The organism is Corynebacterium falsenii, from assembly GCF_020099275.1.
GTDB lineage: Bacteria > Actinomycetota > Actinomycetes > Mycobacteriales > Mycobacteriaceae > Corynebacterium > Corynebacterium falsenii.
Genome location: NZ_CP083646.1, coordinates 115,343 through 172,088, shown reverse-complemented (window position 1 = coordinate 172,088; position 56,746 = coordinate 115,343). Strand labels below are relative to the sequence as shown.

General features: G+C 63.7%; 55 protein-coding genes (2 of these 55 cut by a window edge). 40 read left to right on the top strand and 15 right to left on the bottom strand.

All coding sequences use genetic code 11. The features are described from left to right. The 3 genes in view from LA343_RS00865 to deoC are tightly spaced (at most 8 nt apart) and all read left to right on the top strand, a layout consistent with a single transcriptional unit that may run on beyond the window. On the top strand, positions 1-566 hold the 3' portion of the coding sequence (locus tag LA343_RS00865; RefSeq protein ID WP_025403676.1) for a DUF445 domain-containing protein. 766 nt of this gene lie to the left of the window's left edge; 566 of the gene's 1,332 nt are visible here — the last part of the coding sequence; its start codon lies off the left edge, out of view; the stop codon is at positions 564-566. 5 nt (positions 567-571) lie between these two features. After that, positions 572-886 carry a DUF2516 family protein gene (locus tag LA343_RS00860; protein WP_025403675.1) on the top strand — a complete coding sequence of 105 codons (315 nt, stop codon included), beginning with the start codon at positions 572-574 and terminating at the stop codon, positions 884-886. A gap of 8 nt (positions 887-894) precedes the next feature. Continuing rightward, on the top strand, positions 895-1,626 hold the full coding sequence (gene deoC, locus LA343_RS00855) for a deoxyribose-phosphate aldolase (protein ID WP_025403674.1): 732 nt from the start codon (positions 895-897) through the stop codon (positions 1,624-1,626). A gap of 58 nt (positions 1,627-1,684) precedes the next feature. Here the strand turns inward: deoC and LA343_RS00850 are convergent, their stop codons facing one another. The 3 genes from LA343_RS00850 to LA343_RS00840 form a co-directional block, all read right to left on the bottom strand. Continuing rightward, positions 1,685-2,788 carry an LmeA family phospholipid-binding protein gene (locus LA343_RS00850; protein ID WP_182840995.1) on the bottom strand — a complete coding sequence of 368 codons (1,104 nt, stop codon included), beginning with the start codon at positions 2,786-2,788 and terminating at the stop codon, positions 1,685-1,687. A gap of 64 nt (positions 2,789-2,852) precedes the next feature. Continuing rightward, a complete protein-coding gene (locus LA343_RS00845) occupies positions 2,853-3,680 on the bottom strand; it encodes a hypothetical protein (protein WP_025403672.1) in 828 nt (275 codons plus the stop codon). Between the two features lie 33 nt (positions 3,681-3,713). Continuing rightward, positions 3,714-4,211, bottom strand: coding sequence for a DUF2505 domain-containing protein (locus tag LA343_RS00840; RefSeq protein WP_025403671.1), 498 nt, complete (start codon positions 4,209-4,211; stop codon positions 3,714-3,716). A gap of 102 nt (positions 4,212-4,313) precedes the next feature. Here LA343_RS00840 and LA343_RS00835 point away from each other — a divergent pair, with 102 nt between their 5' ends. The 3 genes from LA343_RS00835 (at position 4,314) to LA343_RS00825 (ending at position 6,825) form a co-directional block, all read left to right on the top strand. Further along, a complete protein-coding gene (locus LA343_RS00835; RefSeq protein ID WP_052337685.1) occupies positions 4,314-5,549 on the top strand; it encodes a UDP-N-acetylmuramate dehydrogenase in 1,236 nt (411 codons plus the stop codon). A 98-nt stretch (positions 5,550-5,647) separates the two neighbouring features. Beyond that, on the top strand, positions 5,648-5,899 hold the full coding sequence (locus LA343_RS00830; protein WP_025403669.1) for a YdeI/OmpD-associated family protein: 252 nt from the start codon (positions 5,648-5,650) through the stop codon (positions 5,897-5,899). 287 nt (positions 5,900-6,186) lie between these two features. After that, positions 6,187-6,825 (top strand): hypothetical protein, encoded by a 639-nt coding sequence (locus LA343_RS00825; protein WP_144084527.1) that lies wholly within the window; start codon positions 6,187-6,189, stop codon positions 6,823-6,825. Between the two features lie 46 nt (positions 6,826-6,871). Here LA343_RS00825 and LA343_RS00820 read toward each other — a convergent pair whose 3' ends face one another. Continuing rightward, positions 6,872-8,473: a PucR family transcriptional regulator gene (locus LA343_RS00820; RefSeq protein WP_025403668.1), complete on the bottom strand. Its 1,602-nt coding sequence runs from the start codon at positions 8,471-8,473 to the stop codon at positions 6,872-6,874. 252 nt (positions 8,474-8,725) lie between these two features. On the opposite strand from LA343_RS00820, the gene gabT reads away from it, so the two are divergent. From gabT to LA343_RS00800, 4 genes are all read left to right on the top strand, one after another. Beyond that, positions 8,726-10,054, top strand: coding sequence for a 4-aminobutyrate--2-oxoglutarate transaminase (gene gabT, locus LA343_RS00815; RefSeq protein WP_025403667.1), 1,329 nt, complete (start codon positions 8,726-8,728; stop codon positions 10,052-10,054). 82 nt (positions 10,055-10,136) lie between these two features. Continuing rightward, positions 10,137-11,597: an NAD-dependent succinate-semialdehyde dehydrogenase gene (locus LA343_RS00810; RefSeq protein ID WP_224209180.1), complete on the top strand. Its 1,461-nt coding sequence runs from the start codon at positions 10,137-10,139 to the stop codon at positions 11,595-11,597. Between the two features lie 151 nt (positions 11,598-11,748). After that, positions 11,749-12,723 (top strand): carbon-nitrogen hydrolase family protein, encoded by a 975-nt coding sequence (locus tag LA343_RS00805; protein ID WP_052337594.1) that lies wholly within the window; start codon positions 11,749-11,751, stop codon positions 12,721-12,723. Positions 12,724-12,725: 2 nt separating this feature from the next. Continuing rightward, positions 12,726-14,147, top strand: coding sequence for an APC family permease (locus tag LA343_RS00800; protein WP_025403665.1), 1,422 nt, complete (start codon positions 12,726-12,728; stop codon positions 14,145-14,147). Between the two features lie 79 nt (positions 14,148-14,226). Here the strand turns inward: LA343_RS00800 and LA343_RS00795 are convergent, their stop codons facing one another. Next, positions 14,227-16,038, bottom strand: a complete 1,812-nt coding sequence (locus tag LA343_RS00795; RefSeq protein WP_025403664.1) for a long-chain-fatty-acid--CoA ligase — start codon at positions 16,036-16,038, stop codon at positions 14,227-14,229. Between the two features lie 245 nt (positions 16,039-16,283). Here LA343_RS00795 and mshA point away from each other — a divergent pair, with 245 nt between their 5' ends. Continuing rightward, positions 16,284-17,540 (top strand): D-inositol-3-phosphate glycosyltransferase, encoded by a 1,257-nt coding sequence (gene mshA / locus LA343_RS00790; RefSeq protein WP_025403663.1) that lies wholly within the window; start codon positions 16,284-16,286, stop codon positions 17,538-17,540. Here mshA and LA343_RS00785 read toward each other — a convergent pair. Further along, a complete protein-coding gene (locus tag LA343_RS00785) occupies positions 17,537-18,082 on the bottom strand; it encodes a DUF3253 domain-containing protein (RefSeq protein WP_224209179.1) in 546 nt (181 codons plus the stop codon). The genes mshA and LA343_RS00785 overlap by 4 nt on opposite strands. A 47-nt stretch (positions 18,083-18,129) precedes the next feature. On the opposite strand from LA343_RS00785, the gene LA343_RS00780 reads away from it, so the two are divergent. The 4 genes from LA343_RS00780 to LA343_RS00765 all read left to right on the top strand — a co-directional run bounded on the left by LA343_RS00780 (position 18,130) and on the right by LA343_RS00765 (position 21,732). Further along, the gene (locus LA343_RS00780; RefSeq protein ID WP_025403661.1) at positions 18,130-18,708 is read left to right on the top strand and encodes a type III secretion system chaperone family protein; all 579 of its coding nucleotides are present in this window, start codon (positions 18,130-18,132) and stop codon (positions 18,706-18,708) included. Between the two features lie 33 nt (positions 18,709-18,741). Further along, entirely contained in the window at positions 18,742-19,497 is a 756-nt protein-coding gene (locus LA343_RS00775) for a phosphoglyceromutase (protein ID WP_025403660.1), read from the top strand. A gap of 15 nt (positions 19,498-19,512) precedes the next feature. Continuing rightward, a complete protein-coding gene (locus LA343_RS00770) occupies positions 19,513-20,913 on the top strand; it encodes a sensor histidine kinase (RefSeq protein WP_081737366.1) in 1,401 nt (466 codons plus the stop codon). A 102-nt stretch (positions 20,914-21,015) separates the two neighbouring features. Further along, positions 21,016-21,732: a response regulator gene (locus tag LA343_RS00765; protein ID WP_374957171.1), complete on the top strand. Its 717-nt coding sequence runs from the start codon at positions 21,016-21,018 to the stop codon at positions 21,730-21,732. Positions 21,733-21,735: 3 nt separating this feature from the next. Here the strand turns inward: LA343_RS00765 and LA343_RS00760 are convergent, their stop codons facing one another. After that, positions 21,736-22,647: a DUF3109 family protein gene (locus LA343_RS00760; protein ID WP_396021882.1), complete on the bottom strand. Its 912-nt coding sequence runs from the start codon at positions 22,645-22,647 to the stop codon at positions 21,736-21,738. 95 nt (positions 22,648-22,742) lie between these two features. Between LA343_RS00760 and LA343_RS00755 the strand changes: the two genes are divergently transcribed. The 5 genes from LA343_RS00755 to LA343_RS00735 all read left to right on the top strand — a co-directional run bounded on the left by LA343_RS00755 (position 22,743) and on the right by LA343_RS00735 (position 27,009). After that, a complete protein-coding gene (locus tag LA343_RS00755; RefSeq protein WP_025403656.1) occupies positions 22,743-23,687 on the top strand; it encodes a Ppx/GppA family phosphatase in 945 nt (314 codons plus the stop codon). A 137-nt stretch (positions 23,688-23,824) separates the two neighbouring features. After that, entirely contained in the window at positions 23,825-25,144 is a 1,320-nt protein-coding gene (locus tag LA343_RS00750) for an Rv0497 family membrane protein (RefSeq protein WP_025403655.1), read from the top strand. Between the two features lie 188 nt (positions 25,145-25,332). Beyond that, complete coding sequence (proC, locus tag LA343_RS00745; RefSeq protein WP_025403654.1) at positions 25,333-26,163, top strand: pyrroline-5-carboxylate reductase; 831 nt, start codon at positions 25,333-25,335, stop codon at positions 26,161-26,163. A gap of 305 nt (positions 26,164-26,468) precedes the next feature. Further along, positions 26,469-26,669: a helix-turn-helix domain-containing protein gene (locus LA343_RS00740; protein WP_025403653.1), complete on the top strand. Its 201-nt coding sequence runs from the start codon at positions 26,469-26,471 to the stop codon at positions 26,667-26,669. Positions 26,670-26,907: 238 nt separating this feature from the next. Beyond that, positions 26,908-27,009, top strand: a complete 102-nt coding sequence (locus LA343_RS00735; protein WP_003855542.1) for a 30S ribosomal protein bS22 — start codon at positions 26,908-26,910, stop codon at positions 27,007-27,009. 136 nt (positions 27,010-27,145) lie between these two features. Here the strand turns inward: LA343_RS00735 and LA343_RS00730 are convergent, their stop codons facing one another. Further along, the gene (locus tag LA343_RS00730) at positions 27,146-28,513 is read right to left on the bottom strand and encodes an HAD family hydrolase (protein ID WP_025403652.1); all 1,368 of its coding nucleotides are present in this window, start codon (positions 28,511-28,513) and stop codon (positions 27,146-27,148) included. A gap of 19 nt (positions 28,514-28,532) precedes the next feature. Here LA343_RS00730 and LA343_RS00725 point away from each other — a divergent pair, with 19 nt between their 5' ends. The 5 genes from LA343_RS00725 to hemB all read left to right on the top strand — a co-directional run bounded on the left by LA343_RS00725 (position 28,533) and on the right by hemB (position 34,445). Further along, entirely contained in the window at positions 28,533-28,826 is a 294-nt protein-coding gene (locus tag LA343_RS00725; protein ID WP_052337592.1) for a glutaredoxin family protein, read from the top strand. A 125-nt stretch (positions 28,827-28,951) separates the two neighbouring features. After that, on the top strand, positions 28,952-30,442 hold the full coding sequence (locus LA343_RS00720; RefSeq protein WP_144084526.1) for a glutamyl-tRNA reductase: 1,491 nt from the start codon (positions 28,952-28,954) through the stop codon (positions 30,440-30,442). After that, positions 30,443-31,501: a hydroxymethylbilane synthase gene (hemC, locus tag LA343_RS00715; RefSeq protein ID WP_119665302.1), complete on the top strand. Its 1,059-nt coding sequence runs from the start codon at positions 30,443-30,445 to the stop codon at positions 31,499-31,501. It abuts the gene before it with no gap. Positions 31,502-31,590: 89 nt separating this feature from the next. Next, positions 31,591-33,417: a uroporphyrinogen-III synthase gene (locus LA343_RS00710; RefSeq protein WP_025403650.1), complete on the top strand. Its 1,827-nt coding sequence runs from the start codon at positions 31,591-31,593 to the stop codon at positions 33,415-33,417. 23 nt (positions 33,418-33,440) lie between these two features. After that, positions 33,441-34,445 carry a porphobilinogen synthase gene (gene hemB, locus LA343_RS00705; RefSeq protein ID WP_025403649.1) on the top strand — a complete coding sequence of 335 codons (1,005 nt, stop codon included), beginning with the start codon at positions 33,441-33,443 and terminating at the stop codon, positions 34,443-34,445. Here the strand turns inward: hemB and LA343_RS00700 are convergent. Next, positions 34,442-35,491 (bottom strand): chymotrypsin family serine protease, encoded by a 1,050-nt coding sequence (locus LA343_RS00700; RefSeq protein ID WP_025403648.1) that lies wholly within the window; start codon positions 35,489-35,491, stop codon positions 34,442-34,444. The genes hemB and LA343_RS00700 overlap by 4 nt on opposite strands. Positions 35,492-35,578: 87 nt before the next feature. On the opposite strand from LA343_RS00700, the gene LA343_RS00695 reads away from it, so the two are divergent. The 10 genes from LA343_RS00695 to rfbB all read left to right on the top strand — a co-directional run bounded on the left by LA343_RS00695 (position 35,579) and on the right by rfbB (position 47,400). Then, complete coding sequence (locus LA343_RS00695; protein WP_025403647.1) at positions 35,579-36,265, top strand: hypothetical protein; 687 nt, start codon at positions 35,579-35,581, stop codon at positions 36,263-36,265. A 2-nt stretch (positions 36,266-36,267) separates the two neighbouring features. After that, on the top strand, positions 36,268-36,834 hold the full coding sequence (locus LA343_RS00690) for a hypothetical protein (RefSeq protein ID WP_025403646.1): 567 nt from the start codon (positions 36,268-36,270) through the stop codon (positions 36,832-36,834). Then, complete coding sequence (locus tag LA343_RS00685; RefSeq protein ID WP_025403645.1) at positions 36,834-39,692, top strand: heavy metal translocating P-type ATPase; 2,859 nt, start codon at positions 36,834-36,836, stop codon at positions 39,690-39,692. The genes LA343_RS00690 and LA343_RS00685 overlap by 1 nt, the downstream gene beginning before the upstream one ends. A gap of 28 nt (positions 39,693-39,720) precedes the next feature. Next, positions 39,721-41,073: a glutamate-1-semialdehyde 2,1-aminomutase gene (gene hemL, locus LA343_RS00680; protein WP_025403644.1), complete on the top strand. Its 1,353-nt coding sequence runs from the start codon at positions 39,721-39,723 to the stop codon at positions 41,071-41,073. Positions 41,074-41,176: 103 nt separating this feature from the next. After that, positions 41,177-41,782, top strand: coding sequence for a histidine phosphatase family protein (locus LA343_RS00675; protein WP_025403643.1), 606 nt, complete (start codon positions 41,177-41,179; stop codon positions 41,780-41,782). 24 nt (positions 41,783-41,806) lie between these two features. After that, positions 41,807-42,388: a TlpA disulfide reductase family protein gene (locus LA343_RS00670; protein ID WP_039911670.1), complete on the top strand. Its 582-nt coding sequence runs from the start codon at positions 41,807-41,809 to the stop codon at positions 42,386-42,388. Continuing rightward, complete coding sequence (locus tag LA343_RS00665; protein ID WP_025403641.1) at positions 42,389-43,186, top strand: cytochrome c biogenesis CcdA family protein; 798 nt, start codon at positions 42,389-42,391, stop codon at positions 43,184-43,186. Between the two features lie 57 nt (positions 43,187-43,243). Then, the gene (locus tag LA343_RS00660; protein WP_025403640.1) at positions 43,244-44,926 is read left to right on the top strand and encodes a cytochrome c biogenesis protein ResB; all 1,683 of its coding nucleotides are present in this window, start codon (positions 43,244-43,246) and stop codon (positions 44,924-44,926) included. Between the two features lie 227 nt (positions 44,927-45,153). Next, positions 45,154-46,236 carry a c-type cytochrome biogenesis protein CcsB gene (gene ccsB / locus LA343_RS00655; RefSeq protein WP_025403639.1) on the top strand — a complete coding sequence of 361 codons (1,083 nt, stop codon included), beginning with the start codon at positions 45,154-45,156 and terminating at the stop codon, positions 46,234-46,236. A gap of 54 nt (positions 46,237-46,290) precedes the next feature. Beyond that, positions 46,291-47,400 (top strand): dTDP-glucose 4,6-dehydratase, encoded by a 1,110-nt coding sequence (rfbB, locus tag LA343_RS00650; protein WP_025403638.1) that lies wholly within the window; start codon positions 46,291-46,293, stop codon positions 47,398-47,400. Positions 47,401-47,403: 3 nt separating this feature from the next. Here the strand turns inward: rfbB and LA343_RS00645 are convergent, their stop codons facing one another. Continuing rightward, complete coding sequence (locus tag LA343_RS00645; RefSeq protein ID WP_081737365.1) at positions 47,404-48,756, bottom strand: MFS transporter; 1,353 nt, start codon at positions 48,754-48,756, stop codon at positions 47,404-47,406. Between the two features lie 164 nt (positions 48,757-48,920). Between LA343_RS00645 and rfbC the strand changes: the two genes are divergently transcribed. Genes rfbC through LA343_RS00630 form a run of 3 tightly spaced genes read left to right on the top strand, consistent with a single transcriptional unit; the run spans position 48,921 to position 51,624 of the window. Further along, complete coding sequence (gene rfbC, locus LA343_RS00640) at positions 48,921-49,640, top strand: dTDP-4-dehydrorhamnose 3,5-epimerase (protein WP_039910990.1); 720 nt, start codon at positions 48,921-48,923, stop codon at positions 49,638-49,640. Between the two features lie 5 nt (positions 49,641-49,645). After that, positions 49,646-50,521: a glucose-1-phosphate thymidylyltransferase RfbA gene (rfbA, locus tag LA343_RS00635; protein WP_025403635.1), complete on the top strand. Its 876-nt coding sequence runs from the start codon at positions 49,646-49,648 to the stop codon at positions 50,519-50,521. Positions 50,522-50,526: 5 nt separating this feature from the next. Then, complete coding sequence (locus LA343_RS00630; protein ID WP_025403634.1) at positions 50,527-51,624, top strand: phosphotransferase family protein; 1,098 nt, start codon at positions 50,527-50,529, stop codon at positions 51,622-51,624. On the opposite strand, the gene LA343_RS00625 is transcribed toward LA343_RS00630, so the two are convergent. Continuing rightward, complete coding sequence (locus tag LA343_RS00625) at positions 51,621-51,941, bottom strand: hypothetical protein (RefSeq protein WP_039910989.1); 321 nt, start codon at positions 51,939-51,941, stop codon at positions 51,621-51,623. The genes LA343_RS00630 and LA343_RS00625 overlap by 4 nt on opposite strands. 56 nt (positions 51,942-51,997) lie before the next feature. On the opposite strand from LA343_RS00625, the gene LA343_RS00620 reads away from it, so the two are divergent. Next, positions 51,998-52,396 carry a DUF4229 domain-containing protein gene (locus tag LA343_RS00620; RefSeq protein WP_081737443.1) on the top strand — a complete coding sequence of 133 codons (399 nt, stop codon included), beginning with the start codon at positions 51,998-52,000 and terminating at the stop codon, positions 52,394-52,396. Between the two features lie 319 nt (positions 52,397-52,715). On the opposite strand, the gene LA343_RS00615 is transcribed toward LA343_RS00620, so the two are convergent. From LA343_RS00615 to LA343_RS11695, 4 genes are all read right to left on the bottom strand, one after another. Next, positions 52,716-53,585 (bottom strand): 1,4-dihydroxy-2-naphthoate polyprenyltransferase, encoded by an 870-nt coding sequence (locus LA343_RS00615; protein ID WP_025403631.1) that lies wholly within the window; start codon positions 53,583-53,585, stop codon positions 52,716-52,718. A gap of 154 nt (positions 53,586-53,739) precedes the next feature. Next, a complete protein-coding gene (locus tag LA343_RS00610; RefSeq protein ID WP_025403630.1) occupies positions 53,740-55,002 on the bottom strand; it encodes an AMP-binding protein in 1,263 nt (420 codons plus the stop codon). Positions 55,003-55,056: 54 nt separating this feature from the next. After that, positions 55,057-55,590, bottom strand: coding sequence for a hypothetical protein (locus tag LA343_RS00605; RefSeq protein WP_025403629.1), 534 nt, complete (start codon positions 55,588-55,590; stop codon positions 55,057-55,059). A 235-nt stretch (positions 55,591-55,825) separates the two neighbouring features. Beyond that, positions 55,826-56,533 (bottom strand): DoxX family protein, encoded by a 708-nt coding sequence (locus LA343_RS11695; protein WP_025403628.1) that lies wholly within the window; start codon positions 56,531-56,533, stop codon positions 55,826-55,828. A 93-nt stretch (positions 56,534-56,626) separates the two neighbouring features. Between LA343_RS11695 and LA343_RS00595 the strand changes: the two genes are divergently transcribed. Beyond that, a protein-coding gene (locus tag LA343_RS00595; RefSeq protein WP_052337591.1) for a fluoride efflux transporter FluC crosses the window boundary here: on the top strand, positions 56,627-56,746 show its 5' portion. The gene runs 381 nt beyond the window's last position; only the first 120 of its 501 coding nucleotides appear in the window; it begins with the start codon at positions 56,627-56,629; its stop codon lies beyond the right edge, outside the window.

The window sequence follows — 56,746 nt, the reverse complement described above, 5'->3', positions numbered from 1 at the left end:
GAGACAAGGTCTACCGCGAACTGACCGCCTTCACCGCCGATGTTCGCCGCAACCCGGATCACGATGCCCGCCACCAGCTGCGCACGTTCGTCAAGCAGCTGTCGCAAGACCTCCAGCATGACCAGGCCATGATCGATCGCGTGGAGCGCTTCAAGGATGACATTATGGATTCCACTCCCGTCCGCGCCCTGCCGGGGCGCATGTGGGAGGCCATCCGTTCCACCTTGACCACCATGGCTCGCGATCCGGAGTCCGTGCTGCGCACCCGCATCGCCACGTGGGTGGAGGACTTTGGCCGCCGCGTGCAAAACGAACCGGAGTTGCAGCGCTCCTTGGACCAGCGCATCGTCAATTCCGCCAGCTACCTTGCGGATAACTACGCCGGGGAAGTCACCAGCATCATCGGCGAGACGGTGGAGCGGTGGGATGGCCAAGAGGCCAGCGATCGCATCGAATTGTTGGTCGGCAAGGACCTGCAGTTCATCCGCGTTAACGGTACTTTGGTGGGCGCCTTGGCGGGCCTAGCGATTTACACTCTGACAGAATTCATTTTCGCGATAGCATAGCCATTATGAATGCAGTCTTGTTGGTCGTTAGTGGAGCCTACTTCTACCTCAATCTCTTCCTCGGCTTTGTTGTGCTCGCGTTGGCGATCATCGGCTTGATCCAGCTTGCGAGCACGAGAAATGATGCGTTTACCGTGATCGACAGGAAGAAGGAGAACTGGCTCATGCTCCTCGGCGGCGCGAGTGCCCTGGGGCTGCTCAGCTTGTTTGTGAACATGGAGCTGCTGTGGGTCATCGCCGCAGTCATCGTGGGCATTTACTGGCAAGATATCCGCCCGGCGATCAAGGATGTGTTGGGTAACGCCAGCGGTTCGTGGTGACGCCACCGATGGAAGCTTCTGCTCTGTCCCGCGATCAGGTGGCAGCGGCGATCGACTCCACGTTGCTGGCGCCGGAAGCTACTCGCCAACAGGTCGCTGACCTCATCGGCGAAGCCGAGCAGCTGGGGTGTGGGGCGGTGTGCGTGTCGCCGTCGATGTTGCCGGTCGGTTCTCTCTTTTCCTCCGACGCCACCCTACGGCTCGCGACTGTCTGCGGGTTTCCCAGCGGGAAGCACGCGAGCTTGGTCAAAGCCACGGAGGCACGGTGGGCAGTGGAACAGGGAGCCCACGACATCAACGTGATGGTGGATCTCGCCGCTGCCGTGGCGGGGGATACCTCGGCGCTCATCTCTGAGCTCATGACCATCCGCGAGGCCGTGCCGAAGCCGGTGGTGCTCTCGGTGATCGTGGAGTCTGCTGTGCTGGGCGAGCAGCAGCTGCGCACCGCAGTGCGGACGTGTGCCCAGGTGGGGGCCGACTACGTAAAAACCTCCACGGGCTTTCACCCGGCGGGTGGGGCGACCGTGGAGGCGGTGCGGATCATGGCCGACGAGCTGCGGAGCATGGGAGTGCTCGCGCCGTTCGGCGTGGATGATCAGTCTCGTCAGGCGGCGGGCCTGGTGGGCATCAAAGCGTCCGGGGGAATCCGCGACTGGGATCCTGCAGTGGCCATGATCGCGGCGGGGGCCACGCGGCTGGGCGTTTCCCACGCCGGCGCGATCGTTCCCCGGGAAGCGTAGCGGCTGCGGTGTAGAGCGGTCTACAGCGCACTTTGACGCCTACGAAGAGTTCCTAGGCCTACGAAGAGCCCACGGCTCCGGACTGGTCGTAGGGATTCGGGGTGGGAGTGCTCTGCGCACGCTGGGCTGGCTGATTGCCAGCCTGCTCGTCGAAGGCCTTGCCGACCTCGTTCATGTCCACGTTGGTTCCATGCAGGGTGACCTCCAGGCCGGTTTGGGTCACCGAGACCTTCTCGAAGTTCAGCCCACCCACGGCGGCAACGGTGGTGCCTGCCAGCGAGCCCTTGAGCTGATCGACGAACTGCTGCGGCAGGTTTTGCCCGAGGATCTGCGCGCTATCCATGTCGAACATCAGATTGCCGTTGGATACGACCGGCTTCATCTGCAACGTAGCCAGGCCGCCGCCAATCTGGAACTCCATGGTCTGGCGCTCCAGGTTGGGCTGAATATCCGTCACGCGGAGCAGGCCGGAGAGGAACCCGAGATCGCCCGTGCTCTGCTCAGTGCTCTTCTGCGCCTGCGCCAGCATCAGGTCGTTGGGGACCGACGTATCGATGGTGACTTCGCCCATCGTCATATCGTCGCCGTTGTCGCTGGGCTTGAGATTGTGCGCGTCGATGTGGACGGCAGGGTAACCCTTGACGATGGGCTTGGACTTATCGGCATCCTGGTAGGAGATGTTCAAGGTGGAAGGCAGCTGCAGATCCATCGAGCCGATCGTGCCGGTCACCAGCGCGAGCAGCACCGGGGAGGAGCCGAAGCTCACCTTGGGATCGGATTCGATCTGGGTGCCGTTCTTCTGCGCCTCTTCCTTCACCGAATTCGTGATCTGGTTGGCGAAGTAGGTGCGGGCACCGAACTCGCCCAGCCCGAGCAGCACAACGATGACGGCGATGACCGCGAGCGCGATCTTCCAGCCCTTGCCTGAGCCCTTACCCGATTTCTTAGGGGAGCCCTGGCCCGCGCCCTGCGGCGTGCCCCAGCCACTGGGGCCGGGCTGACCGGTCTGACCGGGCTGGCTCGGGTAAGCCAGAGTGTGGTTCTGGTCATCGGCGCTGTGATTGCCATATCCGCCGGTGCTGCCGGTGCCGCCCTGGTTGCCCTGGGAGCCGCCGCCGGGCCAGCCTGAAGATGATGGAGGGGTGTTGTTGGAGTTCGTCACCTGCACCAGTTTTCCGCAAAACCGCCACCCGCGCCAAGTCTTGCACCGGAAAATCGCCAGCTAGCTAGTCCATCACCGCATCCCACGGCAGTGTCACCGAGCAGTCCTGGAGCTTCCTTCGCGGGCTGAGTTTCGGGCTGATGCTGGTGGCGTCGAAAAAGAAACCAAGAGCCTCCCGCCACCGCACGCGCGGGCCGAACACCGCCAGTGGCGCGGCGCGATCCCAGGCTGCATCGAGCTCACCCAGCACGTCATGGATGCGATGACCAGGAGTGTTGTGGTGAATCAGCTCCTTGGGCAAACGCTCGGCAACGTCCGAAGGGCGCGGGGTGTGGAACGGGTCCCACGCCAGTGTAAGGCTCAGCGGGCCCGTGCGATCCAGCAGCACCCAGGAAGCGCGGCGGCCGATCTCGTCGCAGGTGCCCTCGATGATTACGCCGCCGGGATGCAGCTCGGCCTGCATGGTCTCCCAGGCGGCGTGGACCTGGTCAACGTCGTACTGCCGCAGTACGTTGAACGCGCGCACCACGTCGGCGCGCAGCCCCGCGAGCTCGAAACCACCAAGGGCAAAGGTCACACCGTCGCGGGGCGGCAACACCCGGCTCGGCTCGATCTCTAGTCCAGTGACCTGCACGGACGGGGTGATCGTGCGCAACCAGCGTGCCCACTCCACGGTGGTGGTGTGCGATGCGCCGTAGCCCACGTCCACGGCCACCGGCGCCCGGCCCTCCCACACAGCCTGGCGTAATAGAGCCTGCACCTGTGGCTGCGCCACGAGCCAACGGTCGGACTTGCGCAGCCGGTTGAAGCCCGTGGTTCCGCGGGTGGGTACGCCAACAGGCCCGTCCGCAGTCCACGAACGGGCCTTGAGGTTATGTGCGTGGTCAACCACCGCAGGGATAACAGGGGTACAGCCGGGGAGAGTTTAGAGGTTCTCGCCGATCCACTGCTCGATCATGCTGGCCTCGCGGGCGAGGAACTCGTCCACGAACCCGGCGACCTTGGGCTCCAGCACGGGGCCCATCATGGGGATCTTCACCTCGATAGCCGACTCGGCCTTGAGGATGGTGGTCTCGCCTTCGCCGGAGAGCGTCACGTCCGAGTTGAAGGACACGGGCGCGCCCTTGATGTCGCCGGTGACGGTGCCGGTGGCCACGTTGTCCTCCGGCTCGTTGAAGGATGCCACGCGCTTGAGCTTCAGGTCCTGGGAGACCATGGCGCGCACGGCCTCGGGCAGGGCAGCCTTGGGCAGGAGTTCGTACAGAACGGCCTCGACGGGCTGCTCGGTGAAGGAGTGGACCTCGCCGGGCTCGTCGCCGATGTTCTTGGTTTCAAACTCCCAGTAGTCCTTGGAAGACAGTGCCTTGTAGACCTTCTCGAGAGGGAATTTGATCGTTGCAGTGTTCTCACTGTGAGTCGTCATGCTCTACAGGATACCGTTAGTGGTGTGACGCACTCAGCTAACAGCCCAAAAGTTTTGTTGGAATCTCTCGCCGGATCCCGCGCGGTTCCCGGCGCGCACGTGATGCACTGCTCCTTCGCGGAACTCACGACCCTGCGCATCGGCGGCACGCCGGCCGGTGTGGTGGCCTGCAACACCCCGGACGCGCTGCGGTCCGTTGTTTCTTATCTCGACGCCAACAGCCAGCCCCTCCTCGTGGTCGGCGGCGGATCGAACCTCGTGGTGGGTGACGGGGATGAGGTGCGCGATCTCGTTGTGGTCTGGGCTAATGCTGACGTGGAGGCTGACCAGGTTGACGGCACAGCCGAGGACACAGCTAAGGACACAGCCGAGGATGATGTTCAGGACATCGAGATCGACCCGGACACGGGCGTGGTCCGCGCCTTCGCAGGCGTGACCTGGGACGACCTCGTTGAGGTGACGGTGGCCGTGGGCCTGGGCGGGTTGGAATGCCTCAGCGGTATCCCCGGCTCCGTGGGCGCGACCCCCGTGCAGAACGTGGGCGCATACGGTGCCGAGGTTTCACAGACGCTCAAGCGCGTGCAGCTCTACGACCGCTCGACCGGAGCTGTGGACTGGGTGGAGCCGGCCGCCCTGGACCTGGGCTACCGCTATTCCAACTTGAAGTTCACCAACCGCGCGGTGGTGCTGGCCGTGGAATTCCAACTGTCCACGGACGGCCTGAGCGTCCCATTGCGATTCGGGGAGCTGGCGCGGCGGTTGGGCGTCGACGAAAAAGTAGCAGCTAAAGGCCCGGTGCGGCGCCCCGTGGCGCAGGTACGCGAGGCCGTGTTGGCGCTGCGGGCGGGCAAGGGCATGGTGCTCAATGCTGACGATCACGACACCTGGTCGGCCGGGTCGTTCTTCACCAACCCGATCGTGACCGGGGCGCAGGCCAGGGATGCCGTGATCGCCGCAGTGCGGGAGAAATGCGGAAGCACCGAAGCCGAGTCGATGCCCGTGTACGCAGCGGGAGTGTCGGCCGTGGCTGATCAAAGTGCTACGGACGGAAGCGACGGCGCGGGCGAACCGGGTGATGCGTCCGATCTGGCTGAGCAGCAGCGGTATAAGTTCTCCGCGGCGTGGCTGATCGAGCGCGCCGGGTTCTCCAAGGGGTGGCACGTGCCCGGCAACAGTGCGGCGAGCTTGTCCACGAAGCACACGCTGGCGCTGACCAACCGCGGTAGTGCGACGAGCGAGGACATCGTGGAGCTGGCCCGCGCCGTGCGCGCCGGGGTGCAGGAGGCATTCGGCGTGACGCTGGAGCCAGAACCGATCTGGATTGGTGCGGACATTTAGGTGCGGACACTGAGGTGCAGACACTGAGGTGCGGACATTTAGCCGAGCGGAGGAGATGAGGAACCGTGGCGAAGAAGATTGCGGAATCGCCCGCTGAGCTGGCCTGGAACGGAATCACTGGCGGCGTGGTCCACGAACTGCCGGAGGACTTGGGGGCGGCGCTGGCCGATGACGCGGAGGTGCTTGCGCTGTGGGAGAGTCTGACTCCCCTCGGGCGCAACGAGTTCATCTGCTGGGTGAGCGACGCGAAAAAGCCCGAGACGCGGGCGCGCCGCATCCGTCGCACGCGCGAGGAACTGGAAGAGGGGAAGCGGCGGCCCTGCTGCTGGCCGGGCTGCAAGCACCGATAGGGCGGACTGCGCCCACGATGCTTCTGGGCTGATCTGGGTAAAGAAAAACCCCTCCGCAGCCAGTCCGCTGAACGGGTGACTCCATGTGGGAGGGGATTACAATAGCCAGTATAGTCCTAAACGTTTCGTCAAGCAATGTGAACTGGGGGGTTCCTGATATGACGCCGATAAACGATGATTGGGTCTCTGAGGACAGGCTAGAGCCGTACATGAAACGTGTTTGCAGAGACGTCTGCGCCGCTCGTGAACTCTATGTGCTGGATAGAAGATTAAGTTCCTCTCTTTTCATGGATATTTCCTTCCTTGAGGTGGCACTCAGGAATTCTATCAACAGGAACTTGACCGAAAGATTTGGCGAAGACTGGTACTCGAGAATAGAGATTGGGTTTGATGCCCGCGTTCGAGAAAACATTCAAGAATCATGGAGTCGTCTACCGGCACATTTTACAGGGAAGGGTGCGGTGAAAGGATCTCGACTCGGGGGACGTCTAGTAGCCACCTCAATGTTTAGAACTTGGACCAACATGCTGGATAAAGGTGGAGATTCCGGCTTAAAGGAGCCGTTTGATAGGGCTGATCATGACCGTATTTGGGGGCGTCGTGACCTCGTGAAGGTTTTTCCAGGAGCGCAGCGGCTGGCAAGAATGCAGGATCCCAAATTTGGAAATCGGGGTTTAACTAGAGAATGGGTGTATGAAAAAGTATTTCCAGTACGGCAGATCCGTAATAGGATTGCTCATCACGAATCTGTAATCCCCAACGGAATTCCGATTACGGGGACGGATGTTAGGCTTGGTCCTCAAGGGTGTCACGAGGCTTGTATGGATTTAGCTGCAATGCTAGATGAGGAATTAGCACAATTTCTCACCACTCTGTCGACTCCCAAAATACTTACCGATGTAGAAATTTTCCTAAAGAAATTCTAAGTTTGGGTTTGTAGATTTGGTCAATGATTTCCACGTGATCGTCTCCTTAGCCTTCCGGTTGGAACAGCCGCGCGAGGATGAGCAGCTCCGCGCGCGTCTCCGGAACACTCAGGTCGCAGCCCAGCGCCGCGATCTGCTGCAGCCGCGCCCGAGCGGTATGGCGGTGAATGCCCAGCGTGGCGGCGGTATCGCCCACGTGACCGTCGGTGGTGAGGAACGCCACGGCTGTATCGAACAGCGTGGGGTCGGCATCGTGGATCCGCTGCAGCGTCTCGCGAAAGCGCGCATGCAGCACGGGCCGCACCGCAGCATTGCCCGTCCACGCCGGCAGCGACGGCGGCTCCGGCAGCGGCTGCCCACGGTGCGCCGGGCGCATCGCCACCACCACTGAGTACAGAACATCCCCGCTTAGCCCCGATACAGCTGTGGGGGCGGAAACGGCCGTGGGGGTGGCGTCGAGAAGCGAAACAACCTCATCCGGCACGGCCGCAGCAAACACGAGATGCGCGCCCTCGCGCGGCGCGGGAAGGTCGATAAATTCCAGGCCAGAGCGCTCAAACGCGGCCACCACACGATCGCGCAACGCAGCCCGGGCGGCAGCGGCAGGCGAGTGCGAACGAAACGCCAGGAGCCGCACCCGCCCATCGGCGTCCGTCAGCGGCGCCAACGCAGTGGTCAGGCGGTCGCTCGTCCCATCGAGGCCCACCATATGCGACGCCACAGCCTCCCACGCCAACCGCGTACTCGGGATCGTATGGGGAGCGATGTGCTGGCGCTGAACCAGGGAAATCAGACCAGCGGCATGTTTAAACACGCCACGCTCCGCCGGGGTGAAGGCGTGATCACGGGCGGTAAGCAGAACGCCGTCTGCGCTGGTGGGGCCCAGGGGAACCTCGTAGAGCACGGCACCTGGCGGGGCGGTGACCGTGCCGGCGTGGGCGGGGGAGGCGTGGGTGAGTGCGGCGTCGAGCCGAGCGGAGGCAGCGGGGGAGTGCTCGGCGCTATCGGAGCGGACGACCTGCTCACCCCACGCCGCGGCCACCGCGCTGTGCGTGCGGTGGGAGAGCACCTGCACGATGCCCTCGATGCCGGAAGTGTGGGAGGTGCGGTTGAGCTCCTCCTGGATCTGCGCCGCCATGCGCTGTTCGAGCTGTGCGCGGCGCTGATGTTCGCGGGCGACGGCCTCGATGATGCGGGTGAAGGGGATCTCGCGTGGGATGAGGAACAAGCCGATGCGGTATGCGCGAGCGGCGGCGATGAGTTGCTGCGGCACGGTCGGGTATTCCAGCCCCACGCCGAAGCCGATAGCTGTGATTCCACGGTCGGCGGCGCGGTGGACGTAAGCATCGAAATCCTCGTTGCGCTGCTTAAACCCCACGCCGGTGGTGAGGACGACCGAGCCGGGTGGGAGGAACTCGCCCGGGTCGGCGAGCTCACTGGAGCCGACGGTGGTGAAGTGCATGTCGGCCTGGTGTGCGGGCTGGCGCTCGGGCTGTGTGATGGGACTTGTGATGGGGCGGAGGTGGAGCTGGCTCTGAGCGTAGAGCCAGCGCAGGGGCAGGCCGGTGGCGGCGATGGCTCCGTCGATGGAAGGAGTCGCGGTGGTGGGGGAACTGCCGCGGGATCCCGAGGGGTGCTCGTGGCTCATCGGTGCTGAGTTCCTTTCGTGCCTGATTTTTAGGTCCAGGTTGCGTTCCTGCGCCTGTGTTGCCCGCCAGACGCATGCCCACCCTGTTCGCCATTTTGGACAATATCAAGACCAATCTTATCCACTACGGCCATTGTTGGATGTGTCTCGGGTCACCATAATGGAGTACAGACACACTCCAGCAAGACAAGCCAAGACAACAAGCACCGGCCCAAACCCCGGCACAAGCACCGCATCGGGAAGGAACACATCATGGAACCCCGCGACTACCGCATTGAACAGTCCCGCAGCATCACTACCGAACTGCCCGGCCCCAAGAGCGCTGAACTGAAGGAGCGCTGCGAGCGCGCCGTCTCCGCAGCCGTCAACCCGGGCCTGCCCGGTTACGTCGTCGATGCCGATGGCGGCATCATCGTCGATGAAGACGGCAACCGCTGGATCGACTTCGGCTCCGGCATCGCCGTGACCAGCGTCGGCGCATCCCACCCGGCCGTCGTCAAGGCCGTGCAGGATGCCGTATCCCACTTCACCCACACTTGCTTCATGGTTTCGCCCTACGAGAGCTACGTGAAGGTCGCCGAGATCCTCAACCACATCACCCCCGGCGACTTCGACAAAAAGACCGTGCTGCTCAACTCCGGCGCCGAGGCCGTGGAAAACGCGGTGAAGATCGCCCGCGCCTACACCAAGCGCAACGGCGTGGTGGTCTTCGACAACGCCTACCACGGCCGCACCAACCTCACCATGGCCATGACCGCTAAGAACAAGCCGTACAAGACCGGCTTCGGCCCATTCGCCTCCGAGGTCTACCGCGCCCCGATGTCCTACCCTGCCCGCGATGGCCTCTCCGGCGAAGAAGCCGCACAGCGCACCATCCGCATGATGGAAAAGGAAGTCGGTGCCCAGAACCTCGCCTGCGTTGTCATCGAGCCGATCCAGGGCGAAGGCGGCTTTATCGTTCCCGCCGAGGGCTTCCTGCCCACCATCGCCCAGTGGTGCAAGGACAATGGCGTGGTCTTCGTCGCCGACGAGGTCCAGGCTGGCCTGTGCCGCACGGGCAAGTGGTTCTCCGTGGAGTGGTTCGACGTGGTCCCGGACCTCATCACCACCGCGAAGGGCATCGCTGGCGGCATGCCGCTATCCGCAGTCACGGGTCGCGCGGAGATCATGGACGCACCCGTCTCCGGCGGCTTGGGCGGTACCTACGGTGGCAACCCGGTGGCGGCCTCCGCAGCGGTGGCGGCTTTGGGCGTCATGCGAGACGAAAAGCTGGCCGATCGCGCCTTGGAGATCGAAAAGATCATCCGTGAAGTCCTCGAGCCGCTCACCGATTCCGGCCGTGTGCTGGAGGTTCGCGGCCACGGCGCCATGATCGCCCTGGAGTTCGTGGATGCCAACGGTAAGCCGGATGCGCAGCTCACCGCCGATGTCGCGGGTGCCTGCAAGGCCAAGGGCGTGCAGATCCTCACCTGCGGCATGGACGCCAACGTGATCCGCCTGCTCCCGCCGCTGGTCATCGGCGAGGACACTCTGCGCGACGGACTGCAGGTGCTGGCCGAGGAGATCCGCTCCCGCGTCTAGCCCGCGACGGCCAATCGGCATACTGCTATAACTAATCCGTCACATTCCAACAATTCCTACGACCATTCGGAGAACAACACGCATGGCCCTGAACACCTCTGACCTCCTCGCCTCGGTTCCGACCGGCCTTCTCATTAATGGACATTGGGTCGACGCCGCTACGTCGGCAACATTCACTGTGGAAAATCCGGCCACTGGGGAATCCTTGGCCGAGGTGGCCGCAGGTTCCGCTGAGGACGCGGCCCGCGCCCTCGACGCCGCCGCGAACGCCCAGAAGGAATGGGCGCGCACCAGCGCCCGGGAACGCTCCGACATCCTGCGCCGGGCATTCGACCTGGTGCATGAGCGGGCGGAAGAGTTCGCCACGCTGATGACCCTCGAGATGGGCAAGTCCCTGGCCGAGGCGCGCGGCGAGGTGGCCTACGGCGCGGAGTTCCTGCGCTGGTTTTCCGAGGAAGCCGTGCGCCACTACGGCCACTCGCTGACCTCCCCGGAGGGCAAGCTCAACATCCGCACGCAGCACAAGCCGGTGGGTCCGTGCCTGCTGATCACCCCGTGGAACTTCCCGCTCGCCATGGCCACCCGCAAGGTGGCCCCGGCGGTGGCGGCGGGCTGCACGATGGTGCTCAAGCCTGCCGAGCTCACGCCCCTGACCTCCCTGTACTTCGCGCAGACCATGCTGGATGCGGGCCTGCCGGCAGGCGTGCTGAACGTGGTGACCACCCTGGAGGCACCGGAGGTGTCCCAGACGTTGATGTCCGACGATCGCCTGCGCAAGGTGTCCTTCACCGGCTCCACGGGTGTCGGCAAGATCCTGCTCCGTCAGGCTTCCGACAATGTGCTGCGCACCTCCATGGAACTCGGCGGCAACGCTCCGCTGATCGTGTTTGAGGATGCCGACCTGGATATTGCCGTGGAGCAGGCCAAGCAGGCCAAGATGCGCAACATGGGCGAGGCCTGCACCGCAGCGAACCGCATGATCGTGCACGAGGCCGTGTTTGAGGAGTTCTCCCGGCGACTCACCGCAGAGCTGGAAGGTCTGAAGGTGGGCAACGGCATGGATGAATCCACCGACGTAGGTCCGCTGATCGAGCAGAAGGCGCTGGACAACGTTGCCTCCCTGGTCGAAGACGCTGTGTCCAAGGGAGCGAAGGTTTTGACCGGCGGCAAGAAGGTCGGCGACGCTGGCTACTTCTACGCCCCCACCGTGCTGGCCGAGGTGCCGGCCGATGCGCGGATCGCCACGGAGGAGATCTTCGGCCCGGTTGCCCCGATCTTCACCTTCTCCACAGAAGAAGAGGCATACGAGATCGCCAACGGCACGGAGTACGGCCTGGCTTCCTACGTGTTCACCGACGATGCTGTGCGGATGCAGCGCGCCACGGAGAACCTGGAGTTCGGCATGGTGGGCGTGAACGTGGGCGTGATGTCCAACGCTGCGGCACCCTTCGGTGGCGTGAAGCAGTCCGGCCTGGGCCGCGAGGGCGGTGCTGAGGGCATCGAGGAATACAGCTCGGTGCAGTACGTAGCCACCCCGCGCTAGGCCATCTTCTCCACGAGCTCCTTCACCTCGCGGCGGTCGATCGCAAAATTCTAGAAAAGCCTTATGTGCTGGTCACGGCGGAACTAGAGTAAAAATCCTACAGATTCCAATTATCGATTTACCCAATCGAGCGTGCACCGTGAGGTTCTCAATGAGTAGCAATCGAGCAGAATTAGACGACTCCCAGCCGGGGAGTACCGAGGCACACCAGACCCTTCGTGTCGCACTTGTTCAGGCGGCGCCTGCTAGATACGGCCGCGACGGATACCCGGAGTCATCGGAGGATGACATCCAAGAGTTCGTGAGCCACACGAAAGCTGTTGTTGATGAATGTCATCCAGATATGGTCGTTTTTCCGGAACTACACCTTTTCGGTTGCGACGATGAGGACCTTGAGGTCCAAAACCAGCGTCTCCGTGACGCTGCGCGACCAGCATCCGAGCTGATCGATGTGTTGGGAGCAGCGGCGGCGGAGATCGGTACATGGCTGATCCCCGGATCCGTGTGCGAACGCGGAGACAATGGCGAACTATTCAACACTGCGTTCGTCTTCGATCCGCACGGACAGGTCGTGGCCAGCTATCGGAAAATGTTTCCGTGGCGACCAACGGAACCGTATTCACCTGGTGCTGAACCGTGCACCTTCGAGATCCCCGGTTGGGGCCGGCTAGGGCTGAATATTTGTTATGACAACTGGTGGCCGGAATTATCACGGCATTTCGGCTGGCTAGGGGTCGACGCAGTGATCAACATCGTCAAGACCACCACGCCTGACCGTGAACAAGAGCTCGTTGTGGCTCGCGCCAACTCCATCACGAATCAGTTCTACACACTCAGCGTGAACGCCGCTGCTCCGATCGGTATGGGACGGAGCATCATCGTGGATCCCCAGGGACATGTTCTTGATCAAGCCGACGCGGAACCGACGTTGCTCGTCGCAGACGTTGATCGTGCCGAGGTGCAGCGAGCATGGACCGAGGGAGTTGAAGGTTCGGTATTTCCCTGGAATCACTTCCTTGATGGCGACGAACCAATCTCTCTGCCGCTCTACAGCGGCGCAATTCAACCCACTACGTGGCACCACGGGGCAGGTCGCCCCACATCCAGCAAACATGGAGGACACTAACCATGAGCTCATCATCAACTGGGTCTGCGGGAGCCGCAGGATCCACAGGCTCCAACGCATCTTCTGCATCCTCCGTATCCTCGGTATCCTCCGGTGCCAACCAAGCACCACTCGAGCGGGTACTTAATCTCAGATCAGTGGTGCTATTCGGCCTGGCCTATATGACACCGCTCATCGGCTTGGGAATCTTCGGCGTCATCGCTACGAAAAGTCAGGGTGCTGCGGCTGGCGCGTATCTGCTGGCCCTCGTAGCCATGCTGTTTACCGCCGCAAGCTACGGTCGACTCGCTTCCCGATTCGCCATCGGCGGATCCGCCTACACCTACGTGGGCAAATCTATCGGGCCCAAGGCAGGCTTCTTGGTCGGATGGACGGTCCTTTTGGACTACATGTTCCTGCCCATGGTCATCTGGCTCATTGGTGCTGCCTACGTGGGAAGTATCTTTCCTGGAGTGCCGCACGCGGTATCGGTGCTGACCTACATTGTGATCACAACGATCATCAACATCATCGGTTTGAAAGTTGCTGACAAGGTCAACTTCGTTCTGATGGTTTTCCAGTTCGCAGTGATCGCTGCGTTCGTTGTATTGAGCATCGTTTACCTCACTGGCAACGCAGACCAATCTCGCTCCCTGAGTGAACCATTCATTGGGCATGGCGGTTTCTCCGGCATCACAGCCGGCGCGGCCGTGGCCGCCTATGCCTACCTGGGATTCGATGCGGTCACGACGCTCACCGACGAAACCAAAGAACCGGAAAAGACCATGCCCCGCGCAATCATGCTGGTGGCTCTCATCGGTGGAGCGGTGTTCGTCATCCTGTCCTATAGCGCACAACTCGTGCACCCAGGTATGCACTTCGGTAATGAGGATGCTGCTGCTACCGACATGGCACTCACAGTTGGCGGAACATTCTTCCAATCCTTCATCGTGGCTGCGCTGGTGGTCGCTCAGTTCACGTCTGGAATCGCAGCGCAGACGTCCGCGTCCCGGTTGCTCTACACGATGGGACGCGATGGAGCGCTTCCGCGTGCATGGCTATCCAAGATGAGCAAGCGGTTTTCGACTCCGTGGGCGGCGGTGCTGACGGTCAGCGTGGTCGGCTTGCTGGCGTTGTTCTTGGATGTCAATACGTCAACGTCGTTCGTGAACTTCGGCGCCTTCTTTGCCTTCACGCTGGTGAATGTGAGCGTGGTGGTTCTCGGCGTGGCAACGAAACGGTCGGGAGGGTCGTGGAATGTCTTTACTGACGCGATCTTGCCTGTGTTGGGCGCAGTCATTGTTTTCACACTGCTGACCCAACTTGATAGTGCCGCCCTCACCATTGGCGGAATTTGGTTGGTGATCGGAATCGCTGTGCTGGGATACCTCACCAAGGGCTTCCGGCACGATCCTCCGCACGTGGCCGACGATGCCTTCGACTAGGAAGCTAGGGGGAGAAGGGAGCTAGGGCAGTGGAAAGTTCGGTGAAGCACGGTTGTCACCGAACCTCTCCAAAGGGGCCTTAGGCCATCTTCTCCACGAGTTCCTTCACCTCGCGGCGCCGGATCTTGCCGATCAGGTCCGCAGGCATCTCGTCGATGACGAAGAAGCGGCGCGGCACCTTGTAGCGCGTCAGGCCCTCCCGTGCCCAGTCGCGGACGGCCTCGCTGTCGAAGTCGGACTCACTCACGCCCTCGGCCAAGACGACGGCGGCCACGACCTCCTCGGAGCCGTCATCCTTCGGCAGACCCACCACGCCTGCCTTCTGGATCTGGTCGTGTTCCTCGAGGAACTCCTCCACCTCGGCCGGGTAAACGTTGAATCCGCCGGTGATGATCATTTCCTTAATGCGCGAGACGATCTTGATAAAGCCGTCCGGCTCCATCACGGCCATGTCGCCGGTGCAGAACCAGTCCTCGTGGAAGGGCTGGTCGGCATCGTCGATATTGATGTAGCCTTTGAAGATCTGCGGACCGCGTACCAGCAGTTCACCGGCTTCCCCGTCGGGCATGGTGCGGCTGAAGTCGTCCGGGTCGGCAACGCGTACCTCGGTGTCCGGGAAGGGGATGCCGATGTAGCCTGCGCGGCGATCCGGGGTGATCGGGTTTGCCACGATGATCGGGGAGGTCTCGGTCAGTCCGTAACCCTCGATGATCTTGCCACCGGTCTTCTTCTCCCACTTCTCCGTGGTGTGTACCGGCAGGGGAGCGGCGCCGGATAGGGCGTTGTGGATGCCCTTGAGGTCGATGTCGTAGTCGTCGGCAGCGCCCAGCACTTTGTCGTACAGGGTGGGAACGCCCGGCATGTAGGTGGGCAGCTCCTTCTTCAACTGGTCCACGATCAAAGGAATCTCCGGCTTCGGCAGCAGAATCAGCTTGCCGGCGGTGGCCACGCCCAGGGCAGCGGTCAAGGTCAAACCGTAAATGTGGAACAGCGGCAGGGCGGCGAGGTAGCGCTCCTGGCCATCCTTACCCAGGTCCTTCACCCAAGCTAGGCCCTGCACCACATTGGCCATCACATTGCCGTGAGTCAGCAGCGCGCCCTTGGGCTTGCCCGTGGTGCCGGAGGTGAACAGGATGAACGCGGGCGAATTCTCACCCAAATCAGTGGGAACGTTGATATCGCGACCGTACCCGCCGATCTTGCCAGAAGCCAGGTCCTGGAAGTTGATGGTGCCCGGAGCCTCGCCGTGGAGCTGGTCCCGCTTCTCGCGCAGCGACTTGATCGGCAGCTTCAGGGCAAAACGCTTCACGCCCGGCATTGCGTCGATCATGTTCACCGACACGATCTTCTCCAGTGGGCTGGTGCGGGTGAGCTCCTTGCACGTCTCCGCGATCTTGTCCCAGGAGATGACGACCTTGGCGCCGTGATCGTTGAACGGCCCCTTGAGCTCGCGTGCGGTGTAGAGCGGGTTGTGCTCGGCAACGGTGGCGCCGAGGATCTGGACCGCGAAGATCGCAATGAGGTGCTGGGGGCAGTTCGGGAGAATCACGGCCACGCGGTCGCCGGACTTCACGCCCAACTCACGCAGGCCAGCGGCCGTAGCCTTCACTTGCTCGTAGAAGTCTCCGTAGGAGGTTGTGGCACCGAAGAATTCCAGCAGAGGCTTCTTCTTGTTTGCCTTGACGGTGCGCTCCAGCATGGCGGGCAGGCTGTCGCTCTTGTACTCGAGCGTGTGAGGGGTCCAGTCGCCGTAGTACTTCAGGTACGGCTTCTCCCGCCACGCCGTGCCCTCTCGGTTCTGGTCCTGGGTGTAGTCGTCATCAAGTGTGTGCTTCCCCGAGCCGGTGGAGGAAGGCGTGGTGGTGGAGGGAGCCTCGGCGGCGTCAGACATAAAAATGATCCTTCGTGTCAAAGTCGGCACCAGTTGGGCGGACAGATTGTTGCTGCTCCAACGGAGTTGCGAGGAGCTTTCACCGCAATCAGTCACCGCAATCAGTCGCAGCCCCACTGGCCGGGGTCATGCTTGCGGTAGATACTAACGAACCAAAACTATTCATTCATGAAAATGAAACAATTTTGTGTGAGGGGGTTCACATCGGGTGTGGTCAATCCCTAGCCGCGCCTAAAATCTCCACCATGCGCATCGCAATTATTTCCATGCACACCTCGCCGCTCGAGCAGCCCGGCACCGGTGATGCGGGAGGCATGAACGTGTACATCAACAACACGGCACGTCAGCTTGCCCGCAGGGGCATCGAGGTGGACGTGTTCACCCGCGCCACCCGACCGCATCCCTGCATGGTCAACGTGGAGCCGAACATGCGCGTCATCAACTGCATAGCTGGCCCCTTCGAGGGGCTCACGAAGGAAGATCTGCCCACCCAAATGGTCGCCTTCACCGGCAGCATCCTCGCATGGGTCAAGGAGCATTCCGCCACCTACGATGTGGTCCATTCCCACTACTGGCTCTCCGGCCAGGTGGCGTGGTTGCTCAGCGACCTTTGGCAGATCCCCTGGGTGCATACCGCCCACACCCTCGCCCACGCGAAGAACAACGCCTTGGCCCACGGCGATCGCCGCGAGCCGGAGTCCCGGCGCATCTGCGAGCAGCAGATCGTGGACAATGCTGATCTGCTTATGGTTAACACCCCAGCTGAGGTCGATGATCTGCAGATGGGTTACGACGCCATCCCTTCCCGCATCGCCGTCGTCACCCCTGGCGCGGATGTGGAGCGCTTCACCCCCGGCAACGATCGGGCCACCGAGCGAGCCCGCCGCGAGCTCGGCATTCCTTTCCGCGCGAAGGTCATCGGTTTCGTCGGGCGCCTGCAGCGACTCAAGGGCCCGCAGGTCCTCCTCGACGCCGCCGCCGAGCTCATCGAACGCAACCCCTCCCAGCTCATCAACATCATCATCTGCGGCGGCAGCTCCGGCTCCATGGAAGATAGCGGCGAGGTGCTGCGCGCCCGCGCCCGCGAGCTCGGTATTGCCGATTGCGTGCGTTTCCTGCAGCATCGCCCGCCGGAGGAGCTCGTGAGCGTGTACCAGGCCTGCGACATTATCGCCGTGCCGAGCTACAACGAATCCTTCGGCCTCGTGGCACTCGAGGCGCAGGCCAGCGGCACCCCGGTCGTCGCCACCCGCGTGGGTGGCCTGCCTATCGCCGTCGATGAGGGAAAGTCTGGTCTGCTTGTGGATGGTCACGATCCGTCGCGCTGGTCAGCGGCGTTGGAATCGTTGGTTCTCGACGACGCCACACGCATCAGCATGGGCGAGTACGCTGCGGGCTTTGCGTCTCGCTTTTCCTGGAAGGCCACAGCGGGGCGCATGGCCGAGTTGTACCGCCAAGTTCAGGACTCCCCGCGCTCAGGGGAACGCTTTCCGCAGGGTTAGATGCGAAACTTCGGGCCGCGTGCCAGGCGGATCGGCCCCGAGATGTCCTGGAGGCGCGTGCCATCCGGGATGGGCTCGCCGGACTGCATCACGATGATTTCGCCGGTGGTCGCCATGTCGGCAGCCACGGAGCGGGCGAGATCCATGTAATTGCGCCATCCACCTTCCCCGTCTTCATTCTCGCCTCCAGCTCCCGTTCCGCTGCCGGCCACGCGGGCGGCGTCGCTGGGACAGATTGTTTTGCCCTCGTCCCGTTTGCGCAGCAGCGTGCGGATCGCGGCGGCGATACGTGCAGCCACTCCTTCGTCGGTGGGCTCCCACCACTTCTCGCCGCGCTCGCCGAGAGCCACCTTCGCGTCCTGTACGCGGAACCGTGCGGCATCACCCTGCTCCTTCACCGCACGGCGGGCATTCATGAGCTCCGCGACCAGTTCGGATTCCAAGTTCGGCGGGATGTTCGGATCGGTCGCCCGCCACTTCCGCCCGTTGACGATGATGTAGTGGCCATCGTCGGTCCGCTCCGGCTCTTTGCGTGGTGTCATGCCGTTCATTCTCCCAGCCCGCGTTCAATCCTCCTACACTGGAGGCCATGGATCGCCAAGGAATCTGTGACCTCCTCGACCAAGCAGACGTCGAATACACCCTGCCGAGCCAGTCGGACGACAACGTGGTCGTCGTGCTGCCCGGCGAAAAACGCCTGAAGACGAACTGCATCTTCATCCCCCAAGACGGCATGTTCCGCATCGAGGCATTCATCAGCCGCGCCGTGGAAGAAGCCGAGGCCGAGGTGTACAAGCTGCTGCTTCAAGCCAACCGCAAGACCTTCGGCGTGCACTACACGCTGGACCGCAACAACGACATCTACCTCGTTGGCCAATTCCCGGACTCCACCACGGCGGATGACCTGCAGCGGGTGCTCGGCCAGATCCTCGAGCGCGCCGATCAGGACTTCAACCGCATCCTCGAGCGCGGTTTTGCCTCTTCCATCCGCCATGAATGGGCGTGGCGACTGTCGCGGGGAGAACCCACCATGAACCTCGCCGCATTCACCCACCTCAAGCCCTCTGAGCAGGAGATCCAATTGCTGGCTCCACCGCCGGGGAGCACGTTGGCGTCGGAGATAGAAAACCCGACAGACGAGAACGGGGGAGGAGAGCAGAAAGACTAAGCGCAGCCCCCGTGGACGTGGCACTATTGAACTATGAGCGACAACAATCAAGGCACCCTGATTCTGCTGCGCCACGGGCAAAGCGAATGGAACGCATCCAACCAATTCACTGGCTGGGTGGACGTGGCACTGACCGACAAGGGTCGGGAAGAGGCCAAGCGCGGCGGCGAGATGATCAAGGAGGCCGGCCTGAAGCCGACAATCCTTTACACCTCTTTGCTGCGCCGCGCGATCACCACCGCGAACATCGCGCTGGATACCGCCGACCGCCACTGGATCCCCGTGATCCGCGACTGGCGACTCAACGAGCGTCACTACGGCGCCCTGCAGGGACTCAACAAGGCCGAGACGAAGGACAAGTACGGCGAGGAGCAGTTTATGGCATGGCGCCGCTCCTACGACACCCCGCCGCCGGCCATCGACGCGGACGATAAGTACGCCCAGACCAACGACGAGCGCTACGCCGACTTGGACGAAGTCCCCGCGACCGAGTGCCTGCTCGATGTGGTCAAGCGCTTCGTGCCCTACTACGAGTCCGAGATCGAGCCGCGCCTGAAGAACGGTGAGACCGTGCTGGTCGCCGCCCACGGCAACTCCCTGCGCGCGCTGGTCAAGCACCTGGATCAGATCTCTGACGAAGACATCGCCGGGCTGAACATCCCCACTGGTATTCCGCTGGTGTACCACCTGGATTCCGAAGGTGCGGTGCTCAACCCGGGCGGCGAGTACCTGGATCCCGAGGCGGCTGCCGCTGGTGCCGCCGCAGTAGCTGCACAGGGCCAGAAGTAAGGTCAGAATATTTCTATGGATCCAGCCACTGGGGGACTTTGGCTGGGCGTGCTGATAGGGCTGCTCATTGGAGCAGCCTTTGGCGTGCTCGGCATGATTGCGTACCGCATGCGCGTGCGCAAGCAACGCAACTTGCGCACGCAGCGGCAACTGGAGGGCAACCGCGTATCCACCGTGGCGCAGATGCTCCACTTCGCCATCCAGTCCGCTCCCGATGCGGTCGTGGTGGTGGACCGGAAGCGCAACGTGGTGCTCTCTAACCCGCGGGCGCACGAACTGGGGCTGGTTCACGAGCGCGCGCTGAACTCCGAGGTGTGGGCCGTGGTGGCCCGCGTCATGGGGGATCAAGAGCCGCGCGAGATCCACTACGCCCCGCCGCCGAGGAGGGGCAACCGCCCCGTTATTTCGGTGGCCGGGCAGGTCAAACTGCTAAGCCTCGCGGATGCGCGCTACGTGGTGGTGTACGCCACCGACGATTCCGAATACGTGCGCATGGAGTCGGCGCGCCGCGACTTCGTTGCCAACGTGTCCCACGAGCTGAAAACCCCAGTGGGCGCGATCTCCCTGCTGGTGGAGACGATGCTGGAAGTCCACGATGACCCAGACGCCGTGGAGTATTTCGGCGGCAAGCTCATGGTGGAAACGCAGCGGATGAACCAGATGATCACCGAGCTCATCAGCCTGTCCAAGCTGCAGGGCGCGGAGTCGCTGCCCGACCCGGAGATTCTGAGCGTGGATCGGGTCGTGGAGGATGCCCTGGATCGGTGCCGGCTGGCGGCCTCGGCGGTGGAGATTGAGTTGGTCAAGGATGCCAAGTGCAACGCCATGGTCAAGGGCGACATGGGCCTGCTGGTCACCAGCGTGTCCAACCTGGTGACCAATGCGATTCACTACTCCCCGCAGGGCTCGACCGTGTCGATCTCGCGGGAGGCCACGGACGACACCGTGGTGATCCGCGTGACTGACCGCGGCATCGGCATTGCCCCCGAAAACCAGAAGCGCGTGTTCGAACGCTTCTTCCGAGTGGACAAGGCCCGATCCCGCAACACCGGCGGCACCGGATTGGGCTTGGCGATCGTCAAGCACGTCATGGCCAACCACGGCGGCAGCGTGTCGCTATGGTCGCGGCCGGGCACGGGATCAACGTTCACGCTGGAGCTCCCGCGCGTCAACGAGAACAGCCCCACCAAAAAGAAAAAGGATGACGAGCCCGTGATCCCTGGTGAGGAGCGCCTCAAGACCAACTCCGACGCCGACAGCGCCGTGGTGCTCACAGAGGATTCCTCGGAACCACGGTTGCATGGCTTTGAGACGTTGGCGCAGCTCGGTGACGAGCCCGCCGAGGCTGGCGATGCGTACGAGGCTGACGATGCCAACGATGCCGAGGGCACAGTAGACCGAGGAACGCGGCCGTAGCAGTGCGACCGGGTGGGGCTCGGGCGGCCTCGCCCCGCGTCAGCCCGCGCCGGGCACTAACATAGAACACATCGTTGAACGTCGGAGGCACAGCTGGGCCTCATGAGAAAGGTTTCTACTGCAGTGACGAGCGTGCTGATCGTTGAAGATGAAGAATCGCTAGCCGAGCCCCTCGCCTTCCTGCTGAAAAAAGAGGGCTTCGACGTGCTGCTGGCCCAAGACGGCCCCACCGCCCTGGAAACCTTCGCCACCGAGCAGGTGGACATCGTGCTGCTGGACCTCATGCTCCCTGGTATGTCCGGCACCGAAGTATGCCGCCAACTGCGCCAGACCTCCAGCGTGCCGGTGATCATGGTTACCGCCCGCGATAGCGAGATCGACAAGGTTGTGGGCCTAGAACTCGGCGCCGATGACTACGTGACCAAGCCCTACTTCGCCCGGGAGCTCATCGCCCGCATCCGCGCTGTGCTGCGCCGCGGCCGCGACAGCGAAGCCGCAGCCGATGAGAGTGAAGATGGACTAGTGCTGCAGGAAGACCGCGTGAAGATGGACGTGGAGCGCCACATCGTCACCGTGGACGGCCAGCCCGTCCCCATGCCGCTCAAGGAATTCGACCTACTGGAATACCTCATGCGCAACAGCGGCCGAGTGCTGACCCGTGGCCAGCTCATCGATCGGGTCTGGGGCGCCGACTACGTGGGCGATACGAAGACCTTAGACGTGCACATCAAGCGGTTGCGCTCGAAGATCGAGCGCAACCCGTCCAGCCCGGAGATCCTCGTGACCGTCCGTGGCCTGGGCTACAAGTTCGAGGCTTAAGGCCTAGCTGCCGCTAGGAGCACGGCCTTCGCGCTCCGCTGCGATCTTCGTAGCCGGGTGGATCGCCAACAGCGGGAAGCCGCTGGGGGAGCGGCGCGCCCACTGCTCCCGCTCCCGGCAGTGCTCCGCCACAGCCTCGTAGGCGGGTTCTCCCATGAGCTCCACGAGCTCGTCCTTGTGCGTTCGCCACAGTGGCTCCCCGCCCGTGTGGCACGCCGGGTCGGACGTGCAGTACCAGTCGAAGTCCTCGCCCCCGTTGCCCCACCCGCGCCGGGTGTACTCCGTGATCGTGGTGCGCAGCACCTCGGCGCCGTCTGGGCGCGTCTCCCACTGCTCCTCCCGCCGAATCGGCAGCTGCCAGCACACCTCCGGCTTCGCTACCGTCAGCGCCACATCATTGCGTAGTGCCCACCGGTGCAGCGCACACCCGGCGCCGCCGGCGAAATCAGCGCGGTTGGCGAAGATGCACGCCCCCGCGATTGTTTTCGTCTTCAGCGCTGGCTCGGCCACGCCCTCATTGTTGTCGAGCTCATCCCACTCCAACCAGGGCTCGATCTCCGCGCCCTCATGGTGAGCGTCGATCGCGGTCCAATCGTCCCTGAACTCGATGTTCCCCTCCGGATCGGCCGCTTCGCCGCGCCACTGCCAGTCCTCGGCGGACAAATGAGGCACGACCTCCGCCAAGGCCCCCCGGTCGTCTTCATCCGTGAGGAACGCACCGTGAACGCAACAGCCAGCGTCGGGCGTAGCGGCGTCGATACCCTGACACAACGATGTGCCAAAACGGCACTGGTAGGTCGATAACAACCACGTCAGATCAACCGAGAAAACATGCTCCGAATTAGCCGGATCGACAAACTCCAACCATTCCCGCGGGTGATCCGCCGGGATTTCCACCCCGGCCCGCACGGACATATCAGCGGGGGTGCCATCGGGATAACCCGAGGCAATTGGAGTTCCATCGGCTGATTCATTCACAGCTCACACCCTAGACCCGTTAATCTGGGGGAGTGCGATTAGGTGTGCTTGACGTAGGCAGTAACACAGTTCATTTAGTAGTGGTCGATGCCCATGCCGGTGGCCCGCCCACCCCCATGAGCAATTGGAAAACCCCCATGCGCTTGGTGGAATACCTCGACAAAAAGGGTGCCATTGACGAGAAAGGCCAGGACAAGCTCATCAAGGGCGTGGCGCTGGCCAAGGAGATGTCCGACCAGTTCCGCTGCGAAGACATGCTGCCCTTCGCCACGTCCGCTCTGCGATCCGCCACGAACTCCGAGGACGTGCTGGACCGGGTGGAGAAGGAAACCGGTGTGCGGCTGCAGATCTTGTGTGGCGAGGACGAAGCTCGCCTCACATTCCTTGCCGTTCGGCGCTGGTACGGCTGGTCGGCCGGGCGGATCTGCGATCTCGATATCGGCGGTGGCTCTCTGGAAATGTCCATCGGGACGAATGAAAACCCGGATGTGGCGTGCAGCGTGAACCTCGGCGCCGCTCGGCTGACACGGGATTGGTTTGATACCGACCCGCCGTCCAAGAAAGCCATCGCCGAGCTGCGCGAGTACATCGACGACACCCTGAACGAGCCGGTCGAGCAACTGTTGGATAGCGGTCCGCTGGACTTGGCGGTGGGAACGTCCAAGACGTTCCGCATGCTCGCGCGCCTGACGGGTGCTGCGCCTTCCTCGGCTGGGCCGCGGGTGAAGCGCACGCTCACTCAGCCGGGGTTGCGCCAGCTCATCGCGTTCATCTCCAGGATGACCGCAGCCGACCGGGCCGAGCTAGAGGGCGTGAGCGCAGACCGTTCGCACCAGGTTGTGGCCGGCGCACTAGTCGCGGAGGCGGCGATGCGCAAGCTCCAGATCAACACGCTCCACATGTGCCCGTGGGCGCTGCGCGAAGGTGTGATCTTCCGCCAACTAGACGCCGGAATTGGCCATAAAATTTCGGGATAGCTGTGTTACGCAAGTAATCTGATGTTTTGACATACGTTTTGTTGGACGTATCGACTGTGCCTAGGTACATAACTGACGTAACCCGGGTACTGTATTGGACTTGAGAATAAAGCGTTTCGACCTGATGGGAACGATGGATGAGTGAGAAGCTGACAGTCGCCGAGCTCCTCGCCCGTAACGGGCGTAAGGAAGAGTCGGCTGAAGCTAGTCGCCCGCGACGCCGCCGCAGCTTGGAAGACGGCGGCGTGTCTGTGGCAGAGCTGACCGGATCCTTCCCCGCCATTGACGCGGACGAGGCGAACGCTGACTCCGATAAGTCGTCTACCTCATCGTCTCGGTCGTCGAAGCGAGGCGGGCGCACGCCGGGTAAGGCGACGTCCCACGCTCAGGCTGCGGGCTCATCGGCCCAGAAGGCCGCTGCGAAGACGGCCACGAAGAAGGGCCCTGAGGAAACCAAGAGCGTCAAGCCGGTGACCGAGCGCCCTGAAGAGCGCACCGGCCAGCTTTCCGCTGTCCAGGGCAAGGACCAGGCTTCGGGCTCGGCTACGTCTGATCAGGAGCCGAAGTCCGGGGCCGCAACCTTCGGCGATGTGGAGCTGAAGCAGGGTGCTGACGCCCAGGCTAAGCGCACGGCGGAGAAGAAGCCTGAGCCGAAGCCGGAGTCGAAAACCGAGCAGAAGGCAGAACGCCGCACGTCGCCCACGGACATCCGCAAGACCACCGGTGTTGTGCCGGAGCCGGGTGCTGCCAAGAAGGCCGCGGCAGCTCAGCCTTCCGATCGCGAGACCGCCCCGCAGGGTGGGAAGGCCGTTGCGGCGTCGAAGGTAGAAAGCAAGCCGACTGGTTCGGCTGCTAAGACCGACGACAAGACGGCTGCTCAGGCTCCGGAGAAGGACGCCCGCGCTGTGGCCGCTGTCGACAAGGCCGACAAGGCTGGCACGGTCGAGAAGGCAGATTCGGCAAAGAAGGCAGCAAAGTCTAAGAAGTCTGAGAAGGCGGAGAAGGCGGAGAAGGCCACCAAGGCGGCTGCGGCAACTGCAGGGGCGACCACCGCGGCAACCGCAGCGACTGCGTCCGCCAAGTCGACCAAGACCGCCGACAGGGCTGACAAGGCTTCCGCCCACGACGCAGACAAGCCCGAAGAGTTCCACGAGCTCGAATCCACCCTCGGCGAGGATGAGGTCCTCGAGTACGAAGACGACCGCATCTCTTGGCCCGTGATGATCGGCCAGGCTCTGGCTGCCATCGTGGTTGGCGTGGGTGTGTTCTTCGGATTCAGCCTGCTGTGGGCAAACGCGCCGGGCATCCTCGTGCTCGTGCTGGCGATTGCCGTGACTCTGGTGATGGTGGGCCTCGTCCATGCACTGCTCCGCCACAGTGACAAGCTGCTGATGGTGCTGGCGTTCGTCGTGGGATTGGTCCTGACACTGGGGCCACGATTCATCATCGGGTTGTAGCCCAGCGGTACAGCTTTCAAAAACTGCCGAGCCGATTCCCTCCACTGCGGAGGGGATCGGTTTTTTCGTTGTGTCTAGGTGTCTAGGCACTTCTCGCGCAGGAATGGCGCGGGCAGCACGCGCCGATCACTCCGCTACAGCCGCTACTGAGGTAGCAGCATTGGCGAAACAATGGCACGCTGGAATACATGACAAATATTGGAATTATTGGTGGAGGAAACATCGGCGAGGCTTTGCTCTCCGGAATCATCGCGGACGGAGCCGACCCGAAGACCATTACCGTTGCAGACCCGACGCAGGCGCGTCTCGACGAATTGAAGGACAAGTACGGCCTTCTCACCACGACCGAGGGTCGTGAGGCTGCTGAGTCTGCGGATCTGCTGTTCCTGTGCGTCAAGCCGGACGTAGTCCCGGTCGTTATCAAGGACGTCGCCGAGGCCCTAGAGGCTGGTTCTGCAGACACCATCATCGTGTCCGTCGCCGCCGGCGTGACCATCGGTTCCATGGAGAAGGAGCTGCCCGCCGGTACGCCGGTGGTGCGCGTGATGCCGAACACGCCCATGCTCGTCGGTCGCGGCGCTGCCGGTATCGCCGGTGGTCAGCACGCTGAGCAATCCCACCTGGATCAGGTTCAGGAGATCATGGCGAAGGTTGGCACTGCTGTCGTCGTCAAGGAGAAGGATCTCGACGCCGTTACGGCGGTGTCTGGTTCCGGACCCGCGTACGTATTCCTCGTGGTGGAATCCATGATCGAGTCGGCCGTGCAGTTGGGTCTGCCCCGGCCGCTGGCAGAGAAGCTGGCCATCGCCAACGTCGACGGTGCCGCCACGATGATGCGCCAGGGCCTCGAGGAGGGTGGCGACACCCCATCCGTGCTGCGCACGAAGGTCACCAGCCCGGGTGGTACGACCGCCGCTGCGCTGCGAGAGCTCGAAGAGAGCGGCATCCGCGGTGCGTTCTTCCGCGCTATGGAGGCCTGCAAGGATCGCTCCGAGGAACTGGGCAAGCCGAAGGCGTAACCAACCTGGCTACCCCCATTGAGGGAGCATGGGGGTAGCTGAGTGTCTCCTAGCAACGTGCGAGGCGCAGTGCGTCTCACGAGTCACAATGGTTCACCGAAAAGCGGTTTTGCCTCTAAGGTGTTCCCTATTCCCTTCAGTTATGCGGTTTAACGCACTCAACTAGACATAACTTCAGCCCAATTTTCCCCCTCGATACACATTCTTCACTGTCTTCACGTTATGATGGTGCGGAGCGATCACGTGTGACGTCCTGCAGGAGGGGAAGCCTGCAGCGCATGAGAGCGCCAAGAAAGTGATGACTAATGGCTAACACTGACAATGGAACATTCCTGACCGTCGCAGAGGTCGCAGAGCTGATGCGCGTGTCCAAGATGACCGTTTACCGCTTGATTCACTCGGAAGAGCTGCCGGCAATCCAGGTGGGGCGCAACTTCCGCGTCCGTGCATCTGCGGTTGACGAGTACCTCGGCGCCTCCGAGTACACCCCGGGTCAGACCGGCTAGTTTTCGGCTCCTCGGCAGGAATCCAGTTCAGCACCCGCTCTTCTCCATAGCTCGACCCGCGCGGTCGGCCTGAGATGGAGAGGGCGGGTGCTTTTTTGTGCCTCACCGGCCACAACCGGTAGACTGTTCCCCATTCGTGTCGGCGCACGCCCGCCGCACCTGTTCCGCATCGTCTTTTAAAGGTCAGGCGATGCGTGACGACCTTTACATTGACCCCGATAGAAACGAGGTGCCCATCATGGGTTCTGTGATTAAGAAGCGCCGCAAGCGTATGTCCAAGAAGAAGCACCGCAAGATGCTGCGCCGGACCCGCGTTCAGCGTCGGAAGTTGGGCAAGTAAGCCCCTAGCGCTCGCGTTAGTGAGTGCATAAGAAGGGCGGGTAGCGACAACGATTATTGTCGCTACCCGCCCTTTGAGATGTCTGGGGTGCGATGCTCAGGGTGCGTGGGGTGCTGCCGCCACGGGCACAGAGCCACTAGTGGCGCTTAATCCAGCGCCCACCGGCCGCCGCAGCGCCTGCGCCAGCCGCGGCCGCGCCGAACGTTCGCAGAACCCGGCGCCCGCGTCGATAATCCCGGATCTCCCAGCCATTCGCCCGCGCGGCCTTGCGCAACTGGGAATCGGGGTTAACGGCCACGGCCGTGCCAACCATGCTCAGCAACGGCAAGTCATTTACCGAGTCTGAGTAGGCCGTGCATCGCTCCAGATCGAAGTTCTCGTGAGCAGCCAAAGCGGCCACCGCGTGCTTCTTGCCGGAGCCATGGAGGATGTCACCCACCATGCGGCCGGTGAACACGCCATCCTTAACCTCGGCAACCGTGCCTAGCGCCCCGGTGAATCCCAGCTCGCGGGCGATGACCTGGGCAAGCTGCACGGGCGTGGCCGTCACCAGCCACACCTGGTGCCCGGCCTGCAGGTGCATATCGGCTAGCTCCTTCGTGCCGGGGAAGATGCGCTCGGCGATGGTGGCAGCCCAGATTTCCTCGGCCATCTGCACCACCTCGGCCTCCTTGTGTCCCTTCACCAGAGCCAAGGCTTGTTCGCGGCCGCTGGCAATATCGTCGGCATCCTCGGTGCCGGATACCCGGTACTTCAGCTGCTTCCACACGAAACCGGTGATTTCTCCCGTGGTGAAGAAGCGCCGCCGTGCCAGACCGCGGGCAAACAGAAGGATGGACGCACCCTTAATAAGGGTGTTGTCCACATCGAAGAATGCGGCCACGCCCTCGTCTTGAGGGATGGAAGGATCAGGAGCGTTAACGCGATTCGAGCCTCCCGCGGCGGCGCTCGCGCCATGCAGGTTATCGAGGCCCGTGAGCAGCTCCACGGGAGTGATCTCGTGGCGCGCCGCGATTCCGGCGAACTCGGGATCGCTGAGGTCCTCCAGGGCCGGTTGGTCAGTCGTGTGCTCTGTGTCGTCCGTAGCGTCCGTTAAAGTGTCTGTCGTGGTGTCTGCTGTGCTGCCTGCCGTGCTGCCTGCCAACACCTCGGAGGTCAAGTCCCGATCCGCCGGAATCTGATCGCTCAGCGACCCGTCAGTCTCGGCTTTAGCCGTAGGGATCCCACCACTCAACACCGCCTGAGCGGACGCCTCACCCGCCTCCTTCTGCGCCGATTCGCTGCGAACAGGGAAGACCAGCCGACTCAAAGTGCTGCGCACACCAGCGCGCGCCGTGAGCGCCATATGGTTGAAGGCGTCCCCCACCTTGTCTGAGGCATGCTGCAGCGCCGTGGCCACGCGGTGCGTGGTGTCCCTGGCCGACTCTGCGGCCGACCCAGTGGACGACCCAGTGGCCGACTGATCGGGCCCTTCGACGTGCTTGTCCGGCTGGCTGTGATTCACACGCACTAAACTACCCTTAATGATTGAGAACTTCTCCACCCAGCCACAGACCCCAACTCACCACCCAACTCATCACGTTGACTTCGTCAGCCGCAGCACCTGCGGATCCTGCCAGCGAGTGCTCGCCCAAATCCGCCCAGTCGTTGACCGCTTCGGCGCCACGTTGAGAGTGATCGAGGTGGATGCTGATGGCGTCGACCAGGAATGGGCCATGGAGTTCGGCGACCGGGTGCCTGTGGTCCTCGTCGACGATGAGGAAATCGGCTGCTGGGAGATCGACAACGAGGAGCTCATCGACGCTCTGCAGGGGTGAGTGCCATATACCAGCCCTGCTGCGACGTTTTGGCAACGGGGTATGTTAAGGGCTACCGTAGTGACTCGTGAACTACCCAGGGCCGGCGCGGCCCCCGGGGGACAATCGCAGGAGGCGCACAAGGCATGAGTAGTAACACCCGGACTGGTTCCGCGCAGGTGTTGCTGGTTGGTTTGTCCTTCCGCTCGGCACCGGTTCCCATCCTGGAACGCGTGTCCATCGCCGATGCCGACGTGCCGAAGCTGCAGCTCAGCCTTGTAGATAATGACGTGATCAGCGAAGCGCTGGTGCTGTCCACCTGCAACCGCATGGAGTTCTACACCGTGGCCAGCGCGTTCCACTCCGGGCTGGATCACGTGGTGGACACGATCAGCGGCTTTTCCGGCGTGCCGGCCGAGGAGCTGGAGCCGTACCTGTACGTCCACTACTCTGATTCCGCCGCTGAACACATGCTCAATGTGGCCTCCGGCCTGGATTCAATGGTGGTCGGGGAGCAGCAGATCATCGGCCAGCTCCGCAGCGCCTACCAGTCCGCGGACGAGACCGGCACCGTGGGCCGCACCCTCCACGACCTCACACAGCGCGCCCTGCGCACCGGCAAGCGTGTGCACTCCGAGACCATGATCGATGCCGCCGGCGCCTCCATGGTGTCCTTCGCCGTGGATCGGGCGCTTCGCTTCCTGCGTGTCGATTCGTCGGTGTCTGTTATATCCGACGCCACAACGGCGCCCTTGGCCTCATCCCGCGCATTGGTGATCGGGGCGGGGGCGATGGCCTCATTGACCTCGACCTACCTGGGCAAGCTGGGTATTCAGCACATCACGGTGGCGAACCGCACGGTGTCCCGGGCCGAGAACCTGGTGCAGCACGCCCGCGAGGCTGGCGTGGACGCCACCGCCGTGGGCCTGGATGCGGTGGGGGAGACGATGGAGTCTGTGGACCTAGTTGTCTCTGCCACGGGCGCGGTGGACTGCGTGGTGACCGGTGAGCATGCGCGCGCGGCGATGGAATCGACCGCGCGGGCAAGCGAGGTGGGCGTGCGCCCGCTGGTGCTCGTGGATCTTTCGATGCCCGCAGACATTGAGCGTTCGGCGGCGACGGTGCCCGGAGTGACCCTGCTCAACATTGAGGAGCTCACCACCATGGCGGGCGAGGGCGTGGATGACGAAGCGCCCGCCCGAGCCATCGTGGCCCAGGAGCTGCAGGAGTTCCTCGAGCAGCAGCGGGCTCAGTCTGTGGTGCCGACGGTCAAGGCGCTGCGGCAAAAGGCCGGCGAGGTGCTGGCCGAAGAGCTCATGCTGTTGGAACGCAACACCCCGGAGATGTCTACTGCCGACCGCGCTGCTGTGGAGAAGGCAATGAAGCGCGTGGTGGACAAGCTGCTGCACACCCCGACGGTGCAGGCAAAGAAGCTGTCCGCCGTGGGTGGGCAGACCAGCTATCCCGATGCACTGGCGGCGCTGTTCAACTTGCCTGTGGGCGCGGTGGAGATCGTGACGCAGGCGGATGCTGGAGCGGCAGGTACAACCGGCGATGGCAGGCTGACGGCCATCGATGGTACTTCCGGCACGAACAGTGCCAATGGATCAGAAAACACGATTGCGAAGGAGGCTTAGATGACGGCCGATGCTACTCACCCCGAGGCCCGGGCCGACCGGGGCAACACCACGCCGAGCACCGGCGAGCGCACCCTGCTCATTGGCACACGCGGATCGAACCTAGCCACCACGCAATCGACGCACGTGCTCGATGGCATCGTGGCCGGCGGTCACGCGGCCGAGTTGCACATCGTGCACACCCCCGGCGATGCCTCGCAGGCTGCGGGAACGCCCGTGCGCCAAATCGGCGTGGGCGTGTTCACCGAAACCCTGCGCTCCGCCCTCGCCGCCGGAGAGTGCGACATCGCCGTGCACTCCTTCAAGGACCTGCCCACCGCGCCGGATCCCCGCTTCAAGACGGTCGTGCCGCAGCGCGTTGACCCCCGCGAGGTGCTGGTGAGCCGCAACAACCTCACCCTCATGGACCTACCCAAGGGCGCCAAGGTGGGAACAGGCGCTCCGCGCCGCGTCTCCCAAATCCGCGCCGCCCGCCCAGACCTGCAACTGCTCCCGCTACGCGGCAACATCGACACGCGCATGCGCCGCACCGAAGAGGACCTCGACGCAGTCGTGCTCGCCCGCGCAGGCCTGGAACGCGTCGGACTGCTCGACCGTGCCGCCGAGTCCATCGACCCCACCGTGGTGATGCCCGCCCCCGCCCAAGGCGCCCTGAGCGTAGAGGTCCGCGCCGACGACGAGCAGGCGTGGAACGCCGTCAAGGGACTCGACCACCTGCCCAGCCACGCCGCTGCCGTGGCCGAGCGCGCGATGCTTTCGACCCTGGAGGCCGGATGCACCGCCCCCGTGGCCGCCCACACCACCTGGTCCGAGGACGGGCGAACCCTATCCTTCACCGGCGGCGTGTTCGGCATCGATGGCCAGGAATCCCTCGTGAAAGAGGACACCTGGAGACTCGACGACGACGAGTGGCGCGCCATGACCGCCACTCAGCCTAGCGACACCAGCGATGCCGACCAGCGCGACATCGTGCTCGACGGAGCCAAACGAATAGGCAGAGCCGTGGGGCTGGCTCTGCTCGACGCTGGCGCAGCTCAGCTCGTCGCAGACGCGCTATAGCGTTATACCCCGCACAACCAGCGCACAAACCCCGCGCACTCCCGGTTACTGACCCTGCTGAACGTTCAAGATAGAAAGTCCCACCACCGATGACAACCTCCGGAATGGCCACAGCCCAGCCTGGCCGCGTCCTATTCGTGGGCGCCGGGCCCGGCAACCCGGATTTGCTCACCATCAAGGCCCGCGACGTGCTGGAACACACCGCACACGCCTGGGTGGACCCCATGGTGCTCACCGGGGTGCGCGCTCTCGTAGCAGCGCAGGTACCCGTACCCCAGCACAAGCTGGACGAAGCCGAAGCTGCCTGGCAAGCACAAGTCAAGGCAGCCAAGGAAGCCGGAGCACGGCGCAAACCACCACGGCCCGCGCCGCCGACCGCCGCCGAAATCATTATTGCAGCCCCGGCGCCGGTGACGGCTGGTGGCGTCGACGATAACGGCGAAGCTGAGCAACCAGGTGCCGAAAACACTGCCCAGGCCACCGCCGCCGAGCCGGGCACCGACGCAGAGTCCGCCGACCAGGTCGTGGCGCCCGAGGTCATTGCCGAGCAAATGGTGGCGTGCACGCGCGCAGGTAACGACGTGGTCCGGCTCGTGGCAGGCAACCCGCTGAGCAACCCCGCGGTCATGCAGGAGCTGCAAGAAGTGGCTAAGCTCGGCGCGGAGTTCCAGGTTGTACCCGGCATGACCGGGTCCGTGGCCGTGCCCGCATTCACCGGTATCGGCCTGGGACCGGACGTCACCGAGGCTGACGTACGCGGCGGCACGGACTGGGACCAGCTCGCCAGCGCGGGCCTGCCCATGATCCTCACCGCCACCCCGGCTGACCTGCAGACCATCGCCAGCGAGCTGAAGTCCCGTGGCATGCCCGGATCCACCCCAGCGACCGTGACCCTGCACGGCACCACGCGCAGGCAGCGCAGCTACGACGTCACGTTGGACACGCTGAAGTCCATCGCTGCGGCATCTGGCCCAGCGGCCAAGGAGGGCGAGCTGCCGGACGAGCTCATCGTCACCATCGGCTCGCAGGTGGGCAACCGCTCCAAGTACTCGTGGTGGGAAAACCGCGCCCTGTACGGCTGGACCGTGCTGGTGCCGCGCGCGAAGAGCCAAGCCGGTCCGATGAGCGCTCGCCTGGCCTCCCACGGCGCCATCCCCATGGAGGTTCCAACGATCTCCGTGGAGCCGCCGCGCAGCCCCGTGCAGATGGAACGCGCCATCAAGGGGCTCGTGGACGGCCGCTACCACTGGATCGTTTTCACCAGCGTCAACGCCGTGAAGGCCACGTGGGAAAAGCTGCGGGAGTTCGGGCTCGATGCCCGCGCGCTCGCCGGCGTGCGCGTGGCCGCCGTGGGGCCGAAGACCGCCCAGGCCGTGCGTGACCTCGGCATCACCCCGGAGCTGCTGCCCAAGGCCGATGCCCGCAACGCCTCCGGGCTCGTGGACGTGTTCCCGCCGCACGACCCGGACTTGGATCTGGTGGACCGCGTGCTGCTGCCACGGGCGGATATCGCCACGGACGTGCTGGTCGATGGCCTCATCGAGCTCGGCTGGGAGGTCGAGGACGTGGTGGCCTACCGCACAGTCCGCGCCGCCCCGCCCAGCCCCGAGGTACGCGACATGATCAAGACCGGCGGCTTCGACGCGGTGTGCTTCACCTCCTCGTCGACCGTGAAGAACCTCGTGGGCATCGCCGGCAAGCCGCACGCGCGGACGATCATCGCCTGCATCGGCCCCATGGCCGCGCAGACGGCTCGCGAACATGGCCTGCGCGTGGACGTGATGCCGGAAACTGCTGGCGTGCCGGAGCTGGTGGATGCCCTGGCCGAGCACGTGGCCGAGTTGCGAGCCAGCGGCCAGCTGCCGCCGCCGCGCAAGCGCCGTAGGCGACGCAAGACCGCCGCGAAGAAGGCCTAAGCTCCAGCGGTAGCATGGGGGACATGAATTCAATCTTTCCCCCTCATCGCAGACCACGCCGCCTACGCACCAGCCCGGTGATGCGCGACTTCACCGCGGAGACCGACCTCAACCCCAGCCGGTTCGTGCTGCCCATGTTCATCGCCGACGGCCTGGATGCGCCGCGCGATATCTCCAGCCTGCCGGGTGTACAGCAGCACACCACCGACTCCTTGCTCGCCGCCGTGGAGGAGGCCGCCGAGGCCGGTGTGAAGGCCGTGGACCTGTTCGGCGTGCCGCTCGATAGCGACAAGGATGCCGACGGTAGCTGTGGCATCGCCGAGGATGGCGTGCTCAACCGCGCCCTGTCCGCCGTGCGCGAGCGGTTCGGCGACGATGTGCTCGTCATCGCCGATACCTGCCTGGACGAGTTCACCGACCACGGTCACTGCGGTGTGCTCACCGTGGACGATCGCGGTCGCACGGTTGTTGAAAACGACGCCACACTGCAGCGCTACGCCGATATGGCTGTGGCCCAGGCGAATGCCGGCGCCCACGTGGTGAGCCCATCCGGCATGATGGACGGGCAGGTTCAGGTGATCCGGGAGGCGTTGGATGACGCTGGCCACCAGGATGTTTCCATCATGGCCTACTCCGCGAAGTACGCCTCCGCTTTCTACGGCCCGTTCCGCGAAGCCGTGGGATCCTCGCTGCAGGGCGATCGCCGCACCTACCAACAGGATGCCCGCAACCTGCGCGAGTCCATCCTGGAAACCCAGCTGGATATTGACGAAGGCGCGGACATGGTGATGGTCAAGCCCGGCATGCCCTACCTGGATGTGCTGCGCGAGATCGCCGACATGTCCCCGGTGCCGGTGGCGACGTATCAGGTCTCGGGCGAATACGCGATGATCAGCGCGGCCGCTCAGAACGGCTGGATCGACCTGGAACCGGCCATCATGGAATCCCTCTACGGCCTGCGCCGCGCCGGTGCGGACATCATCCTGACCTACTGGGCGGTCAAGGCCGCCCGCCTGCTCAAGGGCTAACGGCCGACCGCCGGAGTCTTGGGCAGGATCTGTCGATTGTCCTGCACCGCCCCAGCGGGGGTCACGAGGTCGATGCCCATCGCATCGATCACGGGCTTAACTAGGGCGAAGTCCGTGACGTAGTCGTTGACCTCATCGTGGTCGAACGGCGAACCAGACAGCAATCCCAGGGCGGCCACGGTACCGTCTCTGAGCTTCACGTAGGCAGGCGACCCGGAATCCCCAATGAGGGAGAACAGGTTGATGCGCACGTAGGCGCTATTCCAGCTGATGACCGGGCCGCACGTTTCCCCGGTCCGGAAGCCGTACTTGCACACCTGCATCCCCTCTTGGAGGTTATCGGGGCCCCACACCTGCGTGACGCGGTAGCGATTAGCCACGAGGTGTGAAGGCTCGAGCTGCGGGGGAATGGCGATTTCGGAGAAGTCCGTATCCCCGTCGACGTCACCGCCGCGGTCGACGTCCTCATGCTCGGCCGTACCGAAAACTCCTAGGGTGAGATCAGGGTTGCCCGAGGTGTTCGTGGACCAGTGCACAACGGAGTAATCACCATCGATACTGCAGTGCCCAGCGGTGAGCCCCACGTCTGATCCCGGGCTCGTCATGCCGGCATACCCCGCCCCTTGCGATCCGATGAATCCCAGGGTGCAGGATGATTCCTCTGCCATATCGATGGTCATACCGGGGGTGGGGTGAGTAAAGGTCGTCCAGGGCAGGTCTGGGTAGGTCACCTGGCCGTTTTCTGGATCGCCGTATTGGGCAACTGCGTTGGCTTCCTGTTGGTCGAAGCCGGGATCGCCGGGATTAAGAAGATAGGAATCAGACGGGCGGGTCTTGTGGTACCGCCCATCCGACCCCGCCCAGGGAATCATGCTCATCGCCTTGCGATCGCTGACTACCACAACGAGCAGCGCCACCAGAGCTACTACGAGTGCAGCGCTGAGCAATGGGATGGCCACGGAAACGCACGTCGCATGGTGGGGGCGGTGGTGCGTGCGGTTATCCCCGCCGAGGTGGTTCGGGGTGGGTGGCTGGCCATAGTTCATTAGGCTCATCGTAGCCCCGCGCAGCACAGAATGACCATTGGGCGTTTCCCACGGACAGGCAACCGACACAGTAGTGTAGGCAGTGGTATGAACAGCAACGCAAACACCAAGATGCCGACCCCGCCCAAGGTCGGCCGCAAGGATGGACTCGCACCGTCGTTCAAAAAGGCTCCGGAGGACGTGCGCTACGGCGTGTGGGCATGGCTTTCCGTGTCCGCCCTCCAGGTTCTCTCCGCCGTGGTGCAGTACGTCGCCAACGTGGCGGATCCGCGTGCGCTGCGCCAGCAGGCGAAGGACTACTTGGACGATAAGAGCTCCTTCGGGCCGGCGCTGGACAAGAATATGTCCGTGGACTCCCTGACCACCGCCCTGAACATCAGCATGACCGTGTTGCTCATCGCCGCGGCCGCGATCTGCGCGTATCTCGCCACCCGGGCCGGGCGCGGTGCGGTGTACTCCCGCTCGTTCCTCAACGTCGGTTCGCTCTACCTTGCGTTCAGCGCGCTGCTGCTCGTGTTTTCCACTCCGCCGGCGACGATGCCGGTGGGCTTCGTTCTTCTCCTTGGTGTTCTCGCGATCCTTTCCGGCGTGATCGCTCCGGTCGGCATGTGGTTCATGGCTCGTCCGGGCAACCGCGAGTGGTTTGGTATTCCATCCGACGCGGAGATCGAGAAGTACCAGGTTGCCCTGGAGCGGCGTCGAGAAGAACAAAAGAAGGAAAAATCAGACAAGGCAAACAAGGCAGACAAGACCGATAAGAAGGGCGGGCGCTAACCATGCCGACGATGTTTCCCTCGATGGCTAGCGACTCCGACGACCCCAACCGCAGTACCACCAAGTGGAAGCCAGGGGACCCGACCCCGCGCACGGCCATCGCGGCGTTCGCTCTGGTGCTCATCGTCGCGGTGCTTATGATCGTCAGCGGATTCTTTATGCTCACGGCGCAGTGGGATCGCGCGCCGGAGAACGAGACGGAGGCCGAAGCTATGCAGTTCGTCCTCAACAACACTCGCATTCTCGGCGGAATCAACCTCGTCATCGGCGCTGCTCTGGCGGTGTTGGCATCCGGCATTCGCGACGGATATCGCCGCAAGCGCAGGTGGGTGCTGTGGCTCGGCGCGCTCGGCATTTTCTTCATGCTCGCCGGCTGGGTGTTCCAGTTCACCGGCATGGGCCAGGCACTCATGGCCCTGCTGTTGGCGGTCGCGTTGCTGCTGGCCTATCGGCCATCGGCTGATCCTTATTTCGACGCCGGACACCGCCTGGATCCCGAAGATACTGGGGCTACCAGGGCCAACGGCACTACCGGGGCTACGGGAATCACTGAGGATGGTGTCCAGTAGTGGCGGATCGAGACATCAGCGTTGAGGACGTCGACGCTGCCATTTTGGAGGCCCGCACCGCAGCAACGCAGGCGGGCTTCGACCTCGATGCGGCAGACGGCAGCACGGACTATCACCAACGCCTCGTCCACCGTCAGGGACGGCGGCTCACCAGTTTCTCCTACCGGCTCGAAGGGCTCGAGTCGGCGGTGGACGCCACCACGGTCCAGGAAGAACTCAATGCGCTTCCGGGCGTGGAAGCTTCCGTGGTGTATTCCACCAAGATGGCCTGGATCTCCGCCGAGGATCACGTGAACCCGGATGATATCCAGGCCGCGCTGGCGAAGCATGGCCTGGATAGCTGGCTCACCGATTCCTCTCTGCGCCGGCGGTCGTCCCGCCTTGAGCTGGCTGATACCCGGCGCCGGATGCGCCGCCACGCCGATGCGCACCGCCGCGTGTGGGCCGCCGCGGAGCGCCGTAAGCGCCCGTATGGCTCGCGGCTGCTGCGCAATCGCACCAACCCTTTCGACTCCAACGAGGGGCTGCACACCGCCCGGGATCTCATCACGCGAGCCCGGTTGATCGTGGCCGTGCTGTTCGGCGCTCCCGTCGTGGCGATCCAGCTGGTGCAGGGGTGGCAGTTCGATTACTGGCAGTGGGTCTGCCTGGCGCTGGCCACCCCGGTGGTGACGTGGTGTGCGTGGCCCTTCCACCGGGCAATGATCGGCGGTATACGCCGGGGAATGTCGGCGCTGGATGGCGCTAGCTCGTTGGCCATCCTCGTGGCTTACGCCTTCTCGGTGCTCATCCTGACCCTGACGCCCGCCGGTGATGTGGGGTGGAAGAGTTCGCAGATTCTCATGGCGGGAAGCTGGACGAACCCTTATACCCAGGACTCTATCTTTTTCGACGTCGCCTGCGGCGTGACCATTCTGCTGCTATTCGGCAGACTCATGTCCCGGCGTACCGTGCTGCGGTCGAAGTCCATGCTCACCGCGCTGTCTGTGCAATCCACCAAGCAGGTCACGGTGGTGCGCAAGAACCGCAAGTCCGAGGTGGTGAAGAAGCAGATCGCCACCGGTGAGATCCGCACCGGCGACGACATTGTGGTGGAAAACGGCATGATCGTGCCCAGCGATGGCGAGATCATCAGCGGCAAGTCAGAGGTCGACATGGGGCCGGTGGGTGGCCTGCACCGCACCGAAGTGCTCACGGTCGGCAATGCCATTTACGCTGGTGCGCGCAACCTAGGCAAGCCCCTGAAAATCCGCGTGCACGCCACAGGGTCCAGCACTCGGCTCGCGGCGATGCACCGGTGGGTCATGGGAGCCGCGCGGGATGAAAACCGCGTGGCCCAGCTGACCAACCGCACTGCCAGCCTGCTGGTGCCGTGGGCGCTGGGCATCGCGGCGGCGGACTTCTTCGCGTGGTACGCCTACACCGGCTCGCTCGATGCGGCGATGGCCACGGCGCTGTCCGTGCTCGTTGTAGTCGCGCCCGTGGCGCTGGCTGTGTCCGCGCCCCTGGCGTTGCGCTTGGGGCTGTGGCGGGCCGCCACGGATGGCGTGTTGTTGCGCGATACCACCACCATCCACAAACTCGCCAGCATCGACTCGATCATCTTCAACCGTGTGGGCACGCTCACGACCGGTCCCATGAGGGTCATCGGCGTGACCGCTGCCAACGATGAGAACCCGGACCTGGTGCTGCGCGTGGCCGGTGCCCTGTCGCTGGAATCGAAGCACGCAGTCAGCCGCGCGATCGTGCGTGCCGACCGCGAGGCCCGCGATGCCAACGCCGGTGGCGATAGCGTGCCGCACTGGATCGAAACGGGCGAAGTCACGGTGACCAAGGAAGGAACCTTCGAGGGCACCGTCGACTTGCCCATCAACGGCGACATGCGGCATGTCACCGCCCGCCTGTGGCGCCCCCGCGACCTGGGCGAGCTGCGGGATTCCCGCTTGGCCGCCGCAGCGCTGTCCGGTGGTTCGCCCATCGTGGTCAGTTGGAAGGGCAAAGACCGCGGCGTAATCAACCTCGCCGATAGCTTTAAGGACGATGCTCCTGCGGCCATTGACAAGCTGGAGGACATGGAGCTGGAGACCTTCATGATCTCCCGCGATACCTACCCGGTGGCCCGGCATACCGCCAACTCCCTGGGCATCTCCACGGTGTTGGCGGGCATCGCCCCGAACCGCAAGGAAGCCACAGTGCGCGGCCTGCACGCTCAGGGCACGCGCGTGGCCATGGTGGGTGACCGCGACATCATGGGTGCCTTGCGCGTGGCGGACGTTGGCATTCTCATGGGCTCGGCGGATCACATCGATTCCTCGGCAGCCGCCGCGGCCGATGTGGTGCTGCTGCGCGGAGACGTGCTGGCCATTCCCGAGACGATCAACCTTGTGCGCCACGTGCGTAACACAGCGGACTGGAACATTTGGTTGTCCTGGGCCTACAACGTGGTCTGCATCATTTTGGCTGTCGTGGGTCTGCTCAACCCCCTGCTGGCAACCTTGCTGATGCTCATGAGCTCCGCGCTCATCGAGCGCCGCAGCGCCCGGATCCTTAAGCGCAACTACGCTCGCGCCATCATGCGTAATACGCACTCGTGGCAGGGCTGGACGGAGCGGCTTCGCGAGATGCGGGAGATCAGGCAGCGCCAGCGCCTGCACGCTCAGGCCGTCCGCGCCGCCCAGGAGGACTCCCTCGAGCACGTGGGTGGTACGCCCCCGGCGTTTAGCAACGCGGTAGCGTCGGAGTCGGAACGCACCGTCACCGTCGCCGGCGACGAATCCACCGGCAGCGCCCGGAAGTTCGGCACGTCGAGCAGCTCGGCGGTGAAGGCCCCGGCTAACCACTGCGTCGAAAAAGACTAAAGACCTCAAGCTCATCCCGAAGGATTGATTGACTGTGACTGACCACCTTTCCCTTTCCGCCAGCGAAAAGGCGATGCAGCGCGCCCAGGCTGTTATCCCCGGCGGTGTGAACTCCCCGGTTCGCGCCTTTGGCTCGGTGGGCGGTACCCCTCCGTTTATCACCAGCGCCCGCGGAAGCCACATGGTCGACGTCGACGGCAACGAGTACGTTGACCTCATCAGCTCCTGGGGTCCCATGATCCACGGCCACGCTCACCCGGAGATCGTGGATGCCGTCAAGCAGGCCGCCGAGCGCGGTCTGTCCTACGGCGCTCCCACCTCCATGGAGGTGGATTTGGTCGAGGAGATCGTGGGCCGCACCTCCGTGGAGAAGGTTCGCCTGGTCAACTCCGGCACCGAGGCCACGATGTCCGCCGTGCGCCTGGCCCGCGGTTTCACCGGCCGCGACAAGATCCTCAAGTTCGAGGGTTGCTACCACGGCCACGTGGATTCTCTGCTGGTCGCCGCCGGTTCGGGTGTGGCCACGCTGGGTCTGCCCGATTCGCCGGGCATCACCGCCGCCGCAGCCACGGATACGGTTGTTGTGCCTTATGGCGATGTGGCCGCTGTGCGCCAGGCTTTCGCCGACCATGCCGGCCAGATCGCTGCGATCATCGTGGAAGCCGCGCCGGGCAACATGGGCACCGTGAACCCGCTCCACGTTGGCGATTCGGGTGAAGATGCCGAGGATGGTGTGTCCTTCAACGCCCAGCTCAAGGAGATTGCTCACGCAGACGGCGCCCTGCTCATCGTCGATGAGGTCATGACCGGCTTCCGCGTGGATCGCCAGGGTTGGTTCGGCATCGACGGCGTCGCGGGTGATTTGACCACCTTCGGCAAGGTCGTCTCCGGCGGTCTTCCGGCAGCAGCGTTCGGCGGCCGCGCCGAGATCATGGATTACTTGGCTCCGGTCGGCCCGGTTTACCAGGCCGGCACCTTGTCCGGTAACCCTGTTGCCGTGGCCTCTGGGTTGGCGTCTCTTCGTTTGGCCGACGCCGCTACGTACGAGACCCTCAACACCAACGCTTCGCGGGTTGCCGAGATCATCTCCGACGCGTTGACAGCGGAGTCCGTGGCCCACCACGTTCAGCGCTCCGGCACGATGTTCAGCTTCCGCTTCGCCGAGGGCGAGGGCAAGAACTTCGCGGACATGCAGGCAGCTGACACGTTCCGCTACCCGGCGTTCTTCCACGCGCTGCTGGATGGCGGCATCTTCGCGCCGCCGAGTGTGTTCGAGACGTGGTTCGTCTCCACGGCGCTGACGGATGATGACTTCCAGCATCTCGCGGATGCCGCTCCTGCTGCTGCGCGTGCTGCCGCGACTGCGAAGGCCGAGAAGTAGCCCCTGCCATTGCGGCAACTTCGGCCGGAAAACCTAGGTCTGCCAGGGAATTGCCAGCTTGCTGCTTATGAGATACACCGGGGGAGCGGTAAGCTAGGCAACCATGGCAACAATCGTTCACCTGGTTCGGCATGGGGAAGTTCACAACCCGGATCGCATCCTCTACGGGCGCCTTCCCGGCTATCATCTTTCGGAGCGCGGCCGAAACATGGCGTACGCCACGGCTGCGGAGCTCGCTGACCACGATGTCGTTCGTTTGGTTGCATCACTCCTGCAGCGTGCCCAGGAAACCGCCCGCCCATTCGCTGAGAAACTCGGGCTGGATGTGGTGACGGATGAGCGCATCATCGAGGCAGGCAATGATTTGGAGGGCCTGCACATCAAGGGCGTGCGGAGCGCGTTGTGGAATCCGCGCCGTTGGCCGATGCTGCGCAAGCCCGCCGAGCCGAGCTGGGGGGAACCCTATACCCAGATCCGCGATCGCATGTGGGAGGCCATCGATGATGCCCGCACCGCCGCGCGCGGCCACGAAGCTGTGCTGATCAGCCACCAGCTTCCCATCGTGATGATCCAGCGTGATGTCCAAGGCCTCCCATTGGCCCACAACCCAGCCGTGCGCCAGTGCGAGTTGGCCTCCGTCACCTCGCTGGTGTTCGACGGGGCCGACTTGACGGACATGTTCTACGCGGAGCCAGCTCAGGAGATTTAAGTGCGCATCAAGACAGTTGCGGGGATGTTGACCGCCGTTGCTTTGCTGGCCAGCGTGACGGCCTGCAGCGAAGAAAACACAGCGGGAACCAACGCGGTTGCCTCCGGCGGAACGTTCGAGTTCGTCAGCCCCGGTGGTCAGACGAGCATTAGTTACCCAGAAAACGAGCGCAAGGAGATCCAGAACTTCTCTGGCCCGGCGCTCATCGGTGATAAGACCATCAACCTGGACGACTACAAGGGCAAGGTCGTTGTGCTGAACTCATGGGGTCAGTGGTGCGGTCCGTGCCGCAGCGAGTCCGATGACCTGCAGCGCGTCCAGGAAAAACTGGAAAAGTCCGGCAAGGGCACCGTCCTAGGAATCAACGTCCGCGAGACGAGCCGCCAGAAGGCTCAGGACTTCGTCAAGGACAACGGCATTACCTACCCGTCCATTTTCGATCCGCCGTTCAAGACCGCCCTCGCTTTGGGCGGCTTGCCAGCCTCTGTTATTCCCACGACGATTGTTCTGGACAAGCAGCATCGCCCGGCGCACGTGTTCCTCAAGGAGGTCACGGACAAGGAGCTGTGGGATGTCGTGGAACCCGTGATGAATGAGAGCAACTAGATGGTTCTGGCACAGTCGGTTGGGCAGACCTTCGCCGATACGGCGGCGAGCGGCCCGCTGATTCTGGCTCTGCTGGTGGCAGCGGCGGCCGGTTTGGTGTCCTTCGCTTCGCCGTGCGTGATCCCTCTCGTCCCGGGCTACATTTCCTACCTCGCTGGGGTAGTGGGTGCCGATACCCAGTTCACGCAGCAGGGCACGGTGGTGACAGCCAAGCGTGGGCGCGTGGCCACGGCGGCCCTGCTATTCGTCGCGGGCTTCACTGTTGTCTTCGTGCTGGCGACGGTCACGGTATTCGGCGTGATCAGCGCGCTGTTCGTCAACCAGGAATTGCTCATGCGCATTGGCGGGGTGGTGACGATCCTCATGGGTGTGATCTTCATGGGATTCATCAAGCCATTGCAGCGCGATACCCGCATGGCTCCGAAGCGTTGGACCACTATCGCGGGAGCCCCCTTGCTGGGCGGCGTGTTCGCCCTGGGGTGGACACCCTGCCTGGGCCCCACGTTGGCGGCGATCATTTCCGTCTCCGCGGGTACACAGGGCATGACAGCGGCGCGGGGCGTGTTACTCATCGTGGCCTATTGCCTGGGGCTGGGCCTGCCGTTCGTCCTCGTGGCGCTCGGTTCCTCGAAGGCGTTGACGGGTGTGGGCTGGCTGCGCAGGCATTCCCGCACCATCCAAATGATCGGCGGCGCGCTGCTGGTGATTGTGGGACTGCTACTGGTGACCGGGCAGTGGGCGGTGCTCATCGATCTCATCCGCCAAGCATTCATTTCAGACACCACACTGCCCATCTAGTTGCCCATCTAGTTGCCTAGTGAACGACAAGACTTTGGACGCGAAGGAAAGAGAGACATGCTGAAGAACATCCTGGCGCTACCCAGGAAGGGTTGGCAGTGGCTGACCAAGATGAAGACGGCACTGGCGCTGCTGTTCCTCTTGGCCATCGCGGCGATCCCCGGCGCCCTTCTGCCTCAGCGCTCCCTCAACGAGGACAAGGTCACCAAGTACATCGACGCCAACGGCAAGACCGCCGAGGTCTTCGACAAGCTCGGCCTGTTCGATGTCTTCAGCTCCACCTGGTTTGCCGCCATTTATGTGCTGCTGTTCGTGTCCCTGATCGGCTGCATCCTGCCCCGCAGCGTTGACCACTACAAGGCACTGCGCTCCTCCCCGCCACCGGCACCCAAGGTGCTGTCGCGCATGCCGTACCACGTCTCCGGCCACGTGGACCAGTCTGCAGACGAGGTCAAGGACTACCTGCGCAGGGAGTTCAAGGGATGGAACGTCGCGGAGATTGCACCGGACAAGGACCGCGCCGGCAGGTGGTCCATGTCCGCCGAGAAGGGCTACCTCCGCGAGGCCGCGAACCTCGTGTTCCACCTGTCTCTCGTTGGCATCCTCATCGCCGTTGCCGCCGGTCGCATGGTCTACTACGAAGGCCAGGTCATCGTCGTCGCTGGGACGGATACGGCCCAGTCACAGTTCTGCAACTCCGCTGTGGCCAACTACGATTCCTTCCGCAACGGCCCATTGTTCGACGGCACCGGGCTGACCCCGTTTTGCGTGAACGTCAAGAACTTCACCGCCCAATACCTGGAAAACGGCCAAGCCGTGAACTTCGAATCGGACATTGACTACGCCAACGCCGATGAAGCCTTCAAACCCACCGACGAATGGCTGCACACCACCCTGCGTGTGAACCACCCGCTGCGTATCCAAGGCAACCGCGTGTACCTGCAGGGCCACGGCTACGCTCCGACGTTCACGATCACGTGGCCCAATGGCGAAAAGCGCACAGAGACCGTGCAATTCCGCCCGGACGATATGGTGAACTTCCTCTCCTCGGGCGCGGTCCGCTGGGACCCGCCAGCGGGCATGTACCCGGACCTGTTAGAGCGGCGTCAACACCAAATCAGCATCCAGGGGCTATTCTCCCCATCTGCTGCGTTTACCGGCCCCAATGGCAAGATCCTCACCTCCAACTACCCTGCGCTGCGCGACCCAGCAGTGGCGATCGATGTTTACCGCGGCGATACCGGACTTGACGCGGGTAAGAGCCAGAACATCTTCTCGCTCGATACCGAGGCGCTGCACTCTGGGCAGATGCAAATGCTCGATCGTGTGAACCTGGCCAAGGGCGAATCGGTGAAGCTCGATGACGGCACGAAGGTTACCTTCGATGGCGCCAAGCCGTTCGTCAACCTGCAGATCTCCAAGGATCCCACGACCCTGTGGGTGCTCGGATTCGCGATCCTCATGCTCGTTTCGCTGGTTGGCTCCCTCGCTGTGAAGCGCCGCCGATTCTGGGTACGCCTCAGCCCCGCCACGACCACGTCCGAAGCAGGCGCGGCACCGGGTACGGGCACCCTCATCGAGATCGCTGGTCTGGCGCGTACCGACTCCGCTGGGTGGGGCCGCGAATTCAACCGCCGTTCCGAGCGCATCCTCGGCCTGGAGGAGGAAGAGCTCGATGAGACCATCGAGACGGGAAGCACCGACTGGGACGAGCACATCGACGACGATTTGGGCCGCTAACCCAAGCTCGTACCAGGCTCGAGACAGGCTCCTGCCCAGCTCTGGGCAGGCTAAGCCAACTTGCTCAATCCCCCGCGGAGGAGTCCAATAGGGGCTAAGCAGCATGAAAAAGGTTTGAGCACGCACGGATCCCGGGCTACATTTAAAGAGCCGGTGCCTAGCCACCTCACCACATGCTTATGCGCCGTGTTGTCGCCCCTCGTTTTGCGTAAGGACAAAGATTCACCATGATTATCGATCAGGAGCTATCTCAGTTCGCTGACTTGGCCTACCGCACTGCTGAGGCTGTGTACCTTCTGGCTCTGGCCGTATCCCTCGTCTTCTACGGCATCATTCGCGTCGCCACCGACCGCCGCCGCGAGCGTGCAGAGGAACTGAACAAGCTCAAGGCCGACTCCCGTGAGAAGGTCCTGGCCGCAACCGGGGCATCGACCACCGGTGCCACTGGCGGGGGCATTGCCGTCGACGACGAGGCAGGCACCACCGCCACGTCCTACGACGATCAGCTGCCCGAGCGGCTTCGGGTCGACAACGTGCGCAAGCAGGTGGAGCGTGCCGACAAGCTCGGCGGTATCACCCAGGCCCTCGTGTGGCTCGGCATTGCGCTGCACGTGGTCTTCGTTGTGCTGCGCGGCATGGCCGCTGGCCGCTTCCCGTGGGGCAACCTCTTCGAGTATGTCTCCGTGGTCACGATGTTCGCCATGATCATCGCAGCCCTGGTGATCCGTCGGAAGTCCATGCGCGTCATGTGGCCCTGGATCCTCACCCCCGTCGTGCTCCTGCTGTTCTATGGAGGCACGAAGCTCTACGCCCAGACCGCGCCCGTCGTTCCCGCGCTGAAGTCCTACTGGTTTGTCATTCACGTCTCCACCGTCTCCATCGGTGGCGGCATCGGCTTGGTTTCCGGCATGGCGTCCATCATGTACCTGTTCCGCCGCGTCCAGCCGAAGGGCAAGGAGAAGGGCTTCATCGGCGCCATCGTCGGCCCACTCCCGGACGCCGCCAAGCTGGACGCCCTGGCATACCGCACCGCCATCTGGACCCTGCCGATCTTCGGCCTGGGTATCATCTTCGGCGCCATTTGGGCAGACGCCGCGTGGGGTCGCTTCTGGGGCTGGGACCCGAAGGAAACCGTATCTTTCGTGACCTGGCTGCTGTACGCCGGTTACCTCCACGCCCGCGCAACGCCCGGCTGGCGAGGCCCGAAGTCCGCGTGGATCAACGTGCTGGCTTTCGCCACGATGGTGTTCAACCTCTTCTTCATCAACATGGTGGTCTCCGGCCTGCACTCCTACGCTGGCTTGAGCTAGACCCTGAATAGACCCTGGGCTGAGCAAACTGCCCTTCTCGGTATAGTGAGGGGCATGACCGGCACAGCTCGCAGCGCATCCGCGCCACGCACTTTCACCCGCCTTCTCGTCACCGGAGGGGCGGGTTTTATCGGTTCCAACTTCGTGCACCGCACCTTAGCCACCCGTCCGGACATGCAGGTCGTGGTACTCGATGCTCTGACCTACGCCGCCAATACCGATAACCTCTTGGCCGATGATGGTCGGCCTCTCGGGGAGGCCTATCCCGGCCGATTCCGCTTCATCAAGGCTGATATTTCCGACGCCACCGCCGTCGCCGCTGCCCTTGATTCCGTCGTCGGGTCGGAAGGCGGCAGCGAAGCTGACGCTGCCGCAGAGACCGCCATCGTGCATTTCGCGGCGGAGAGCCACAACGATAATTCCCTGCACGATCCGGGCATCTTCGCCCGAACCAATGTGGAGGGCACGGTGAATCTCGCCGAGGCCGCCTGCGCGCACGGCGTTCACCTGCACCACGTCTCCACGGACGAAGTCTTTGGCGATTTGGCGCTGGACGAGCCGCGGCGTTTCACCGTGGACACCCCCTACAACCCGTCGTCGCCCTATTCGGCGTCAAAGGCGGCGGCCGACCACTTCATCCGGGCATTCGTGCGCTCGCGTGGGCTCAAGGCCACGATCTCGAACTGCTCGAACAATTACGGACCGCGCCAGCATCCGGAAAAATTTATCCCCCGCCAGGTCACCGGGCTGTTGGAAGGCCATCAGCCCCGGCTCTACGGGACGGGGGAGAATGTGCGGGATTGGATCCACGTGGACGATCACAACGATGCCGTGTGGGCCATACTCGAGCGCGGAGAGGTGGGCAACACCTACCTCATCGGCGCGGAAGGGGAACGGTCGAACAAGCAGGTCGTGGAAGACCTGTTGGAGATCTTCGACCGCCCATCAGATGACTACGTGCACGTCACAGACCGGCCTGGGCACGATCGCCGCTATGCGATCGATCCGGCCAGCACCCGCGCGCTGGGATGGAAACCGCAGTACACGCAATTCCGCCAGGGCCTGCAGGCCACTGTGGACTGGTATGCCGATCACCGGCAGTGGTGGCGGGCGGCGAGGGTGGCGTCGGAAGAAAAATACCGACGAACCGAGCGGGAGATCTAGAGCCTAGAGCTCCCGGCGGTGCAGATCCTTCGGGGTCATGGCCAGGGCAATCATGGAGAGCACGCACAGCACCATAAGGTAGATGCCAATGGTCCACGTCGCGCCCGTCTTGCCCAGAATGAGCTGGGCGATCATCGGGGCGAACGCGCCACCGAGGATGGAGCCCAGAGCGTAGCCGACCGAAACGCCGGAGAAGCGGATGCTGCGGGGGAACAGCTCGGCATACATCGCGGACTGCGGGCCATAGCTCAGCGCCAGGCCGGGGATGAGGGCGAGCAGGGCCACGCCGAACCAGAAGATGTTGGCGGTGTCGATGAGGAACCACACGGGGATGGCCAGCACGAACAGCAGCGCGTAGCCGATCATGAAGGCCTGGCGGCGGCCGATGCGGTCGGACAGCGAGCCGGACCAGAGCGTCAGGGCGGTCCAGGCGATGGCGGCGAGGATCACCGCGAGGAAGATGTGGGTCTGGTTCATGCCCAGCTGCTTGGCGGCGTACGAACCGAAGAACGCGATCACCATGTAGCCGAACGCGTTGTTGGCGGCGAAGATGAGGGCCGCCTTGAACACCAGCGGGAAGTGGTTACGCAGCAGCACGCCCAGGGGAGCGGAGGACTCTTCGGCGCGCTCGCGGATCTCCTCGAACACGGGGGACTCAGCGACCTTGAGACGAACGATTACACCCACGATCACGAGTACGAGGGAGAGCACAAACGGGATGCGCCATGCCCACTCCATGTAGCCATCCTTGCCCACAATGGCGGTGAGGACGAGCAGCACGGTGGTGGCGAATGCGAGGCCGAGGGGCACGCCGATCTGTGGGTAGGAGCCATACAGACCGCGCTTGGACTTCGGAGCGTGCTCCACGGCCAGCAGGGCAGCGCCGCCCCATTCGCCGCCGGCGGAGAATCCCTGCAGGACGCGCAGGAGAATCAGCAGGATCGGGGCGGCCACGCCGATGGAACCGTAGGTGGGCAGGATGCCGATGGCGGCTGTAGCCAGGCCCATGAGGATCAGAGTGGCGGAGAGAACGAGCTTGCGTCCGTAGCGGTCGCCCAGGTGACCGGCGATCGCGGCGCCGAGTGGGCGGAACAGGAAGCTGATGCCTAGCGAGGCCCAAGAGACGATCTGGGCGAGGGTGCTGTTGTCTTCACCGAGTGGCTTGAAGAACTGGGTGGCGAAGACCAGGCCGGCGGCTTGAGCGTAGATGAAGAAGTCGTACCACTCGATGGTGGTGCCCACGAGGGTGGCGCCGAGGATGCGTCGCTCTTCCTTGGAGCTGGTGACGCGGGTGGAGTGAGTGGAATTATTCTGCACGGTCGGGGGATCGTGCGGATGCTGAGATTGTGTAGACATGAGGAAAGAATGTAGCAGCACAGCGGCTACCAGCAGGATTCAATGGCAAAAAGTATTCAGCATTCCGGGGGAAACGGGGGTAGATAGTCCTAAAGTTACAACTATCGGCGGGTGGTTTGTGCCGGTGCGAGGAAGTGTCCACCCCCGGCGCTAGAGTAGGGCACATGACCCAGACCAGTCTGAACTCCGCTGACCTCACCGCCGCGCTGGAGGGTGCGGCCCCGGGAACCATCGTTGAGCTGCCCATTCCGGGCGCATGGGTGTTCGTGCCCCGCGTGTTCGGTGATGAGCGCGGCAGCTTCCACGAGTGGTTCCGCGCCGAGCAGTTCACCGAGCATCTGGGATACCCGTTCACCGTGGCGCAGGCTAACCTGTCCCGATCGGCGAAAAACGTGGTGCGCGGGATTCACCTGGCTGAGGTTCCCCCGGGGCAGGCCAAGTTCGTAACCTGCGTTTCGGGGGTAATTACCGACATTCTCGTGGACCTGCGAGTGGGTTCGCCGACGTTCGGCAAGCACGTCTCCGTGGAACTCAGCGAAGACAACAATTTTGGCCTGTTCGTGCCCCTGGGCGTGGGTCACGGATTTGCCGCCCAATCCGAACGCGCCACGGTGAGCTACCTCGTCACCGAGGCCTACAACCCCGAGCGCGAATTTGAGGTCGACGCCTACGATGCCGACCTCGCCATCGACTGGCCCGTGGATGCTGACCAGGCCGTGCTGTCAGAAAAAGACACGAAGGCTCCCTCGGTGCAGGACGTGCACGATCGCCTTCCCCAGTGGCGCGAAACTCGTGGCTGGGAAAAGGAACTGCGCCAAGAATGGGACGAGGCAATGGCCGCCGCCGAGGAATGGGGCGACGAGCCGGATAGCTCCGGGAGGTAACAACCATGCGAGGCATCATCCTGGCCGGTGGAACCGGCAGCAGACTGTGGCCGATCACGCGCGGGGTCTCCAAGCAGCTCGTGCCCGTGTACGACAAACCCATGATCTACTACCCCCTGACCACCTTGATGCTGGCTGGGGTGCGGGAGATCCTCGTCATCACGACGGCGGAGGATGCCGGCCAATTCCAGAAACTCTTGGGGGACGGGCGGCAGTTTGGCGTCGATATTAAATACGCCGTGCAAGACGAGCCCAACGGGCTGGCGGAGGCCTTCATCGTGGGCGAGGAGTTCATCGGAGACGAGTCCGTGGCGCTCGTGCTGGGCGACAATATCTTCTACGGCTCTGGGCTGGGAACGCAGCTGCGGCGCTTCAATAACCCTGATGGCGGGGCGATCTTCGCGTACTGGGTCGCGCAGCCTGAGGCATACGGCGTGGTGGAGTTCGATGCCCACGGCACCGCGCTGTCGCTGGAGGAAAAGCCGGACAAGCCGAAGTCGCACTACGCCGTGCCGGGGCTGTACTTCTACTCGTCGGACGTAGTGGAGATCGCCAAGGGGCTCACGCCCAGCCCGCGCGGGGAGCTCGAGATTACAGACATCAACCGGCACTACCTCGCCGAGGGGCGGTTGCACGTGGAGGTGCTGCCGCGCGGAACGGCATGGCTGGATACCGGCACCGTCGATGACCTCGCCGCGGCCGGAGATTTCGTGCAGGCGGTGGAAAAGCGCCAGGGGCTGAAGGTGAGCTGCCCGGAGGAAGTCGCCTGGCGGCTGGGCTACATCGACGACGAGCACATGCAGCGCTCCGCGGACGCCCTGGCAAAGTCGGCGTACGGGCGCTATCTGCAGGACCTGCTGGCTCGCGGGAAGGAGGCCTAGCGGCCATGCCGGTGACAATCGAGCAGGTGCCGGAGCTGGTGGCCCGCACGTGGCGGGATTTGTCCTGGGAGCGGGAAACCATCCCGCCGCAGGGCATGGATCACGCGGTGGTGATGCTCAATGGGCTGCGCTCCGGTGAGGGCGAACTGGCGGACATGGTTCCGGAGACCGTGGTGGCGCGCGTGCCGTATGAGGCGGAGTATCGCGACCAGGCGATGCTGGAATCGTCCCTGATCGCGCAGCTATTCCGGGGCACGAAGGTGCGGGTGCCCGAGACAGTGCGGCAGGCCTACGCGCGCGGCACGTTCCACACGGGGGATCCGATCATGCTGACGCTGCAGACCGTTGTCACGGGCTCGGCACTCGACGCCGCCACCTGGGCAACCCTCACAGACGCGCAGCGCGCCACCGTGGCGGAGCAGCTGGGAAGCCTGCTGGGGACGATGCACTCCATGAACCCCGACCTGCTGCCGTTGAGCACGGTGGAGAGCTGGTGGACGGACGGCGCGGAGACGGCACAGCTGAGCACGAACGCGCGGACGCTCCCGGCGAAGCTGGCGCTGATGCGCGAGCGCAGCGCGGAGTTCATCGAGCCGAACGTGAGTACTGAGGAAATGGAGCATATCCGCACGGTGTTTGCGCAGGTCGATGAGCTGCTGGCGCGGCGGCATCAGCAGCGGAGTCTGACGCACGGGGATCTCTTCCCGGGGCACGTGCTGTGGGACGGTGGCGCTGGCGTTGGCGGCGGTGCTGGTGGTGTTGGTACTGGCGCGGGTGGAAGCGTTGGCGTGATTGATTTCTCCGACATGACGGTCGGCGATCCCGCCCTGGATTACGCCCACTTCGCTTCTATCTCGCCGGAGTTGCCCGCTGCTGTGGCCCGCCAAGCGGAGGTGCATTATCGCAAGCGCGCGGCAGCCCGGAACTTGCCGGACCGCCCGCTGTACGGGACTAACGGGGCTGACGGGACTAACGGGGCTGACGCGGCCGATGGTGCTGAGGATGTGCTGCGGCGGGCGGCGATCTATAAGCAGTGGGACGACATTTTCCTGCTCATCGACCACTACCGCACCGGGCGTTCACCCCGCCCGAAGCTCGTCTAGCGCTCTTCTTCGTCGCCGCGTTCTTCGCGCTGCTTGCGTAGTTCTTCGCGGCGCTGGCGCTGGCGTTCCTGCTCAGCCGCCTTTTCCGCAGCGCGCTCCTGCTCGCGGCGCTTCTTGAACCGTTCCTTTTCGATGTTCCACAGGAAGTCCGGATCGTCGTCCGGCCCCTTGAGCTGCGGTTCGGCCTGTTGTTCTCGACGCCCAATTCGCCCCATCCCCGAGCCTTGTCCTGAACGCTTCCACGTTGCGGGTCCGAAAGCCTTCCACAGCAGAACCACGGTGACAATGATGAGGAGCAAAAGCACGAGACGACCCATGTTCCCGATCATAAAGGATTGGAGATTGTCAGGGAATTGAACGTAATGTGGTCATCGTGACCAGTGAACATTCTGAACACGAACAGCAGCCAGACGAGGCACCCGCTCGTCCGGTTGCGCCTGCGCAGTCCGCGGCATCCGGCGACCAGGACCAGCGCAAAAAGCTCCGCAGCAAGGCCCTCCGTGACGTTTTGCTTTACGGTTTCCTCCGCCTTTTGCTCTTCCTCGTGCTGACCGTGATCATTCACTCCATCGTGATTCTGCTGGGGATGGCCTCGTACTTCCCGCTGCTCATCACCATGACGCTGGCGTTGCTGCTGGCGCTACCGCTGTCCATGTTCATGTTCAAAAAGCTGCGCCTGCGCGTCACAGCCGAGGTGGCCGAGTGGGACGCCGGCCGCAAGGCCCACCGCGCCCAGCTGCGCGATCAGCTCCGCGAGCGCCTGGACGAGTAGTTCCGGTCCGCTGCCAGCTGCCAGCTGCCAGCTGCTAGCTGCTGCTACCGCTTGCTGCTCACCACTCGCCGTGTGCCGTTCCCCGCTCGCAGCTCGCCTCTTACCGTCTACTGTTCCCCACTTGCAGCTCGCCTCTCGTCGCCTACCTTCGCCCCCTGCCCCGAGTAGCAGATGTGCAGCGAAGTTATGCGCGAAAATGTACATTTTCGGGCCCTGAACGTACCTCTTCGGTAGATGATTTCACTGCAGATGTGCTACCTGGAATGGGGTTGAGGGGTGGGGATGGGGCTCGGGTGGGAATGGGGACCGAGAAACCGGCCTAGAAAAACGCTGCGATCAGCTGCGTGATGGACCACAGCAGCATGCCACGACCCACCAACCCCAGCACGGGGATGAGCTTCTTGCCCTCCGCACCGGACCGCACCGGTTGCGCAGCCACCAGCCACAGCGGCAGCGCAGCCAGGCCCAGCAGCGCGGCCACGTTCCCGATGCTCAGCAGCAGAGTGATCACCACAGCGCTGCCCACCAGGGCCTGCCACAGGATGCGCGTTCTGTGGTCACCCAAGCGAACGGCGAGGGTGATTTTCCCGGTGGTGGCGTCGGTGGGAATATCACGCAAGTTATTGACCAAGTTCACGGAAGCCGACAGGCTGCCAATCGCCACCGCCAGCAACACACCGCGCCAGCTGATCGTGCCAGCCTGCGTGAACTCCGTGCCCAAGACCGCGACCAGGCCGAAGAAGATGAACACGGACACTTCACCCAAGCCACGATAGCCGTAGGGGTTTTTGCCGCCGGTGTAGAACCAGGCCGAGGCGATACAGGCCGCGCCCACGAGGATCAGCCACCACGCTGACATGACGCTCAAGATCACGCCACACACCGCGCCCACGCCGAAGCTGATGAACGCCGCGCGTTTGACCAAGGTCGGCGGCACCAGGCCGCTGCCGGTAAGGCGGAGGGGGCCGGAGCGGTCGTCGTCGGTGCCGCGGATGCCGTCGGAGTAGTCGTTGGCGTAGTTGACTCCCACGATCATCGCCAAGGCCACGGTCGCAGCAAGGATCGCGCGGATGGCACTGCCCTGGCCATCCATGACGGCTGCGGCGGTGCCCGCGATCACGGGGGCGAAGGCGTTGGCCCACGTGTGTGGGCGTGCGCCCTCGAGCCATTGGGAGAATGAGGCGCTCATGGAAGAGATACCGGCTTTCTGTCTGATTCTGTTGGTCTGCTGTTACTACAGTCTGCTGTTACTTCAAGCGGGTGAGGAACACTGTCGGCGCCCGCCCTGGGAGGTTCCGCGGGGTTCCGCGGGGTTGCGCGGGATCTCGCATGCCCTGCGTGCCCTAAGCGCCCGACGTCCGCTCCGTCCGCGATGTGTCCCTGCCGAGATCACGCAGCAGCGTTGCCACCGCGCGCCGATCTACCTTGCCCGGCCCGATGCGCGGCAGCTCGCCGACTGCCCACACTCGCCGCGGATTGAGGTGCTTCGGCACGTGCCCGCGCAGGGTATCGCGGACGATATTAGTGATTTCTAGCGGCAGGTCCGCACCCGGCGTGCTTTCCGGGGTGAACTCCACGGCCGCCCAGATCGCCTGGCCGAGCTCACGATCGTCCACGCCCACCGCCGCCGCGGCCGTGATTCCACGAATGTGGTCAGCCAGCGCCCGTTCCACTTCCTCCGGCAGAACCTTGTAGCCCCCAGAGTTCACTGCGCCATCGGCGCGGCCGAGGATGCGTAGGGTGGCGTCGGAGAAAAAACCAATATCACTGGTCGCAAACGTGCCCGGGGCGGGGAACGCGGGGTGGCCGGGGAGGTTGCGGTATCCCTCGGCGACCATCGGGCCGGTGATGGTCACCAGGCCCGCGCCGCGATCGTCCGGGGAGTCGATGCGCACGGTCGCGCCGGGGATCGGGTGGCCGTTGTAGACCGCTCCACCTGCGGTTTCGCTTGACCCGTACGTCGTTATTAGGGCGACGCCGCAAGCCCGCAACTCCTCCAGCAAGCTCGGGCGAGTGGCCGCGCCGCCCACGAGAATGGCGGTGAACTGCGCGAGCGCGGCAACAGCGCGAGGATCGGTGGCCAGGCGCTCCAGCTGCGTGGGCACCAGGGACGTGTAGAGATCCTCGCCGGGGTGCTCGGCGGTGAGTGTGGAAACGTCCTGGAGGAAGCCCTCGACGGTGAAGGCGGTGCCGGAGCTGAGATGGCTGGCGAGCAGCGGTGGGAAGCCCGTGCGGAGGCTGCGAACCATGACCTGGATGCCGGCGATGTGGTGCAGCGGTAGGGCGAGGAGCCAGGGGCCGGGGCGGCCGCCCGTGAGGGCGTCGATGGTGGCGAAGGTGCCGGCGTTGCTGGCGTCCAGCTGAGAGGTGGTGAGGATCGCTCCCTTCGGGGTGCCAGTCGAGCCGGAGGTGCTGACCACGATGCTGCCGGGTGCGATGGGGGCGCTGGGATCATCGGCCTGCATGAGGGCAGGCAGATCCGGGTGGGTGGTGCGCCAATCGCTGGGCAGGGGGAGCAGGGCCGTGCGGTCGGCGAGGAGATCGTGCAACGCAGAAAGCGCCTCCGGGTAAGCGGAGGCGCTGAAGACCTGCGGGCGTAACAACATGGTGTTGAGTCTACCCGTGGGGTCAGAGGTTAAAGCGTTGCTGGGGTCGCGCGGCTAGAGGGCGCTGCTGTCTAGCAGTCCGAACTCAGCGACGCGGGCAATCATGGCACGCAGCTCGGCGGGGCCGGGCACGCGCTGGTGGATGGCCACGAAGGCTTCCTGCACATCGTGCGAGGTTGCGGGGGTGCGGCCGGTGTCTACCAGGTACGCGATGATGTCCAGGTAGGACGGGCTGCGGGTATCCAGCGCGTTGAGGCTGGGAGTGGGGAGATCGGCGCCTGCGCGGAAGTAGTCCGCCAGGCGGGCCTCTTCCTCGGGTAGTTCAGTGCCATCGTCGAGGGTCAGGGTGCGGATTGCACCGGGGGCTGCAGTGGCAGCGGCGGACGCGGACTTGCCGCCCTTACGGGAGGCCTTTGAGTTTCCGCGGGCGTTATTCCGAGCGGAATCGGCACCTGGATCGATGGCAACGCCCGGAGCTGCGTCGAAGGCTCGGGTTCGAGCTGTGCCCAGGGCATCGGTGTAGCCAGTGGCCACGCTTGCCGTAAAGGAACGAAGCTTGGAAGCTAGTTGGGTAATGAAGTTATACACGGCGCGCACCCTCCTTTCATGCTCATATCGGTGGCGTTGTGTAGTTTGCTGTAAAAGGAGTGTACAGAACAATGATTGGAAAAGTCAAGTATTTTTCGCTCCCACGGTTTCGGCGCGTTGGTGCAGGTCAAGCGAATGGAGAAAGCGCGCACCCGCATGGTGAAGGGGTGCGCGCTTGTCGAAAAATAGCCGATCCTGCGGGGTTGTGGCCCCGACTACTGCCGCTGTAAGACGGCTAGTTCCTGCCGGAACCACCGGACGTGCCCGGCCACTGGGTCGTGGGGGCGTCGGGATCCACCGGCTGGGTGCCGTGGGTGCCCTGCGTTCCATGAGCGTCATGGGTGGGGGTGGTGCCGGCAACCGTGCCGGGGGATTGGAACTGCGTGGTCTCGGCATCGGAGCTGTTCGAGTACGTTGTAGACGCAGGCGCAGAAGCCGGCGCGCTTGCGTAGGCAGCGTTCTGCTGAGCAATAGCCTGGTCAGCAGCGGCCTGATTCTCCGCGGCGCGCTCCTCGGCCTCCTTCTTCTCGCGGCGTCGGCGAACCGGCGTGGCGAACAGGTAGTCCAGGGAGATGCGGCCAGCGCCAGCCGCGGCGATAGCCAGACCGGCAGCACCGATCACGGCCACGAGTTCCCAGCCGCCATCGGTCACGAAAATGCCGTTGTCCTTGTGCGCGAACCAGAAGGCGCCGAGCATTTCCACGAACAGGATGGGGCCGACGATGCGCACCAGCAGACCGAGGATCAGCAGCGCGCCACCGGCGAGCTCGAAGTAGGTAGCAACCTGGGCGGAAATCTCTGGAGAGGGAGTGCCCATCTGCTGGAACTTCTCCTGGACCCCAGCGATGGTCCAATCGTTGTACTTCTGCCAGCCATGGGCCAGCAGCACGCCGCCCAGGATGAGGCGGGCGATCAAGGTGAATAAATCTTTCAATGCCGTCATGTTTTCCAAAGGTACCAACGAGCGAGACGCTTGCACGGCTCCCGCGACGGCATCGGGCGTAGAATAACGGCGATTAGTTAGGAGGCTCAGAGGATGGCGCCATCGCAGGCTAGCTCAGCCGCTTCCGCTCGAGCGATCACCCCACCACCTGTCCACCGCAATGTTCCGGCTCTCATCGCCGTGGCAATCGGTGCCCTGGTGGGCTCGATTCTG

Bases quoted from the DNA above. Each gene is read 5' to 3' on its own strand.
- LA343_RS00860 (WP_025403675.1), top strand. From the start codon at position 572: ATGAATGCAGTCTTGTTGGTCGTTAGTGGAGCCTACTTCTACCTCAAT.
- deoC (WP_025403674.1), top strand. From the start codon at position 895: ATGGAAGCTTCTGCTCTGTCCCGCGATCAGGTGGCAGCGGCGATCGAC.
- LA343_RS00840 (WP_025403671.1), bottom strand. From the start codon at position 4,211: ATGACGACTCACAGTGAGAACACTGCAACGATCAAATTCCCTCTCGAG.
- LA343_RS00835 (WP_052337685.1), top strand. From the start codon at position 4,314: ATGCACTGCTCCTTCGCGGAACTCACGACCCTGCGCATCGGCGGCACG.
- LA343_RS00825 (WP_144084527.1), top strand. From the start codon at position 6,187: ATGGATATTTCCTTCCTTGAGGTGGCACTCAGGAATTCTATCAACAGG.
- LA343_RS00820 (WP_025403668.1), bottom strand. From the start codon at position 8,473: ATGAGCCACGAGCACCCCTCGGGATCCCGCGGCAGTTCCCCCACCACC.
- gabT (WP_025403667.1), top strand. From the start codon at position 8,726: ATGGAACCCCGCGACTACCGCATTGAACAGTCCCGCAGCATCACTACC.
- LA343_RS00810 (WP_224209180.1), top strand. From the start codon at position 10,137: ATGGCCCTGAACACCTCTGACCTCCTCGCCTCGGTTCCGACCGGCCTT.
- LA343_RS00805 (WP_052337594.1), top strand. From the start codon at position 11,749: ATGAGTAGCAATCGAGCAGAATTAGACGACTCCCAGCCGGGGAGTACC.
- LA343_RS00800 (WP_025403665.1), top strand. From the start codon at position 12,726: ATGAGCTCATCATCAACTGGGTCTGCGGGAGCCGCAGGATCCACAGGC.
- LA343_RS00795 (WP_025403664.1), bottom strand. From the start codon at position 16,038: ATGTCTGACGCCGCCGAGGCTCCCTCCACCACCACGCCTTCCTCCACC.
- mshA (WP_025403663.1), top strand. From the start codon at position 16,284: ATGCGCATCGCAATTATTTCCATGCACACCTCGCCGCTCGAGCAGCCC.
- LA343_RS00785 (WP_224209179.1), bottom strand. From the start codon at position 18,082: ATGACACCACGCAAAGAGCCGGAGCGGACCGACGATGGCCACTACATC.
- LA343_RS00780 (WP_025403661.1), top strand. From the start codon at position 18,130: ATGGATCGCCAAGGAATCTGTGACCTCCTCGACCAAGCAGACGTCGAA.
- LA343_RS00775 (WP_025403660.1), top strand. From the start codon at position 18,742: ATGAGCGACAACAATCAAGGCACCCTGATTCTGCTGCGCCACGGGCAA.
- LA343_RS00770 (WP_081737366.1), top strand. From the start codon at position 19,513: ATGGATCCAGCCACTGGGGGACTTTGGCTGGGCGTGCTGATAGGGCTG.
- LA343_RS00765 (WP_374957171.1), top strand. From the start codon at position 21,016: ATGAGAAAGGTTTCTACTGCAGTGACGAGCGTGCTGATCGTTGAAGAT.
- LA343_RS00760 (WP_396021882.1), bottom strand. From the start codon at position 22,647: ATGTCCGTGCGGGCCGGGGTGGAAATCCCGGCGGATCACCCGCGGGAA.
- LA343_RS00750 (WP_025403655.1), top strand. From the start codon at position 23,825: ATGAGTGAGAAGCTGACAGTCGCCGAGCTCCTCGCCCGTAACGGGCGT.
- proC (WP_025403654.1), top strand. From the start codon at position 25,333: ATGACAAATATTGGAATTATTGGTGGAGGAAACATCGGCGAGGCTTTG.
- LA343_RS00740 (WP_025403653.1), top strand. From the start codon at position 26,469: ATGGCTAACACTGACAATGGAACATTCCTGACCGTCGCAGAGGTCGCA.
- LA343_RS00735 (WP_003855542.1), top strand. From the start codon at position 26,908: ATGGGTTCTGTGATTAAGAAGCGCCGCAAGCGTATGTCCAAGAAGAAG.
- LA343_RS00725 (WP_052337592.1), top strand. From the start codon at position 28,533: ATGATTGAGAACTTCTCCACCCAGCCACAGACCCCAACTCACCACCCA.
- LA343_RS00720 (WP_144084526.1), top strand. From the start codon at position 28,952: ATGAGTAGTAACACCCGGACTGGTTCCGCGCAGGTGTTGCTGGTTGGT.
- hemC (WP_119665302.1), top strand. From the start codon at position 30,443: ATGACGGCCGATGCTACTCACCCCGAGGCCCGGGCCGACCGGGGCAAC.
- LA343_RS00710 (WP_025403650.1), top strand. From the start codon at position 31,591: ATGACAACCTCCGGAATGGCCACAGCCCAGCCTGGCCGCGTCCTATTC.
- hemB (WP_025403649.1), top strand. From the start codon at position 33,441: ATGAATTCAATCTTTCCCCCTCATCGCAGACCACGCCGCCTACGCACC.
- LA343_RS00700 (WP_025403648.1), bottom strand. From the start codon at position 35,491: ATGAACTATGGCCAGCCACCCACCCCGAACCACCTCGGCGGGGATAAC.
- LA343_RS00695 (WP_025403647.1), top strand. From the start codon at position 35,579: ATGAACAGCAACGCAAACACCAAGATGCCGACCCCGCCCAAGGTCGGC.
- LA343_RS00690 (WP_025403646.1), top strand. From the start codon at position 36,268: ATGCCGACGATGTTTCCCTCGATGGCTAGCGACTCCGACGACCCCAAC.
- LA343_RS00675 (WP_025403643.1), top strand. From the start codon at position 41,177: ATGGCAACAATCGTTCACCTGGTTCGGCATGGGGAAGTTCACAACCCG.
- LA343_RS00670 (WP_039911670.1), top strand. From the start codon at position 41,807: ATGTTGACCGCCGTTGCTTTGCTGGCCAGCGTGACGGCCTGCAGCGAA.
- LA343_RS00665 (WP_025403641.1), top strand. From the start codon at position 42,389: ATGGTTCTGGCACAGTCGGTTGGGCAGACCTTCGCCGATACGGCGGCG.
- LA343_RS00660 (WP_025403640.1), top strand. From the start codon at position 43,244: ATGCTGAAGAACATCCTGGCGCTACCCAGGAAGGGTTGGCAGTGGCTG.
- ccsB (WP_025403639.1), top strand. From the start codon at position 45,154: ATGATTATCGATCAGGAGCTATCTCAGTTCGCTGACTTGGCCTACCGC.
- rfbB (WP_025403638.1), top strand. From the start codon at position 46,291: ATGACCGGCACAGCTCGCAGCGCATCCGCGCCACGCACTTTCACCCGC.
- LA343_RS00645 (WP_081737365.1), bottom strand. From the start codon at position 48,756: ATGTCTACACAATCTCAGCATCCGCACGATCCCCCGACCGTGCAGAAT.
- rfbC (WP_039910990.1), top strand. From the start codon at position 48,921: ATGACCCAGACCAGTCTGAACTCCGCTGACCTCACCGCCGCGCTGGAG.
- rfbA (WP_025403635.1), top strand. From the start codon at position 49,646: ATGCGAGGCATCATCCTGGCCGGTGGAACCGGCAGCAGACTGTGGCCG.
- LA343_RS00630 (WP_025403634.1), top strand. From the start codon at position 50,527: ATGCCGGTGACAATCGAGCAGGTGCCGGAGCTGGTGGCCCGCACGTGG.
- LA343_RS00625 (WP_039910989.1), bottom strand. From the start codon at position 51,941: ATGGGTCGTCTCGTGCTTTTGCTCCTCATCATTGTCACCGTGGTTCTG.
- LA343_RS00615 (WP_025403631.1), bottom strand. From the start codon at position 53,585: ATGAGCGCCTCATTCTCCCAATGGCTCGAGGGCGCACGCCCACACACG.
- LA343_RS00610 (WP_025403630.1), bottom strand. From the start codon at position 55,002: ATGTTGTTACGCCCGCAGGTCTTCAGCGCCTCCGCTTACCCGGAGGCG.
- LA343_RS11695 (WP_025403628.1), bottom strand. From the start codon at position 56,533: ATGACGGCATTGAAAGATTTATTCACCTTGATCGCCCGCCTCATCCTG.